Here is a 57671-nt window from a genome sequence, read left to right on the forward strand (position 1 = left end):
CCAATGCGATGGCGGTGATCCTCGACGAATTCCCGCACATGGCGGGAACCGCATCGTCACTGGCGGGAACCTTCCGCTTCGGGATTGGTGCCATCGTCGGGGCGTTACTCTCTATGGCGACCTTTACTACGGCCTGGCCTATGCTGTGGGCGATGGCTTTTTGCGCAACCAGCTCTGTGCTTTTCTGTCTTTACGCCAGCCGGCCGCGAAAAGCGGCGCACTAACGCGCAGATAAGGCCCGAAAGGGCCTTTTTTGTTGACGCATATCAACCAAACTCGCGTTCGTTTATTCCGTGTTTGTTTATTTTATGTAAAATCTATTTATGTAAAAAGTCACATCATTGTATTCAAAAAGGTTGAGTTAGATCGCAGAAACGGGTACATATAGCGCCGACGCGAGCCTCGATACCGATAAAAAAGCGCTGAATAGTGCAGGTTGGCGATGATGTGTTACTATGAATGTAAATAAATTGTGAAGTAAATTTTGCTTCCGGGGAACGAACGTGAATACATTACAACTCTCCATTGTCCATCGCTTGCCCCAGAGCTATCGCTGGTCGGCGGGTTTTGCAGGTTCGAAAGTTGAACCGATTCCGCAAAGCGTCGCGGGCTGTGAGAATTGCCTGGTGGCGCTCAAGCTGCTGAGCCCGAGCGACGAAAATGCGTGGCGGGTGATGGAGCGTCTCAGCCAGGCCCTGACGGATATCGAAGTGGACAGCTCCGTACTGGAGTGCGAAGGGGAGCCGTGCCTGTTCGTCAAAAGCCAGGACGAATTCGCCGCGACCTGCCGCCTGAAAAACTTTGGCGTTGCGATTGCTGAACCTTTCTCCGGCCAGTATCCGTTTTAAGCGCTAGTCTGCCGCGAGCAGCTGGCGCGTGTAGCTCTGCGTTGGCGCAGTAAATACGCGCTGGCAATCACCCTGTTCGACCACCTCACCCTGTCGTAGCACAATCACCTGATGGCATAGCGCCCGAACCACCTGTAGATCATGGCTGATAAAGATATAGGCCAGCCGGTGCTTTTCCTGTAGCCCTTTGAGCAGCGCCAGGATCTGCGCCTGTACGGTTCTGTCCAGAGACGAGGTCGGTTCATCCAGAATAATCAGCTCCGGTTTCAGGATCAGCGCGCGGGCGATGGCGATACGCTGGCGCTGTCCGCCGGAAAATTCCGCAGGGTAGCGGTGGCGAGTGTCGGGATCTAAGCCCACTTCCGCCATCACCCGCATGACCTCCTGTTCCCGCTGTTGCGCACTCAGGCCAGGCTGGTGAACGCGCAGGCCCTCTTCGATAATCTGCAACACGCTGAGGCGCGGGTTAAGCGAGGAGTTGGGATCCTGAAATACCACCTGCATGCGGGGCCGCACGGGCAGCATCTGGCGGCGGTTCCAGCGGTGCAGCGGCATATCGTCAAACAGGATCTCGCCCTGAGAGGCAATTAAGCGCAGCAGCGCCAGACCGGTAGTGCTTTTCCCCGAACCGGATTCGCCCACCAGCCCCAGGGATTCACCCGGTCGCAGCGAGAAGCGGATATTTTTCAGCACCGGGTTCTGGTCAACGATGCGCCGCAGAACGCCTTTGCGGATCGGGAACGAGACGGATAAATCATCGACGCGCAGCAGCGGTGTGCTGTCTGCCGTGAGAGGCACCGGGTCGCCGGAAGGTTCGCTGTCGAGCAGGCGCTGCGTATAGGGATGCTGCGGCGCGTTCAGCAGCGTGGACGCGGTATTCTGTTCAACGCAGCGTCCGTTTTGCATGACCGCGACGCTGTCGGCCAGCTTTTTCACGATGCTCAGGTTGTGCGTGATAAACAGCAGGCTCATGTCCAGCTCGTCACGCAGTTCCCTCAAGAGTGTCAGAATTTGCGCCTGCACCGTGACGTCCAGCGCCGTCGTCGGCTCGTCGGCAATCAACAGTTCGGGGCGCGTGAGCAGGGCCATGGCAATCATTACCCGCTGGCGTTCGCCGCCGGAGAGCTGATGCGGAAAATCATTCAGCCGTTTGGCCGCGTTGCGTATGCCTGTACGTTCCAGACAATCCAGAATTTCGCCCCGCGCGGCCTCTTTGCGCATCCCCCGATGAAGTGACAGCACTTCATAGAGCTGTTTTTCCAGCGTATGCAGTGGGTTGAGCGACACCATCGGCTCCTGGAAGATCATGGCAATCTTATTGCCGCGAATACCGCGCAGGGTATGTTCATCAGCGTGCAGCAGCGAACTGCCGTGGAACAGAATATCCCCTTGCGGATAGCTCACGGGCGGGGAGGGCAGCAGACGCAGGATGGAGAGCGCCGAGACGCTCTTGCCCGAACCGGATTCACCCACCAGCGCCAGCGTTTCACCGCGCTGGATCTGCAGCGACAGGTCGGTGACCACGGTACGGGTCTCGCCCTGCTTCGAGAAGGCAATCGACAGGCGATCAATACTGAGAAGAGGCTGCGTCATCTTATACCGCCTTGTTGGGATCGAAGGCATCGCGCACGGCTTCGCCAATAAAAATCAACAGCGAAAGCAGCACGGCCACGGAAAGAAAGGCGGTGATGCCCAGCCACGGCGCCTGCAGGTTGTTCTTGCCCTGCAGCAGCAGTTCGCCGAGCGACGGCGACCCCAGCGGCAGGCCGAAGCCCAGAAAGTCCAGCGAGGTGAGGGTGGTGATGGAGCTGCACAGAATAAAGGGCAGGAAGGTGAGAGTCGCCACCACCGCATTGGGAAGCATATGGCGGAAGATGATTGCGCGATCGCTCACGCCTAACGCCTGCGCGGCGCGAATATAGTCGAAATTACGGGTGCGCAGAAACTCTGCCCGCACCACGCCCACCAGCGCCATCCAGCCAAACAGAACGGTGATGCCCAGCAGCCACCAGAAGCCCGGCTGTACCACGCTGGAAAGCAGAATGATCAGAAACAGCGTTGGCATACCGGACCAGACTTCGATGATACGCTGCCCCCACAGGTCAATTTTTCCGCCGTAGTAGCCCTGAACGGCGCCGGCCACTACGCCCATTACGCTGGAGAAGACGGTCAGCATCAATCCAAAGAGAATAGAAATCCGCGTACCGTAGAGGATGCGCGCCAGCACGTCGCCGCCGTTGGCGTCTGTTCCCAGCCAGTTTTGCGCAGAGGGCGGAGAAGGGAAGGGGGTTGTGGTCGCGAAGTTAATGCTGTTGGCGCCAAAGCGCACCGGAGCCCAGAGGGCCCAGCCGTGCTGTTCGATCTGCTGGCGCAGCCACGGATCCTGGTACTCCGCCGGGGTGGCAAACGGGCCGCCGAAGTCGCTTTCACTGTAGTTAGCCAGTACCGGCACGTACCAGCGGTCGTTAAAGTGCACCAGCAACGGTTTGTCGTTGGCGATCAGCTCCGAACACATGCTCAGGACAAACAGGAAAGCAAAAATCCACAGCGACCAGTAGCCGCGGCGGTTATGGCGAAAACGGGCCCAGCGGGCCTGGTTAACGGGGCTTAAACGCGGCATCAGCGGCCCTCAAAATCAATTCGGGGATCGACCAGCGTATAGCTGATATCGCTGATGATATTCAGCAGCAGGCCAATCAGGGTGAAAATATAGAGCGTGCCAAACATTACCGGATAATCGCGCGATACGGTGGCTTCGTAGCCCAGCAGGCCGAGACCGTTGAGCGAGAACATCACCTCAATCAGCAGCGAGCCGGTAAAAAACATGCTGATGAACGTGGCTGGAAATCCGGCAATCACCAGCAGCATGGCGTTGCGGAAAACGTGTTTCCACATAATCTGCTTCTCGCTGACCCCTTTGGCGCGGGCGGTCACGACATACTGCTTGCGGATTTCATCGAGAAAGGCATTTTTCGTTAACATGGTCAGGGCGGCAAACCCGCCGATCACCGTCGCCAGCACCGGCAGCGTGATATGCCAGAGATAGTCGGTGATTTTCTGGTACCACGGCAGCGTGCTGAAATCGGCGGAGACCAGCCCCCGCAGGGGGAAGATGTCGAAATAGCTGCCTCCGGCAAAGAAGACAATCAGCAGAACGGCAAACAGAAACGCCGGAATAGCATAGCCGATGATGATGAAGGTGCTGCTCCAGATATCGAAGCGGCTGCCGTTATGCACCGCTTTTCGGATCCCGAGCGGTATAGAGACCAGATAGATAATCAGCGTGCCCCACAGCCCCAGCGTGACCGAAACTGGCAGGCTTTGCTTGATCAACGTTAATACGGACGCACTGCGGAACAGGCTATCGCCAAAATCAAAGCGGATATAATCCCAGAGCATCTTGAAATAGCGCTCGTGTATCGGCTTATCAAAGCCGTAGCGATGGGTGATCTCGGCGATCACTTCAGGATCCAGCCCGCGCCCGCCGCGGTAGTGGCTTTCACTAATATTCCCCACGCCGGTTCGCGCATGGCTGGCGCCCATGCCTTCTCCGCCGCCGCCGGGCATGCCGCCGCTGTTGCCAAACTCAATGGCGGCAATGGCCTGGTCGACCGGCCCGCCCGGGGCAATTTGCACGATAAAAAAGTTAATGGTGATAATGGCCCACAGCGTGGGAATGACCAGCAGAAGTCGGCGTATTAAATAGGCACCCATGAAAATTCCTTATCGCCGCTCGGCGGGCAGTCTGGCGGCTTTATTCACGTCATACCACCAGGTGTCAAAGCCCAGAGAATAGACAGGGCGCACGGCAGGCACGGAGAACTTGTCCCAGCGCGCAAGGCGGTCTTCGCCCATATACCACATGGGCAGCATGTAGTAGTTCCAGGTTAACACCCTGTCGAGGGCGCGACCAAGCGGCAAGAGCTTATCTTTATCGCCCTGCGCAGCCACAATTTTTGCAATCAGGGCATCAATCGCCGGGCTTTTTACGCCTGGCGCATTGTACGAGGAGTCGATGTAGCTGGAGGCCCAGGAGATTTGCAGATCCGAGCTGGGCCACGGCTGCGCGGGCCACAGGCGTTGCATCATGTCGTAATCGCGGCTGCGCATGCGGTTGGTGATCTGCGCGTTATCGACCTGGCGAATGTTCATGGTGATCCCCAGCCGCGCAAGGTTGTGCTTAAACGGCAGCACCCACTGATCGTTGCCGCCGGAGGAGAGCAGCAGTTCAAAGCTTAAAGGCTTGCCGGTTTTCGCATTGACGCGTTTCTGGTTCTTCAGCTGCCAGCCTGCCTCATCCAGCAGCTTGCTGGCCTTCAGCAGGTTGTCGCGGTCGTAGCCGTCACCCTTTGAAGCAGGCGGCTGAAACACCGTGGTAAACACCTCCGGCGGCACTTCCGCTTTCAGCGGCGCCAGCAGGAGCAGTTCGTCGGCTTTAGGGTAGTCGCGCGCGGCATATTCGGTGTTCTGGAAATAGCTGTTCGCGCGGCTGTATGCTCCGTAAAACAGGGCTTTGTTCATCCATTCAAAATCGAAGGCCAGGGAAATGGCTTCCCGAACGCGGCGGTCGGTAAATACCGGGCGCTGAATATTAAACGCCAGCCAGCGCGTGTCCTGGGCGGATTCGTTTTTGTGCTCGTCTTTCACGATGTAGCCTTTCGTGAAGTTTTTGCCGATATAGCGGGTCGCCCAGTTTTTGGCGCTGTTCTCCACGCGTAAATCGAAGGCGCCGGCCTTGAACGCTTCAAACGCCACGTTATCGTCGAGGTAGTAGTCATAGCGAAGGGTGTCGAAATTCCAGCGCCCGCGGTTTACCGGCAGGTTAGCCGCCCAGTAATCTTTCACGCGGGAATAGACCACGTACTGCCCCATGCGCCAGTCGGTAATGCGGTAAGGGCCACCGGCCAGCGGCGGCGTGGAGAGCGGGTCGCTTAACTTATGGTTTTTCCAGAACGATTCAGGCATAACCGGCAGCGAGAACAGGCTAAGCATATTCTCTTTGTTCGGTTCGCTCAGCTCAATGCGTACGGTGAGGGGGGCAATGGCGCGCACCGTTGCGCCTTTATACACAATGCGGAACTGAGGAACGCCTTCGGTCATAAATTTATGAAACGTAAAAGCGACGTCGCTGGCCTTGACCGGCGTGCCGTCGTGAAAGCGGGCCCGGGGGTTTAGGGTAATTTCGGCCCAGGCGAAGTTATCCGCGTAGCGCACGTTATCGGCAATCAGCGGGTAATAGCTGCCGGGCTCATCATCAGACGTGACAAAAAGCGTGTCATAGAGCGATTCCGTTCGCGCCGCGGCCACGCCGCGCAGGGCGAAGCGGTTAAAGTTGTCGAACGTTCCCGTAGCCGAGAGCGTGACCTTTCCACCCTTAGGGGCGGCAGGATTGACGTAATCGAAGTGCGTAAAATTGACCGCGTATTTTGGCTCGCCAATCACGGCGAACGCGATGTTCTCTTTGATGGTTTGCGCCTGGCTGGACAGGCTCACGACTGCCAACCAAAGCAACATAAAGCGCATAAACATCTCGCGGCGGCTCCCTCTTTTACAGACCGGCTCAGTTAAGCTGAATAATAAGTGACGCCACGGGCAATGTGAAATTATTCCCCGTCAGGCGACACCGTATTTTGCCACGTGCGGAACTGCTCCAGCGGCATCGGGCGGCTAATCCAGTAACCCTGCAGATAATTAACCCCATGCTCGCGCAGCCAGGCCGCCTGTTCCGGTGTTTCCACCCCTTCCGCAACGGTCGACATATTCAGTCGTCTTGCCAGCGTCAGTACGGCATCCAGCACCGGGGAGGTCACGGTTTCTGTGCCAATGGCGTTGACAAAGCCACGGTCGATTTTCAGGTAGTCCATGGTGAAATGTTCAAGATAAATCAGCGCGCTGTGGCCGGTGCCGAAATCGTCGATGGCAATTTCAAACCCTTCGTTATGAAGCCATTCGAAGAGGCTGTTAGCTTCCCGATGGTTCAGCATGTCGCGCTCGGTAATTTCCAGTACGATCTGGAAGTAATCAGGCGGCAGCAGGGCTTTGAAGGTGCGCATATCGTCTTTGAAGCTTTCCGCATGCAGATGCCCCGGCGCGATATTAATGCCCACTTTGGCACCCGGCGGCAGCACGGTCTGTAGCACTGGCGCATCGTGAATAATCAGGTCAAAAAGATGCAGCGTGAGCGGAACAATCAGCTTCTGCGCTTCGGCAAAATTGATAAAGGCGTCCGGCGGGATCTCACCCATGGTCGGGTGCTTCCAGCGCATCAGCACTTCAAGCCCGGTCATCCTGAGCGATTTGGCGTCGACAACGGGCTGATAAACCACATAAAACTGGCCGCGCTTGATGGCGCTCAGAATCTCTTTGCCCGGATTGAGACGCGTCGTGAGGATGTAGAAGTTAAGCGACCCTGCCGCAATCCCGCACACCAGCCCGAAGAACAGGGCGTAAAGTATCTCATCGGTCGTCCACTCCTCGGCGTACAGGTTGATGGTCAGAGGAACGTCTTTGAGCGTCGCGGTGCGCGCCGGCGTTTCATGTAAATCCTTCGCTTTGACGAGGGCGCTTGAGGCAGTGGATAACGCATTGTCGCCGATGACGATCGCGATGCCTGCAAACTCGTCCTGGCGCGCGGTGTAAAGCAGGTAAGGCGTCAGGTTGAGATTCACCGAGGTGAATACGCCGCCGTCCTTCACAAGCGGATTACGATACCAGATGGCAATCGCGGGCTTATTGGGCAGCATGGGCGTGCCGGGGAGCAGTGCGATATCAACCTGCTTGTTGATGTGCAGCTCGGGTATCAGCTCCTCCATCGGGGCATTCATTGGCCCTGTGGCTGACGAGCAGAACGCCATTTTGTCTCTGACCAGCAGGAAGGCGCGTACGTTGAGGCTGAAGGCCGCGCGCGAGGTCAGCTCCGCGTTAACGTCCTGGCAATTATTGAGCGTCAGCGGCTGGAGCACGTCGATGGAGGCTTTCAGCTCGTCAAAATAGCTCTCCATGTAGATGCGCACATCCATAATCAACGTATCGAATCGGATTTCCCGCTTGTGGTAGCTCCAGAAAAATTGCAATGAACCCAGGAGCAGGGCGGCGATCAGGCCGGTAATGATACTGAGGAACAGTATCTTTCGATGACTGGAGAAGTAGCGGGTGAGCATAAACGTCGTGGTTCCTGAATTGCCGCTGATTGTATTCATTGTAACGGGCAAAAAAAAACACCGCCGAAGCAGTGCTTTTTTTTATTGTATCGCCAGCCAAGGGATAACCAACGATACAATTATCATATTAACTGCGGGTCAGTACGCGGCGCGCTTCGTTGTAGCGCTTCTTCCAGTACGGTTCATTCATGCTGGAAATGGTCACACCGCTGCTGGTGGAGGCATGTACAAACTGATCATTACCAATGTAGATGCCCACATGTCGACCGGTAGAACCTGCACGGAACAGCACTAAATCGCCGGTGCGCAGTTTGGTACGTGAAATCGACTTGCCCATCTCCTGCTGTTCGTAGGTCGAACGCGGAAGATCTAACCCAAATTGCTCGCGGAAGGTACGCTGTACAAAGCCGGAACAATCAATGCCTTTTTTAGTGCTGCCGCCAAGACGGTAACGCACGCCTTTCCAGTCAGCATACTGGTCCATAATGCGGGACTTCACGTCCAGATTACGTACCATATTTTCAAATTCATCCTGAGAGGCTTGCAGTGAAGAGGAATCTTCCATTCCCACAACACGCGTCTCAGGATGCATATTCTTTGCGGTGTTCGATGTACTACATGCAGATAACAGTACCGCGACTGCTATCGCCGGGATCCCCCGTAAGATATATCTCAGAAACGGTTGAGATTTGACCATTTTGTTTATTTTCCCTTGAAGTCCTTAACGACAAATATCGTTATAAAAATGCCAAACGTGACGAGACTAATTATCTGTTCACATTGAGACAATTGTTTCTGGTGACATTTGTGGTGCAGCGCACAAAATTATTCACCATCGAAATAATTATCTCCATGGGGCAAAACGAGTTCGAGATTAACCGATTGCCAGGGCTATTGCGAGTAAAAAGAGCCTTTTTTTTATAAGAAATTGTGATACAGAAAGTAAAAATTTGTCATTGCACAAAATAGCGGCAGATCCGCCGCGTAATCGTGCAATTGCTTCATTTTTATCACGAATGTGATGACAAGAATATGACAGCGCAGAAAGATCGCGGGAAGGGCGTTATCAGGGATCGTGATGATCCCCGATAGTTTACGTTAAAAAATGGTAATTATTTGTTCAATTTTTGTTGCTTTCTGCGCGGAAGATAGCGATCGAAAAGGGTAATTAGGCGATCGCTCAAAGGCGTCATCAGAACCCACGGCAGACCAATCAGCACCGCGGAAAGGGAACCCACGACAATATCCGTCAGCCAGTGCGCGCCAATCATCACGCGCGGGAAGGCAAATATCACCACAATAAGCAGGGCGATTGCGAACGCCTTCTTACCGAAATAGCGCAGCATGAACCCAGAAAAAATAAGCAGCATCATGCCGTGATCGCCCGGGAAACTGTCCTTCGAGGCATCTTTTGTTGGAATATGCAGCAGTTCACTCACGCGATAAATATTCGGGAAAGAGAGCGAAGGACTTGCACGTTTTACCGGCATCAGATGTTGCGCCAGCTGATTAATGATCACCGCAGCCAGAAGCATCACCAGTCCGATAATCAGGATGCGGCGACGCCCCGTGTCATCCTCTTTGAGCCAGAAAGAGAGCATCAGGCAGCCCATGGCCAGCAGGGAAAAGCCGTCGAAGGCGCGGTTATTGGTAATTGCCACCAGCCACAGAAAGGCGTCACTCTTTACCAGCCCCTGGTTGAAGAAATGAAACAGGGATGAATCCAGCGGGAACCAGAAACCGTGATTCACCGGGATATACCAGGAGAAAAAGAGCGCCAGACCGGCGACATTAAGCAGTAGTATCTGGGGAATTCGAGTCGTCATAACGTTCTGCATTGAGTGAAAACTGGGGCAACGTTAGCCGCCCGAACTTAAACGAAGCTTCAACAGGCTGGACTGCAGGGCATTCCAGTCGGCGTTAACCGCACTAATTAACTCTATTCGGCTGTCAGGTGGCGCGACGTTTTGCGTTTCGATAAAGAAATCGTCGCCCTGGCGGTTGATCCGAACCAGCCCGTCTGGCGTGCGCATGATCCCTTTCACGCGGTCGACCGGCGCAAGTCTGGCCCACTCCAGGATCCCGATGGTGTCGAAAACGGTGTCGGCATCGAAAATCCATCCGCAGGCCTGATACCCCTGACCGCTGTTAAGGTTACGACGCCAGCGCTGGTGTTCCGGCAGGCTAAGCGCGGCCAGACCCTGCTTTGCAGAATGGTGATGCGCATGCTCTGCGCTGGCCGGGAGTTGCGCCAGGTTCTGGCGGGGAAGATCCAGCAGGGCGCTATCAATATTCCCCTGCGTGGCCTGCACCCGCGTCCGATTGCCGCCGAAATGCTGCCACCACGCGTCCAGCGCGGCCCGGCTTTCCGCCGTGGCGCGATCTTCTTTATTGGCGACAATAACGTCTGCTGCGGCGAGCTGATCGCGAAAGTTCTCATTGGCCACCGCTTTTTCATCCAGAAGCTGACGCGGATCGAGCAGGCACAGCGTGGCGCGAAGATCGATCCACGGCTCGTAAACCGGGGCGGTCAGTAAATCGAGGATCTGCTTCGGGTGGCCCAGACCGGTAGGTTCAATCAGCAGGCGGTCCGGTTTGCCCTGACGCAGCAGCGTATTGAGGCCTACCTGCATCGGTAAGCCGTTAACGCAGCACATGCATCCGCCGGGGATCTCTTTAATCATTGCGCCGCTGGATGACAGCAACGCGCCATCAATGCCCACTTCGCCGAATTCATTGACCAGCACGGCCCATTTCTCGGCGGGATCTTTATTCGCCAGCAGATGAAGAATAGAGGTGGTTTTACCGCTGCCGAGAAAACCGGTGATGAGGTTGGTTTTGGTCACGTGCGCTCCGCAAGAGAATTGTGATGCTATAACACTATGCTCTTATCCTGGCGAAAAACGGGCGCAATGAGAAGGGGGAGGGCGAACGGAGGCAATGTCCGTTCGCATTAAGCGCAATAATCGCTAAAGATTTAACGTTTCAATAACAGCCTGGCGTGCGCCACGGCGGATGATGCGCTGGTAGGCCTGGCTGACAGCCTCAGCGAAAACGCTATTTTGCGCGAGATCGTGACCGAAGACCTCGCTCAGCCCCAGCAGCGCATCTACGCGGTCGGCGTCGCTGCTGGCCTCGACAATCGTGCGGATTTTATCGCTGAGGGGATCGCGAACGTCAATCGCGTTGCCGCGTTCGTCGAACCCGCTGACGTAGCGTATCCAGCCAGCGACGCCCAGCGCCAGCAGCGGCCATTCTGTTTTACGCTCAAGGTGGACGCGGATGCCATCCAGCATTCGCTGCGGCAGCTTCTGGCTACCGTCCATCGCGATTTGCCAGGTACGGTGCTGCAGCGCCGGGTTAGCAAAGCGATCAATCAGGCTGTCGGCATAGGCAGTCAGGTCGACATCCTTTATACGCAGCGTAGGCGCCTGTTCATCCAGCATTAGCCGCCGGGCGGCTTCGCGGAAGGTGGCGTCCTCCATGCATTCATTAATATGCGCGTACCCGGCGAGATACCCCAGATACGCCAGGAAAGAGTGGCTGCCGTTAAGCATGCGTAATTTCATCTGCTCCCAGGGCAGAACGTCCTGCACCATCTGAACGCCCGCCACTTCCCACTCCGGACGCCCGGCGACAAAATTATCTTCCACTACCCACTGAATAAACGGCTCGCAGCTTATGGCGCACGGATCGTCAACGCCGAGCGCGTCGGCGATCTCCGCAAGCGAGGCCTCCGTCGCGGCGGGAACAATTCTGTCGACCATCGTTCCTGGAAAGCTTACGTGGCCCTCGATCCACTCCGCCAATGCCGGGGAGCGCTTTTGCGCCATGCCAAGCACCGCATTTTTCACTACGTGTCCGTTGTCCGGAATGTTGTCGCAGGAAAGCACGGTAAACGCAGGCAAGCCGCGCTCACGGCGGCGATTAAGGGCTTCGACCAGGATCCCCGGCGCGGAATGCGGCTCAGCGGGATTTTCCAGATCGTGGACGATCCGGGCGTTTTGTAAATCCAGCTTACCGGTCGCGGGATCGATGCAGTAGCCTTTCTCCGTAATGGTGAGCGACACAATCGCCACCTGCGGCTCGCAAAACTTCTCTATTATCGCGGGCAGAGAGTCCAGCTTTGCATTCAGGCATTCATGCACGGCCCCGACAATAATCGGCTGATTTCCTTCAGCACCTTTCTCCAGCACGGTAAACAGGTGATCCTGCGCGCGCAGCTGGCTCATCAGCACGTCGCCGCTGAACAGGCTAATCTCACAAATTCCCCAGTCGCCGCCTTTTTCATTCAGCACCCGGTTTGTTAACAATGCCTGATGCGCGCGGTGAAACGCACCGAAGCCGAAATGGACGATGCGGGAGCGCAGTTGATGACGATCGTAGCGCGGTTGTTGAACCTGGGCTGGAAGGGCGGTTGAGGCAATTGTCTTCATGAAATACACACCTGATTAACCATTAATTAACAATGCCAGTCTAAAGTTATATGACAGGAAATAAAATTGGTAAGCCGTAAATATCCCCGTTCTGTGAGTTTGATCAATCAATGTGTGGCGGCGTGTTGACCCTTCACGGCAAACATGTATGGTAGTCGTCATTGCAGTAACCCATATTGGTATAACAACTTGAGAGGATGAGGCAATGGAACAAACCTGGCGTTGGTACGGGCCGAACGATCCGGTTTCTCTTGATGATGTGCGTCAGGCTGGCGCAACGGGTGTCGTCACGGCGCTGCATCACATTCCTAACGGCCAGGTATGGCCGGTTGAGGAGATTCAACAGCGTCAGGCGCTGCTGGCGGAGAAGGGGTTAACCTGGTCTGTGGTAGAAAGCATTCCGGTTCACGAAGATATCAAAACCCATTCCGGGGAATACCGGACCTGGATAGCAAACTATCAGCAGAGCATTCGCAACCTGGCGGCCTGCGGCATTGATACGGTCTGCTATAACTTCATGCCAATTCTGGACTGGACGCGTACCGACCTGGAATATCAGATGCCGGACGGCTCGAAAGCGCTGCGTTTTGACCAGATTGCCTTTGCGGCGTTTGAGTTGCGCATTCTGAAACGCCCGGGCGCCGAAGCGGATTACACCGCTGAAGAGCAGCAGCAGGCCCTTGAATGGTTCAATGCCGCCAGTGAAGCGGACGTTGAGAAGCTGACCCGCAATATCATTGCTGGCCTGCCGGGTGCGGAAGAGGGGTACACGCTGGACCAGTTCCGCGCGCGTCTGGCGGAATACGGCAATATTGATAAGCAGCAGCTGCGTGAAAACATGGCGTATTTCCTGCGCGCTATCGTTCCGGTTGCGGAAGAAGCCGGCGTGCGTCTGGCGGTACACCCGGACGATCCGCCGCGTCCTATCCTCGGCCTGCCGCGTATCGTGTCTACGATTGAAGATATGCAATGGCTGAAAGAGACGGTCGACAGCATCCACAACGGCTTTACCATGTGTACCGGGTCCTACGGCGTGCGCGCTGATAACGACCTGGTACGGATGATAGAAACCTTTGGCGATCGCATTCACTTTACGCATCTGCGTGCGACCTGCCGGGAGGAGAATCCAAAGACCTTCCATGAGGCCGCGCACCTTGGCGGTGATGTGAATATGGTGGCGGTGGTCGACGCTATTCTGGCTGAAGAGGCGCGTCGCAAGCAGGCGGGCGATGTGCGTCCTATTCCGTTCCGTCCGGATCACGGACACCAGATGCTGGACGATCTGCGTAAGAAAACCAACCCGGGCTATTCGGCGATTGGCCGCCTGAAGGGGATGGCGGAAGTGCGAGGGGTCGAGCTGGCGCTCAAGATGACGAAGTATCCGGAACTTCTGTAACCGGAATTGTCGGGTGGCGAAGCCGCCACCCGACAAATGCCATAATCAGTCAGCACGACCCATATAGCGTTTTTCTTCAATATGGATGCGGATCTTCTCGCCAGCGGAGAGATATTCCGGCACCTGCACAACCAGACCGGTGGTCAGGGTCGCTGGTTTGTTGCGCGCACTTGCTGACGCGCCTTTAATGCCCGGCGCGGTTTCAACGATTTCCAGATCCACGGTCTGCGGCAGTTCAAGCGCCAGCAGCACACCGTCCCAGGTCAGTACCTGCATGTCTGGCATACCGCCTTCAGGAATGAACAGCAGCTCTTCTTCGATCTGATCTTTGGTGAAGATGTACGGGGTGTAATCTTCTTTATCCATGAACACGTATTCGTTGCCGTCGATGTAGGAGAAATCAACGTAGCGGCGGGTCAGGGTCACGGTATCAACGATATCGTCACCTTTAAAACGTTCTTCCACCTTCAGGCCGGTACGCACATCGGCGAAACGCATTTTGTACAGCGTCGCTGCACCACGGGCGCTTGGTGCCTGAATGTCGATGTCTTTCACAATCAGCAATTTGCCGTTGTAATTCAGTACCATACCTTTCTTAATTTCGTTCGCTCTTGGCATTGCAGTAATCCTGTCTACGGGTGGTAAAAAATATCGCGCCAAATTACTCGCGCGCGGCCTTTCAGGCAAGTGGAATTCGTGGCTTTTGCTATCAATACGCAAAAGGTGTTACTGTGCGCCCGATGCCCGACTGTACGGGTGTTCGCCACCGAGAGAGCATGTATGGATTGTCGTCCAGATTGCGGCGCGTGCTGTACCGCTCCGTCCATTTCAAGCCCCATTCCAGGCATGCCTGAAGGCAAGCCGGCCAATACCCGCTGCGTTCAGCTCTCTGAATCCAACCTGTGTATGATCTTTGAGTCTCCCCTGCGCCCGAAGGTGTGTTCCGGGCTTCAGCCATCAGCTGAAATGTGCGGCAGCACGCGCGCGCAGGCAATGACATGGCTGCTGGAGCTGGAAGCGCTCACTGCGCCTTAAACGTCTTTGATCCTCGCCAGACAGCCAATCGTCAGCGTACACATCACCAGCGCAATCCAGAACACCGTGTGGTAGTTCCAGATCTCGGCAACGATACCGGCCATCGAGCCCGCGATAATCCAGCCCACGCGGGTGGTATTAGTATAAAGGGTGGTGGCGGCACCTGCCTGCCCCGGCATCAGATCCTGGAAGTAGAGCATGCCAATCCCCGCCAGGATGCCGATATACACGGCGTTCAGCAGCTGTAAAGCAAGAAGCAGGGCTGGCGTATGGACCGTCAGCATGCCAACGTAGAATAGCAGCCCGGCGACGGCCGCGATGCGCATTAAAAAACGCTTTCCAAAACGCTTCGCATAATAGCCTGCAATCAGCATGGTCGGGATCTCAAGACCCGCGGCGGTGCCCATCATAATGCCGGCCAGCTTCTCCGGCAGGTGTAGCTCATCAATAATAAACAGCGGCATGTTAATGATATACAGGCTGTTGGTGCCCCACATCAGCGTGCAGATAACAAACAGGAGCAGGGCATCGCGGCGGTTACGACGCGGCGCTTCCAGCACGCCCGTTGCCACTTTGGGCTCTTTGCGCATTGACGGCAGAAAAAACCATACCATTGCGCCGCACGCCACAAACGCGACCGCCGCGCTCAGGTACATCACCGTAAAGCCAAACCCCATCGCCAGCGCGTAGGCCAGCGGCGGGCCAATTACCCATGCCAGCGACACCTGAGCGCGCAATATCGAGCTGAACATCACCGCTTCCCGCCCGGTATGGTCGGCATGTTCGCGGGCAAGGGCAAACAGCTGCGGGTTGGCGGTTGAGCCAAAGCTGCTCAGAAAAACGCCGATGAACAGCAGAATGAAATAGTTACGGTTCCAGGCAAACAGGACGCAGGCCAGCACCCCCAGCAGACAGCAGAAAACGATCAGGCTTTTACGATCGCCTTTACGGTCGGAACGACCGGCGAGAAACTGGCTGACAAGAATGCCGATGATGGCGCTTCCGGTAAAAAAGAAGCCAACCATCGCCGGACGGGCGTGAACTTCGTTAGTCAGGAACAGGCTCAGCGTCGGGGTTTGCAACGCACCGGCGATGCCCGTGAAGAAGGCAACAATCAGGAACGCCGTTGACGTCAAATCAAAGGGCTTCGGCGCGGTGGCCGCAGGGGTGTTATGCATGTTTTATAATTAGCGAGTAACAGAGAGGGGCGGAGTTTACGCCGTCAGTTAAAAAATAAACAGTGGGTGAAGTCAATTACCCCACGAAAAATCAAAATGGCATTTCAACTTACTCCCCACCTGGCTGAACTTAGCTGAAACTGGTTTGCTGAAGTTCAGCAAAATTCAGCTGAACGCAGAAGAAATGTGCAGTATCTCTAAATTCTGATATCGGAAATACGACATTTCTTGCAAGCCATTGCAGAAAGCGCAAGACTTTTTGAAACGTTTCAGCGCTATCTTGTTTTAACAAACGGAGCAGGCTAGCGCATTTTTTCTCATGTAAGCTGAAACGATTCAATTTCAGCAGGAGAGGAGAACCATGTTCCAGTTATCTGTTCAGGATATTCACCCGGGCGCTCAGGCCGGGGATAAAGAAGAGGCTATTCGTCAGGTTGCCGCTGCCCTTGTGCAGGCGGGTAACGTCGCGGACGGCTACGTAAACGGTATGCTGGCGCGCGAGCAGCAGACCTCCACCTTCCTCGGCAATGGCATTGCCATTCCGCACGGCACAACCGACACCCGCGACCAGGTGCTGAAAACCGGCGTTAAGGTCTATCAGTTCCCGCAGGGCGTGCTCTGGGGCGACGGCCAGGTGGCTTATGTTGCTATCGGTATCGCGGCGAGCAGCGACGAACACTTAGGTCTGCTGCGTCAGCTGACGCATGTCCTGAGCGATGACTCCGTGGCGGAACAGCTGAAGGCTGCAACAACCGCTGAAGAGCTGCGGGCGTTGCTGATGGGCGAAAAACAGAGTGAAGCGCTGAAGCTGGATAACGACACGCTGACGCTGGATGTTGTGGCCTCCGACCTGGTCACGCTGCAGGCGTTGAACGCGGGTCGCCTGAAAGAAGCGGGTGCCGCTGATGCCACCTTTGTGACGCGCGTGATTAACGATAAACCGCTGAATCTCGGCCAGGGCATCTGGCTGAACGACAGCGCTGAAGGCAACCTGCGCAGCGCAATTGCAGTGAGCCGCGCCGCCACCGCGTTCGACGTCGAGGGCGAGACAGCAGCCATGCTGGTGACCGTGGCGATGAACGATGAGCAGCCGGTTTCGGTGCTGAAGCGTCTGGGCGATCTGCTGCTGAACAATAAAGCTGAAAAACTGCTGAACGCTGATGCGGCGACCGTGCTGGCGCTGCTGACCAGCGACGACGCGCTAACGGACGACGTGCTGAACGCCGAGTTCGTGGTGCGTAACGAACACGGCCTGCATGCCCGTCCGGGCACCATGCTGGTCAACACCATTAAACAATTTGAAAGCGAGATTACCGTGACCAACCTGGATGGTTCGGGCAAACCGGCCAACGGCCGCAGCCTGATGAAAGTCGTCGCGCTGGGCGTGAAGAAAGGCCATCGCCTGCGCTTCACCGCGCAGGGCGCAGATGCTGAACAGGCGCTGAAAGCAATTGGCGACGCCATCGCGGCAGGTCTGGGGGAGGGCGCATAATGAGCAGACGTGTTGCGACTATTACTCTGAACCCGGCTTATGACCTGGTGGGGTTTTGCCCGGAAATTGAGCGCGGCGAAGTTAACCTCGTGCGTACCACTGGCCTGCATGCTGCGGGCAAAGGGATTAACGTCGCGAAGGTGCTCAAGGATCTCGGTATCGACGTCACCGTAGGCGGATTCCTCGGTAAAGATAACCAGGATGGCTTCCAGCAGCTGTTCAGCGAGCTGGGCATTGCCAACCGTTTCCAGGTTGTGCAGGGCCGTACCCGCATCAACGTTAAGCTGACGGAAAAAGACGGCGAAGTGACCGATCTTAACTTCTCAGGTTTCGAAGTGACGCCAGCTGACTGGGAGCGCTTTGTTACCGACTCCCTGACCTGGCTGGGCCAGTTCGACATGGTGTGCGTCAGCGGCAGCCTGCCGTCCGGCGTCAGCCCGGAAGCGTTTACCGACTGGATGACGCGCCTGCGCAGCCAGTGCCCGTGCATTATCTTCGACAGCAGCCGCGATGCGCTGGTGGCGGGGCTGAAAGCGTCTCCATGGCTGGTGAAGCCAAACCGCCGCGAGCTGGAGATCTGGGCAGGCCGCAAGCTGCCGGAATTAAAAGATGTGATTGAGGCCGCCCATGCGCTGCGCGAGCAGGGTATTGCTCACGTGGTAATCTCGCTGGGTGCAGAAGGGGCGTTGTGGGTTAACGCTTCAGGTGAATGGATTGCCAAACCGCCGTCAATGGAAGTAGTGAGCACCGTTGGCGCAGGGGATTCTATGGTTGGCGGCCTGATTTACGGCCTGCTGATGCGTGAATCCAGTGAACATACGTTACGTCTTGCCACCGCCGTTGCAGCCCTGGCCGTGAGCCAGAGCAATGTCGGTATTACCGATCGTACCCAGTTAGCCGCGATGATGGCGCGCGTTGACTTAAAACCTTTTAACTAACAGCAGGAGAGGAATAATGAAAACGCTGCTGATCATTGACTCCGGTCTCGGACAGGCTCGCGCCTACATGGCGAAGACCCTGCTGGGCGCGGCGGCACAAAAAGCACACCTGGACATCATTGATAACCCAGGCGATGCCGAACTGGCGATTGTCCTGGGCGATAAAATTCCCGCTGACAGCGCGCTGAACGGCAAAAAAGTGTGGCTGGGCGATATTAATCGCGCGGTGGCACACCCGGAACTGTTCCTGAGCGAAGCGAAAGGTCACGCGACCGTCTACAGCGCGCCTGTCGCGGCGGCTCCTGCTGCGGCCTCGGGTCCGAAACGCGTTGTCGCGGTCACGGCCTGCCCGACGGGCGTGGCGCACACCTTTATGGCGGCTGAAGCCATTGAAACCGAAGCGAAAAAACGCGGCTGGTGGGTGAAGGTTGAAACCCGTGGCTCCGTGGGGGCGGGCAATGCCATTACGCCGGAAGAGGTCGCTGAGGCCGATCTGGTGATTGTGGCGGCAGATATCGAAGTGGATCTGGCGAAATTTGCCGGCAAACCGATGTACCGCACCTCTACCGGCCTGGCGCTGAAAAAGACCGCGCAGGAGTTTGATAAGGCCCTGGCAGAAGCCAAACCGTATCAGGCCACCGGCGCAGTAAAAACGCCGACCGAAGGCAAAAAAGAGTCTGCGGGCGCATACCGTCACCTGCTGACCGGCGTGTCCTACATGCTGCCGATGGTGGTTGCGGGCGGCCTGTGTATCGCACTGTCGTTCGCGTTTGGTATTACGGCATTTAAAGAAGAAGGGACGCTTGCGGCTGCGCTGATGCAGATCGGCGGCGGTTCAGCGTTCGCGCTGATGGTGCCGGTGCTGGCGGGCTTTATCGCCTTCTCCATTGCTGACCGTCCGGGTCTGACCCCGGGTCTTATCGGCGGTATGCTGGCGGTGAGCACCGGCTCCGGCTTTATTGGCGGTATCATCGCCGGTTTCCTCGCAGGTTACGTCGCGAAGCTGATTAGCTCGAAGCTGAAGCTGCCGCAGAGTATGGAGGCGCTGAAGCCAATCCTGATCATTCCGCTCATCTCCAGCCTGGTGGTCGGTCTGGCGATGATCTACCTGATTGGTAAGCCGGTTGCGGGTATCCTGGCGGGCCTGACCCACTGGCTGCAAACCATGGGCACGGCGAACGCGGTGCTGCTGGGCGCAATCCTCGGCGGCATGATGTGTACCGACATGGGTGGCCCGGTGAACAAAGCGGCATACGCCTTTGGCGTTGGCCTGCTGAGTACCCAGACTTACGCGCCGATGGCGGCGATCATGGCGGCCGGTATGGTGCCACCGCTGGCGCTTGGCCTGGCGACGATTATTGCCCGTCGTAAGTTCGACAAAGCGCAGCAGGAAGGCGGTAAAGCGGCGCTGGTGCTGGGCCTGTGCTTCATCACCGAAGGTGCGATTCCGTTCGCGGCGCGTGACCCAATGCGTGTTCTGCCGTGCTGTATCGTCGGCGGCGCGGTAACGGGTGCCATCTCCATGGCGATTGGCGCGAAGCTGATGGCACCGCACGGCGGTCTGTTCGTCCTGCTGATCCCTGGCGCCATCACCCCGGTACTGGGTTATCTGCTGGCGATTGTTGCCGGTACGCTGGTGGCAGGCCTGTCTTACGCGGTGCTGAAACGTCCGGAAGCGGAAGTTGTGGCAAAAGCAGCGTAAGCAGTAAGCAATAAAAAAGCCGGGTGCTAATGCAACCCGGCTTTTTTTATGCCGCCTGTTCTGCGGTTTGCTGTGCCTTCAGCCAGGCAATCTCCTCCGCCCAGATATCCGGATTGATGGTTTCCAGCACCATCGGAATACCGTCGAAGCGGGCGTCCTGCATAATAAAGCGGAAGGCATCGTGACCGATATTGCCTTCGCCCAGGCTGTGGTGGCGGTCAACGCGGCTGCCGAACGCGCTTTTCGCATCGTTCAGGTGCATACCGCGAAGATATTTAAAGCCAACAACGCGCTCGAACTCCTCGAAAGTATTTTTCGTGGCCTCGGTGGTGCGCAGGTCATACCCGGCGGCAAACGCGTGGCAGGTATCAATGCATACGCCCACGCGAGACTTATCTTCCACGCCGTCAATGATTGCCGCCAGATGTTCAAACCTAAAGCCGAGGTTGCTGCCCTGACCAGCGGTGTTTTCAATCACTGCGGTGACGCCTTTGGTCTTATCCAGCGTCATGTTGATGGATTCGGCAATGCGCGCCAGACAGGCATCTTCATCAATCTGCATCAGATGACTACCCGGATGGAAGTTCAGCAGCGTCAGCCCGAGCTGTTCGCAGCGCTGCACTTCATCAAGGAACGCCTCGCGGGACTTATCCAGCGCTTCCTGCACCGGATGCCCGAGGTTAATCAGATAGCTGTCGTGGGGAAGGATCTGGCCCGGCCCGTAATGGTATTTTTCACAGGCGGCTTTGAAATCATCAATCACGTCGGCGGTGAGCGGCGCGGCGCGCCACTGGCGCTGGTTTTTGGTGAACAGGGCGAAAGCGGTCGCCTCAATTTCGGCGGCGCGAATGGCGGCATTCGCCAGGCCACCTGCAGCGCTGACGTGCGCTCCAACGTATTTCATAAAAAAACTCCTGTTAACCCGAAACGCTTATGATAGCGGGTTAACAGGAGAAGGACGAGATGGTTTATGCCATCAGGCTGTGCACGGCGAGGTTAATCGCACCGCCGCCGACAATCAGCCAGATGAAGAGTACCAGCGCCATCAGCAGCGGCTTCGCACCGGCTTTTTTCAGCGCGCTGACGTGCGTGGTCACCCCCAGCGCCGCCATCGCCATCGCCAGCAGCACCGTATCCAGCGTCACCAGCATCTCCACTACCGCTTTTGGCAGCAGGTGGAAGGAGTTAAAGATAGCGACCACGATGAACAGGATCGCAAACCACGGAATGGTAATTTTGCTCTTCTCGCTGCCGCCAGCCGGTGCCAGCTGTTTAACACGGGCCGCGAGGAAAATCAGGAACGGGGCCAGCATCATCACGCGCAGCATTTTGGCAATGACCGCCGCGTTTTCCGCTTCCGGGTTAATGGCGTGACCTGCCGCCACCACCTGCGCCACTTCGTGCATGGTTGAGCCAATATAAATGCCGTAGGTTTCCGGGCTAAACCAGTGCGCCACCAGCGGGTACATGGCCGGATACAGGAAGATTGCCAGCGTACCGAAGATAACCACCGTCGCGACCGCCACCGTCACTTTACTGGCTTCGGCTTTAACGACGGGTTCTGTTGCCAGCACTGCCGCCGCGCCGCAGATGCTGCTGCCTGCGCCGATTAACCAGCTGGTTTGCTTATCCAGGCCAAACACTTTCTGACCGATAAAGCACGCCAGTAAAAAGGTGCTGGTCAGCGTCAGGACGTCAATGGCAATCCCGCTGACGCCCACGTCCGCAATCTGCGAAAAGGTGAGACGGAAGCCGTAAAGGATAATCCCGAGACGTAATAAATGCTGCTTGGCGAAAATCACGCCGCCGTCGCAGGATTTCCAGATGTGGGGGTAAACGGTGTTCCCGACCACCATGCCGAGCAAAATGGCCAGCGTCAACGCGCTGAACCCTGCACCGGCCACTGCCGGAATACTGCCGCCCCATAAGGCCACGCCGGTGACGACGGCGCTGAGCGCAAGGCCGGGCACGAAGTGCCACACTGTACGATGATGTTGTAAGGTGATTTCTGACATAACCTTCTCCTTTGTCTGGCTAAAGGTTACGGCGCGCTGGCTTAAAAATAAAATTGATTATATATTTATAATCAATCTTTATAAGTGGTAAGCAACCATGCACATTACATTGCGTCAGCTAGAAGTGTTTGCCGAGGTGCTGAAAAGCGGCTCGACGACCCAGGCGTCACAAATGCTGGCGCTCTCGCAGTCTGCCGTCAGCGCGGCGTTGACCGATCTCGAAGGCCAGCTGGGCGTCCAGCTGTTTGACAGGGTAGGGAAGCGACTGGTGGTCAACGAACATGGCCGCCTGCTTTACCCGCGCGCGCTGGCGCTGCTGGAGCAGGCTATTGAAATCGAGCAGCTGTTCCGCGAGGACAACGGCGCGATCCGCGTATTTGCCAGCAGCACCATCGGCAACTACATCCTGCCGGAAGTGATTGCCCGCTACCGCCGGGATTTCCCGACCCTGCCGCTGGAGATGAGCGTGGGTAACAGCCAGGACGTGATCAACGCGGTGATTGATTTCCGCGTGGATATCGGACTTATCGAAGGTCCTTGCCACAACGTCGATATCATTGCCGAGCCCTGGCTGGAGGATGAGCTGGTGGTGTTTGCGTCTCCGGCCTCGTCGTTATTGCAGGGCGAGGTGACGCTGGAGCGGCTGGCGCAGGCGCAGTGGATCCTCCGCGAGCAGGGTTCCGGCACGCGCGAGATTGTCGACTACCTGCTGCTGTCGCATCTGCCGCATTTCCAGCTGGGAATGGAGCTGGGAAACTCAGAGGCGATTAAGCACGCGGTGCGTCATGGCCTGGGCATCAGCTGTCTTTCCCGGCGGGTGATTGCCGAACAGCTGGAGACCGGATCGCTGGTGGAAATCCCCGTTCCGCTGCCAAAACTGGTGCGCATGCTGTGGTGCATCCACCATCGTCAGAAACACCTGTCCAGTTCGCTGCAGCGTTTTCTGCGCTACTGCGAGATGTAAAAGCGCCCCTCACCCCAGAGGGGAGAGGGAAAAATAATGCGTTACTTATAATCCTGGACGCGTCATGAAGCTCTCTTATAACAGGGTATTTCTGCCGGAAGGAACGCAGATCGTCTGCTACAATCGCGCCTCATTTATTAAATGGACAGCATTTTCACATGGTTTCAGAAACTAAAACCACAGAAGCGCCCACGCTACGTCGTGAACTCAAGGCGCGTCACCTGACGATGATCGCCATTGGCGGCTCAATCGGTACAGGTCTTTTCGTTGCCTCTGGCGCAACGATTTCGGCAGCCGGCCCGGGTGGGGCATTATTCTCTTATATCCTGATTGGCCTGATGGTTTATTTCCTGATGACCAGCCTGGGCGAACTGGCGGCATACATGCCGGTGTCAGGTTCGTTTTCGACCTACGGACAAAAATACGTTGAGGAAGGCTTCGGCTTCGCGCTGGGCTGGAACTACTGGTACAACTGGGCCGTCACCATCGCCGTGGACCTCGTCGCCGCGCAGCTGGTGATGACCTGGTGGTTCCCGGACACGCCGGGCTGGATCTGGAGCGCCCTGTTCCTCGCCGTCATCTTCCTGCTGAACTACATCTCCGTGCGCGGCTTTGGCGAAGCGGAATACTGGTTCTCTTTGATCAAAGTGGCAACCGTCATCATCTTTATCGTCGTCGGCGTGGCGATGATCGTGGGTATTTTCAAAGGAGCTGAACCTGCGGGCTGGAGTAACTGGACCATCGGCGACGCGCCGTTTGCCGGGGGCTTCTCGGCGATGATTGGCGTGGCGATGATTGTCGGCTTCTCCTTCCAGGGAACGGAGCTGATTGGTATCGCGGCCGGTGAATCCGAAAACCCGGAGAAGAACATTCCGCGCGCGGTGCGTCAGGTGTTCTGGCGTATCCTGCTGTTCTACGTGTTCGCTATTTTGATTATCAGCCTGATCATTCCGTATACCGATCCAAGCCTGCTGCGTAACGACGTGAAAGACATCAGCGTCAGCCCGTTCACCCTGGTCTTCCAGCACGCGGGCCTGCTCTCAGCGGCGGCGGTAATGAATGCGGTGATCCTGACGGCGGTGCTGTCGGCGGGTAACTCCGGCATGTACGCCTCCACCCGTATGCTTTATACCCTGGCCTGCGACGGCAAAGCGCCGCGCATTTTCTCGAAACTGTCCCGCGGCGGCGTACCGCGCAACGCGCTGTATGCCACCACGGTGATTGCCGGCCTGTGCTTCCTGACCTCCATGTTCGGCAACCAGACGGTGTACCTGTGGCTGCTTAACACCTCCGGGATGACGGGCTTTATCGCCTGGCTGGGCATTGCCATCAGCCACTACCGTTTCCGTCGCGGCTACGTCATGCAGGGTCATGACCTGAATAACCTGCCGTACCGTTCAGGGTTCTTCCCGCTGGGGCCGATTTTCGCCTTCGTTCTGTGCCTGATCATTACTCTGGGTCAGAACTATGAGGCCTTCCTTGCGGACACCATTGACTGGGGTGCCGTCACGGCGACCTACATTGGTATTCCGCTGTTCCTGATCATCTGGTTTGGCTACAAACTGACGAAAGGAACCCGCTTCGTTCGCTACAGTGAAATGGATTTCCCGGAACGATTTAAACAATAACCGCGCTTCCTCTCTTTCAGCCCGCTCAACCGAGCGGGCTTTTTTATGGGCAGATCAGAAGCTGTAGGTCATGCCAACCGTATAGCGACGCCCGTCCAGCACGGTGTCATACGTGTCGTAGTCAATCTGCTTATCCAGCACGTTATACACACCGGCGGTAACCAGCAGGTTTTTGTTCGCGTTGTAGCGCAGACCGACATCAACCTGAGTGTAGGACGGTGTGCCCTGGGTCATTGACGTGCGGCTCAGGTACTCAGACGTTTTACCGCGAAGGTTCAGACGGCTCCAGAAACCTACGTCGGGTGTCGCCTGCCAGTCCAGGGTGGTGTTGAACATGTGCTTCGGCATCTTATTCAGCGGCTTGCCTGAGAACTGACCGCTCTTCTGCTCAGATTCGGTATAGGTATAGTTTGCGGTCCAGTTTACATCGCGCGAGATTTTCCAGCCGAAGGAGGACTCCACGCCGCGCATGTTGGCTTTGTCCACGTTAACGCGGTCGCTCACGAAATCATAGCTGTGATCGCCAATCGTACAGGCGGGATCGGCGCTGCTGTTACAGCGGCGAACTTCCGTAATCTTGTCCTTGAAGTCGGTATTAAACAGCGTCACGCCGGCATTCAGGTTATCGTTGTTATCCCAGAGCAGGGCGAGCTCTTCGCTCAGGCTCTTCTCTGGTTTCAGATCCGGGTTGCCAACGATGATACCGTCAAGACGGCCGCCACCCGTTACCTGGCCCCAACTGGCAGACGACTGCCGCAGATCAGGCGCACGATAGCCAGCCGAAACCCCGCCTTTCAACGTCCAGTGATCGGCCAGGTGCCATACGCCGTAACCGCGCGGCGTCCAGTTCGTCCCGTAGTTTTGGTCTTTGTCCATACGCAGGCCGCCGGTCAATGTAAAGCTTTCCGTCATTGACCATTCATCTTCGGCAAACAGGGCCCAGCTCCAGCGCGTCAGTTTGTTCAGGCCGTCCGCAGCTTCCAGCTGATTGCCCTCGTCGCGCAGTTTCTCATACCGATACTGCCCGCCGAGGGTCAACGTATGATCGCCGAGGAAAATCTGGTTCTGGTTGTTGAAGGTGGTGTTATACGAGCGCATTTTGCGGCCTGGATTATTGGTCTCTTCCTGCTGGATATAGCTGGTGGTATTGAAGTCGTCGTAATACCCGCTGTGGGTTAAGGAGTAAGTTGTGTGCTCATAGCGTGAGTCGCTTTTAGTATTTGGCTTACAGGTCGTTCCCCGGCAGGTTTCAGCCGCTTTCGACATCCCTGGCGTGCTGTTTCTGTCCTGAAGCTCGCGAGCAAAATCAAGATCGAAATCGTTCTTCTCATCCGGGGTGAAGTTCAGGGTAATGCCACCGTTACGCATTTTCTGCTCGTTATACCCGTTCACGATTTTATCTTCGGCGCGGCGTGACAACAGCCCCGTCACTTTTGCGCCAAGCAGACCGTCAATCAGGGGACCAGAAGCGTAGGCGTTGGTCTGGAAGATATCGCCGGAATCATGGTTTTCCTGGAAGGTTGCATCGCCGTGCAACGAACCGGTCCAGGCTTTAGTGTTTGAGACTTTTTTGGTAATGACGTTGATGACGCCACCCATCGCATCGGAGCCGTAAAGTGAGGACATCGGGCCGCGGATAACCTCAATGCGCTCAATGGACTCCAGCGGCGGCAGCCAGCCTTGTTCAATACCCGAGTTGTCGCTGTTTGGGCGGGTGCTTCGCGTACTGACGCGTTTGCCGTTCACGAGGAACAAGGTGTACTGAGATGCCATGCCGCGAATGCTGATATCACTGCTACTCCCGCCGCCGGTGACGACCACGCCCGGGACGTCTCTCAGGGCATCGGTAACATCACGGTAGGCTTTATCTTCAATCTGCTGTTTCGAAATAACAGAGATGGAGGCGGGGGCATTCTGGATCTTTTGTTCAAAACCCGTCGCGGTGACGACAACGGTGTCCTGATCGGCTGCGTGAACGAGAGGGGTGAATGTGGCAGCGCCAACGGCGACGGCCAGGAGCTTAATGCGGGGTATTGTCATTTGTACATTCCGTATAAAAATGAATAAAACTCCATCGGGATAACCCTGAGAACTGTATGTTTTTGTCTTTTAAGAACTCTTTAAGATGGAGAAGAGCCTGGAATTGTACAAAAGAATGTAGAATTGTAAACACAAATGATAATTGAAATCATTTGTGTTTGAAGGAGGTGAAAGGAAACCAGCCTGGATTCAAGCGGATAGAACTATGTAAATGAGGGGAAGGGGAAAGGCCCGGTATGCAGGAGGCTACCGGGCAAAAAGGCTGAACTTACCTGAACAGATGTTCCGCATGGAAGCGGAGATGATCTTCAATAAAGGACGCCATAAAGTAATAGCTGTGATCGTATCCCGCCTGAATGCGCAGCGTCAGCGGCCAATCCTTCTGGCGAGCCGCCTCAGCCAATATCGCAGGCTGTAGCTGTCCGGCGAGGAACTGATCCGCATCGCCCTGATCGATAAGCATCGGGAGCGCGCTCGCCGAATCGCTTGCCAGCATCAGCGCGCAGCTGTCCCATTCCTGCCATTTCTCTTCATCTTTACCCAGATAGTTTGTGAAAGCTTTTTGTCCCCACGGCACCTGCGTTGGGTTCACAATCGGCGCGAACGCAGAGACGCTGGTGTATTTCCCCGGGTTTTTCAGCGCCATGATTAACGCCCCGTGCCCGCCCATGGAGTGCCCGCTGATGGCGCAGCGGTCGCTCACCGTAAATTCGGCCTTAATCAGCGCTGGCAGCTCGTCGCGAATGTAGTCATACATGCGGTAATGGCTCGCCCACGGCTGCTCGGTGGCGTTGAGATAAAATCCGGCACCTTTGCCCAGGTCGTACCCGGCATCGTCCGCCACATCATCGCCGCGCGGGCTGGTGTCGGGCATCATCAGCGCAATGCCCAGCTCGGCCGCAATACGCTGCGCGCCCGCTTTGGTAGTGAAGTTTTCGTCATTACACGTCAGGCCTGAAAGCCAGAACAGAACCGGCGGGTTTTCCGTCGGGGGCAGGAAAATGCTGAACGTCATGGCGCAGTTCAGCGTGGTGGAGTCGTGCCGCCAGCGCTGCTGTCGACCTTCAAAACAACGGTGCTCTTCGAGCAGTTCCATGCAGGGCTCCTTAATGAGAATAGCTATTCATTAGAGCCATAATACAGCGTTTTCATTTACCTGTGAGCAACTTTCACTTTCGCGGAGCGGCGAGATGCTGCATCATAAATTTACTTTTCTTTAACAATTGGAGCGGTCATGGCGCTGCGTATTGCGCTTAGTGGGTTTGTCGTTCTGGTGGTGGCGATGGGGATAGGGCGCTTCGCCTTTACGCCTCAGGTGCCGCTGATGATTGCCGCCGGGCAACTCACGCTCACCAGCGCAGGTCTGGTGGCGGCGATGAATTATCTGGGCTATCTGGTGGGCGCATGGGATGCCATGCGGGCCCACCGCTTTGTTGAAACGCGACTCTGGCTTGGCATCACCGGTGCGGTTGCGCTGACCCTGCTCTCCGCCGCCGCGGATAACGCCGTTGTGCACGGCCTGCTGCGCTTTGTGATTGGCTGCATGAGCGGCTGGTCAATGGTGCTGATTGCCGCCTGGAGCAACGAGCGGCTGGGACAGCTGGGTAAACCGGGGCTCAGTGCCGCCGTGTTTGCCGGTCCTGGCGCGGGCATCGCCCTGAGCGGCCTGCTCGCGGTCTATATTCAGGCTAAATCCCTTTCGGCCGGTGCGGCATGGCAAATCTACGGCGTGCTGGCGCTGGTATTGGTCGCGCTGGTGGCGCGCTATTTGCCGCGTTCCGGACAGCTTCATCGACCCGGCAGCGCGCCAGAGCCGCTGTTGCTGACGACGGATCTCAAGCGCCTGGTCTGGAGCTACAGCCTGGCGGGATTTGGCTATATCCTTCCGGCGACCTTCCTTTCGCAAATGGCGGCGGTGCGTTTTCCCGGCAGCCTGTTTGCCCAGTTTGTCTGGCCGATTTTTGGTGCCGCGGCCGTGGTGGGGATTGCGCTCAGCATTCTTTTGCGCCACACCTCAACGGCTAACCGCAGGCTGGCGATAGTGCTGTGGTTACAGGGTGCGGGCGTGCTGGCAGCCTGGCTGCTGCCGGGCATTGGCGGCTTGCTGACGGGCGGGCTGCTGGTGGGCGGCGGGTTCCTCTGCGCGGTACAGCTCTCTCTTTTATACGGCCGCGAGCTGGCACCGAACCACACGCGCTATATGGCGGGGCTGCTCACCACCGGGTATGCCATCGGGCAATTGGTGGGGCCGGTGACCTCGGCGTTATCAACCTGGCTAACCCACCGGCTGGAGCCTGCGCTGGGGCTGGCTGGCGTTGCGCTGTTTGTCGCGGGTGCCCTGGTCTGGAATCGCCACGCTGAAAGGCAACAGCAATTGCAATAATTATCGTCGTGAATACTGGATTATGTGCGTCGCCTCACGCACAATGAGCGCATACTTTTGCCACAACGAGGGCGAAAGACGCCACACCTGCAGGAGAACAAAATGTCATCACTCAGTAAAGAAGCTGCCCTGGTCCACGAAGCCCTGCTCGCGCGCGGTCTTGAAACGCCACTGCGTCCGCCCGTTCAGGATATGGACAATGAAACCCGTAAAAGTCTGATTTCCGGGCATATGACCGAGATCATGCAACTGCTGAATCTCGATCTGAGCGATGACAGCCTGATGGAGACGCCCAAGCGTATCGCTAAAATGTACGTTGACGAAATTTTCTCCGGACTGGATTACGCCAACTTCCCGAAAATTACCGTCATCGAAAACAAGATGAAGGTGGATGAGATGGTGACGGTCCGTGATATTACGCTGACCAGCACCTGCGAGCACCATTTCGTGACCATCGACGGCAAAGCGACCGTGGCGTATATCCCGAAAGACACGGTGATTGGCCTGTCGAAGATCAACCGTATTGTGCAGTTCTTCGCACAGCGCCCTCAGGTGCAGGAGCGTCTGACGCAGCAGATCCTGATCGCGCTGCAAACGCTGCTGGGTACCAATAACGTGGCGGTCTCTATTGATGCGGTGCACTACTGCGTGAAAGCGCGCGGCGTGCGTGATGCGACCAGTGCGACCACCACCACCTCGCTGGGCGGCCTGTTTAAATCGAGCCAGAACACCCGTCAGGAGTTCCTGCGCGCCGTGCGTCACCACAACTAATCAGACAGGGCAGGGACCATGGAGCGAAACGTCACGCTCGATTTTGTTCGCGGCGTCGCCATTCTGGGTATCCTGCTGCTGAATATCAGCGCCTTCGGTCTGCCGAAGGCCGCTTACCTCAATCCCGCCTGGTACGGCGACATCACCCGAAGCGATGCCTGGACGTGGGCGATCCTCGACCTGTTTGCCCAGGTTAAATTCCTCACGCTGTTTGCGCTGCTGTTCGGCGCGGGCCTGCAGCTTCTGCTCAAACGCGGCACGCGCTGGATCCAGTCGCGCTTAACGCTGCTGGCAATCCTCGGCTTTATCCACGGCCTGTTCTTCTGGGATGGTGATATTCTTCTCGCTTATGGGTTAGTCGGGCTGATCTGCTGGCGGCTGATTCGCGACGCGCACAGCGTGAAAAGCTTGTTTAACACCGGCGTGATGCTCTATCTCATGGGACTCGGCGTCCTGCTTTTGCTGGGGCTGATCTCCGGTGACGCGACAAACCGTTCCTGGATCCCGGACGCCGCTAACCTCCAGTACGAGCAGTACTGGAAGCTGAAGGGCGGTACGGAAGCGATAAGCAACCGTGCGGATATGCTGGGCGACAATCTGCTTGCCCTGGGGGCGCAATACGGCTGGCAGCTGGCGGGCATGATGCTGATGGGCGCGTCACTGATGCGCACCGGCTGGCTGAAAGGGGAATTCAGTCTGCGTCACTACCGCCGCACCGGCGCGGGGCTGGTCCTGCTGGGCGTGCTGATTAACCTTCCGGCGGTGATGGCGCAGTGGCACCTTCACTGGGATTACCGCTGGTGCGCGTTCCTGCTGCAGGCGCCGCGTGAATTGAGCGCGCCGTTCCAGACCATCGGCTATGCGGCGCTGATCTATGGTTTCTGGCCGCAGCTTTCTCGCCTGTGGATCGTCAGCGCCGTAGCCTGCGTTGGGCGGATGGCGTTAAGCAATTACCTCCTGCAGACGCTGATCTGCACCACGATTTTCTATCGCTTTGGCCTGTTTATGAAATTCGACCGCCTCGGACTACTGGCGTTTGTTATTCCGGTCTGGATAGTAAACCTGGCGTTTTCTGTCATCTGGCTGCGTTATTTCCGCCAGGGGCCGCTGGAGTGGGTGTGGCGTCAGTTAACCGCACATGCTTCGGGGGTATCATTGAGTAATACATCCAGATAACGATCTGGATCACAATCATTAACAAAACGGATGTAAGCGTTTTCATGAGTGTGAACTTCTTCACGTAGTCCCCTTTCTCTCGCTGCCAAAATAGCCACCTTGCTAAACACAGGGGGTGTCTGTGAGTTGCTGCAATTCTTTGAAGGATGGTGAATATGATCACCATTCGTGACGTCGCCCGTCTGGCGGGCGTTTCTGTGGCTACCGTCTCCCGCGTGCTGAACAACAGCGCGCTGGTCAGCCCTGAAACCCGTGAAACCGTAATGAAAGCCGTGACCCAGCTCGGGTACCGGCCAAATGCCAACGCCCAGGCGCTGGCAACACAGGTCAGCGATACCATCGGCGTGGTGGTAATGGATGTCTCGGACGCCTTTTTCGGTGCGCTGGTGAAAGCGGTCGATGTGGTCGCCCAGCAGCATCAGAAATACGTGCTGATTGGCAACAGCTATCACGAGGCGGAAAAGGAGCGTTATGCCATTGAAGTGCTGATCCGCCAGCGCTGCAACGCCCTGATTGTTCACTCAAAAGCCTTAAGCGATGAAGAGCTGGTCGGGTTTATGGAGCAGATCCCGGGCATGGTGTTAATCAACCGCATCGTCCCGGGCTATGCCCACCGCTGTGTCGGGCTGGATAACGTCAGCGGCGCCATGATGGCCACCAAAATGCTCATCAATAACGGCCATCAGCGGATCGGCTATCTGGCCTCCAGCCATCACATTGAAGATGACGAGCTGCGGCGTGAGGGGTGGCAAAACGCCCTAAAAGAGCACGGTATTACGCCATCAGAAAGCTGGATTGGCACCGGCACGCCGGATATGCAGGGCGGTGAGGCGGCAATGGTGGAACTGCTGGGCCGCAATCTGCAGCTTTCTGCGGTGTTTGCCTATAACGACAGCATGGCGGCAGGCGCGCTGACTGCGCTGAAGGATAACGGCATTGCGGTGCCACAGCATTTGTCATTGATTGGTTTCGATGATATTCCGATTGCCCGTTACACCGACCCGCAGCTGACTACGGTGCGCTATCCCATTGCTTCTATGGCAAAACTGGCGACCGAGCTGGCGTTACAGGGAGCGGCTGGGCTGCTGGATCCAGGGGCAACTCACTGCTTCATGCCGACGCTGGTGCGTCGTCATTCCGTCGCCGCCCGGCAAATTGTGGTTCCGATCACTAACTGATTACACCGGGTGATGTAACCGTTTTCAATCTGTGAGTAAATTCACAGTATCTTAACAAGGCGCTGACTATGATGTCAGCGTTTTAGGGGTTGAAACGCTATGTAACGGTGATTATTCGCTTTCACCATAGCCAATGTGCCGCAAACAACGAATAAAACGCATTTCTGGAGCGTTACCGACCACGGAAGATAGAAATTTTATAAGTGAACGTCGGCTGTCAGTAACGTTTTATTAACACCTGCCTGCCGATCGTTATTCACAAGAACTACCCTGCATAAAAAAACCGGAGATACCATGAATAAGAAGGTGTTGACCCTGTCTGCTGTAATGGCAAGCATGCTTTTTGGTGCAGCAGCGCACGCTGCGGATACCCGTATTGGTGTGACCATCTATAAATACGACGACAACTTCATGTCTGTTGTGCGTAAAGCAATTGAGAAAGATGCGAAAGCAGCGCCAGACGTACAGCTGCTGATGAATGACTCCCAGAACGACCAGTCCAAACAGAACGATCAGATCGACGTTCTGCTGGCTAAAGGCGTTAAGGCCCTGGCGATCAACCTGGTTGACCCGGCTGCAGCAGGCACGGTTATTGAGAAAGCGCGCGGCCAGAACGTGCCAATCGTCTTCTTCAACAAAGAACCTTCCCGTAAAGCGCTGGACAGCTATGACAAAGCGTATTACGTCGGTACTGACTCTAAAGAGTCCGGCATTATTCAGGGCGATCTGATCGCGAAGCACTGGGCGGCGAACCCGAACTGGGACCTGAACAAAGACGGTCAGATCCAGTTCGTGCTGCTGAAAGGCGAGCCTGGCCACCCGGATGCTGAAGCGCGTACCACCTATGTTATCAAAGAGCTGAACGACAAGGGCCTGAAAACCCAGCAGCTGGCGTTAGATACCGCGATGTGGGACACCGCTCAGGCGAAAGATAAGATGGACGCGTGGCTGTCTGGCCCGAACGCGAACAAAATCGAAGTGGTCATTGCCAACAACGATGCGATGGCAATGGGTGCGGTTGAAGCGCTGAAAGCCCACAATAAATCGTCCATCCCGGTATTTGGCGTGGATGCCCTGCCGGAAGCGCTGGCGCTGGTTAAATCTGGCGCGATGGCCGGTACCGTTCTGAACGATGCCAACAACCAGGCGAAAGCGACCTTCGATCTGGCGAAAAACCTCGCCGACGGTAAAGGCGCGGCGGATGGCACCAACTGGAAAATTGACAACAAAATCGTTCGCGTGCCTTACGTGGGCGTAGACCAGTCCAACCTGGCTGAGTTTATCGGTAAATAAGATCTTCGTTTTGTCTTCACTGGGCGCAATTCGTTGCGCCCTTTTATAACGCGATATGCGAGGCCAACAAGGTATAATTATGGTCAGCACAACTACTCAGTCGTCCGGTGAATACTTGTTGGAAATGACAGGCGTCAACAAGTCCTTCCCCGGTGTTAAGGCACTCGATAATGTTAATTTAAAAGTCCGTCCTCACTCTATTCATGCATTAATGGGGGAGAACGGTGCGGGTAAATCAACGTTATTAAAATGTCTTTTTGGGATCTATCAAAAAGATTCTGGCAGCATTCTTTTTCAGGGGAAAGAGATCGATTTCCATTCAGCGAAAGAAGCGCTGGAAAACGGTATCTCGATGGTTCACCAGGAATTAAACCTGGTACTGCAACGCTCGGTAATGGATAACATGTGGTTGGGACGTTACCCAACTAAAGGTGTGTTTGTCGATCAGGATAAAATGTATCGCGACACCAAAGCGATTTTCGATGAGCTGGATATTGATATCGATCCGCGCGCCCGCGTGGGGACATTATCCGTTTCCCAGATGCAGATGATCGAAATTGCCAAAGCGTTCTCCTATGATGCGAAAATCGTCATCATGGATGAACCTACCTCGTCATTAACGGAAAAAGAGGTTAATCACCTTTTTACCATTATTCGTAAGCTGAAAGAGCGCGGCTGCGGCATTGTGTACATCTCGCACAAAATGGAAGAGATCTTCCAGCTGTGCGATGAAATTACCATCCTGCGCGACGGCCAGTGGATTGCCACGCAGCCGCTTGAAGGGCTGGACATGGACAAGATCATCGCCATGATGGTCGGCCGTTCCCTGAACCAGCGCTTCCCGGACAAAGAGAACAAGCCAGGTGAAGTAATCCTCGAAGTGCGCAATCTGACCTCGCTGCGCCAGCCGTCCATCCGCGATGTTTCTTTCGACCTTCACAAAGGCGAAATTCTTGGCATTGCTGGCCTCGTAGGGGCAAAGCGTACCGACATCGTGGAAACCCTGTTTGGCATCCGCGAGAAGGCCGACGGCACCATCACGCTGCACGGGAAGAAAATTAACAACCATAATGCCAACGAAGCCATTAATAACGGTTTTGCGCTGGTGACGGAAGAACGTCGTTCGACCGGTATTTATGCTTATCTGGATATTAACTTTAACTCGTTAATCTCTAATATTCGCAATTACAAAAACAAAGTCGGGCTGCTGGATAACTCCCGCATGAAGAGCGATACCCAGTGGGTAATTGACTCCATGCGTGTGAAAACGCCTGGCCACCGTACCCAAATCGGTTCGCTTTCCGGTGGTAACCAGCAAAAAGTTATTATTGGCCGTTGGTTATTAACCCAGCCAGAAATTCTGATGCTGGATGAACCGACCCGCGGTATTGACGTCGGCGCGAAGTTTGAAATTTATCAGCTGATTGCCGAGCTGGCGAAAAAGAATAAAGGGATCATTATTATTTCTTCCGAAATGCCGGAACTGTTAGGGATCACGGATCGTATTCTGGTTATGAGCAATGGTCTCGTTGCCGGTATTGTTGACACCAAAACGACAACGCAAAACGAAATTTTGCGTCTTGCGTCTTTGCACCTTTAAGATCAGGGGCTCCTCATGAGTGCGTTAAATAAAAAAAGTTTTCTCACTTACCTGAAAGAAGGCGGTATTTACGTTGTTCTTTTAGTCCTGCTGGCCATTATTATTTTCCAGGACCCTACGTTCTTAAGCCTGCTGAACCTGAGTAATATTCTGACCCAGTCCTCCGTGCGTATCATCATTGCGCTGGGCGTGGCGGGCCTTATCGTCACCCAGGGGACGGACCTTTCTGCCGGTCGTCAGGTCGGCCTGGCGGCGGTTATTGCGGCAACCCTGCTGCAGTCGATGGAAAACGCCAACAAGGTGTTCCCGGAGATGGCGACTATGCCGATTTTCGTGGTGATCCTGATTGTCTGCGCCATCGGGGCGGTGATTGGCCTGATCAACGGTATTATCATCGCTTACCTGAACGTGACGCCATTTATCACCACGCTGGGTACGATGATCATCGTTTATGGTATCAACTCCCTGTACTACGACTTTGTGGGCGCGTCGCCGATTTCGGGCTTTGACAGCGGCTTCTCCACCTTCACGCAGGGGTTTATCGCGCTGGGCAGCTTCCGCCTGTCGTACATTACCTTCTATGCGCTGATTGCGGTGGCGTTCGTCTGGATCCTGTGGAACAAAACGCGCTTCGGTAAAAACATCTTCGCTATCGGTGGTAACCCGGAAGCGGCGAAAGTGTCCGGGGTAAACGTTGCCCTGAACCTGCTGATGATTTACGCGCTGTCCGGTGTGTTCTACGCCTTCGGCGGGATGCTGGAAGCAGGCCGTATCGGCTCCGCAACGAACAACCTTGGCTTCATGTACGAGCTGGATGCGATTGCGGCCTGCGTGGTCGGCGGCGTCTCCTTCAGCGGCGGGGTGGGGACCGTGCTCGGCGTGGTCACCGGTGTGATCATCTTTACCGTCATCAACTACGGGTTGACCTACATTGGCGTGAACCCGTACTGGCAGTACATCATCAAGGGCGCCATCATCATCTTCGCGGTGGCGCTGGATTCACTGAAGTACGCCCGTAAGAAGTAATCGTCACTCGCCATACCCGGCCCGCTCACCGAGCGGGCTTTTTTATGGCCTATGCCAGATGGGACTCTTCTTGCGTCACAATGCGCTCAAACCACTCGAGTTCAGAAAGCTTGCAGGCGACCCACTGTTCGGAAAAGGCGTCGCCCAGGCTGTCGGTGAGATACTGACAGCGGGCGAAGGCCTCAATTGCCTCCTGCTGGAACAGCGGGAGTTCCGGATGGTCCTGCTGCGGTTCCGGGAGTTCCCCCTCGTCGATATGTTCCAGCCCGAACAGCATGCCGGTCAGGATTGTGGCCGCCACCAGATACGGATTCGCATCGGCTCCGGCCAGTCGGTACTCGATACGACGGTTGCTCTCTTCCGAGCAGGGAATGCGCAGGGCAGCGGAGCGGGTGTTATAGCCCCACGAGTTAAAGACGGGTTCCGTCAGGTTTTTTCGCAGGCGACGAAACGCGTTGACCCCCGGCGCAAGAATGGCGACGGAGGCGGGCATCAGCGCCAGCTGGCCCGCGATGCACAAGCGCATCATGCTGCTCAGCGCGTTCACCGGCGAGGCAAAAACGTTCTCGCCACGGCTGTTGTTCAGGCTGAAATGGATGTGCAAACCGCTGCCGGAGAGCTGGCTGAAGGGCTTAGCCATAAAGTTAGCCTGAAGACCGTGCTTTTCAGCGACATAGCGGGTCAGGCGGCGCAGGGCCAGCACGTTATCACAGACCTCTACGACGCGCTGGCTGTGCTTCAGGTTTAATTCGTACTGTCCGGACTCGGCTTCCGCTACCACCCCTGACAGCGGGATGCGCTGAAGGTGCGCCAGCTGTTCCAGTTCGTCAAAAAGCGCCGCGTGCGCCGACGAGGTGTCCATGTGAAAACAGCCCTGATTTTGCGGATCGCGATCGCCCTGTCCCGTCAGGTAAAACTCGATTTCCGGGGCAATGACCGGGAAAAGGCCGTGCTGGTGGAAGCGGGCCACGACGTTCTGCAGTATCGCGCGTGGCTCAAGCGGGCAGGGGTTACCGTCGCTGTCCTTCATCGTCAGCAGGATCTGCGCGGTATGCTCCGGATCCTGCGGACAGGGACGCAGAGAACCGGCGACCGGGACGCACAGCCGGTCGGGTTCATCATAAAGCGGGGCGGCGATTTTTCCCTTCTGATCCATGGAGTAGACGGAAAGCGGAAAATAACAGCCTTTTTCCAGACTCAGCATGCTCTCCACCGTGAAGCGCTTGCCGCGCATCGTGCCGTTGATATCGTTCAGGTAAACGTCAACGTGTTTCGTCTGCGGGTAGCGTTCCAGATAGTCGGCCACTTCCACGGCAATATTGTGCTGCAGGGCGTCAATTTTTTCATCCAGCCAGAGACCAGAATTAAGTGCGCCGGGGAGTGATAAACCGGGGAAGTTAAAATACGGGCGAAGACTTTTGAGGAAAAACGCATTCATTATCGAGTTCATAGTCATTCTTCAATGAAGCCGTAGCGGCAGTGAACTCAGGTTAAAAGAGCTGGCGTAAAGGGGGGATAAAAAGCGTCAGTGCCGGCGTAAAGAAAGTATAAAGGCAGGCCTACTTTTTCTCTTTTTTCTGCATATCCAGCAGCTGCTCCGGCGTCACCGCCGGGTAACCCTGCGCGTCTTCCGGCACTTCATGCATTGCCGGGATCGGCACCAGCGGGCCTAAAAAACGCGGTTCGCGTTTGAAGATATACAGATCGGCCAGGGCGCCAAAGCGGGCGCCAAACTCGCGGACGCGCACGCTCAGCATATCTTTTGGCGACGGCACCGCATAGCACTGCGCCTGAATGCCCATATGCAGGGCGATAAACAGCGCGCGCTCGCAGTGGAAGCGCTGGGTGATGATGATGAAGTCGTTGGTGTCGAAGACCTTACGGGTCCTCACGATGGAGTCCAGGGTGCGGAAGCCCGCGTAGTCGAGCACGATGTCGGCCGGATCGACGCCTGCGGCAATCAAATCCTTCCGCATCGTCACCGGCTCGTTATAGCTTTGCAGCGCGTTATCACCGCTCAGCAGCAGGTAGTTTACCTTGCCGCTGTTGTAGGCGTTCAGCGCGCCCTGAATGCGGTAGCGGTAATACTGGTTGATAACGCCGGTGCGGTAATACTTGGCGGTGCCGAGCACCACGCCCACCTGACGATAGGGCAGGTCCTGCAGGTCATCAAAGATGTAGGGAGCGGTTTTCCAGCTCATCCAGCGGTCGAGACCCAGCACGATAAACAGCAGTATGCCGACCAGGACAGACAGGCTGTAAAAAACGCGCTTTAACATGAAGATGGCTCGTTCGTGGATGAAATTTAACTCAGGCTACTTTACCCGCCTGGTTAGCGCAAGAAACAGCGACTCAACTGAGGGGTTTTTCAGCAACGTGGCGGACATTTCTGTCCGCCGGAAGGTTTACGCCAGCAGGACGCGGTCGATCGTCGTGCAGCCTAACGCCTTGAGCGTTGCGGCGGTGGCATCCCACTGAATCAGCGGCGCATCGGCCTTTTCGGCCAGAACGGCACGCTGAATGTCCGGATAATCGTAGCCGTTCAGGCTCAGCAGGTTGAGTGCGCCCTGCAGCGGCGGCAGCGTTGGGTTAAACGCGGCGTTTTCCGCATAGCTGCCGGTGAAGATACGGCCATCGCGGCACTGCAGTGCCACGCCGCTCGGGGAGTTGCTGTACGGGGTGTGGCTCTTGTTCGCCGCGCGTATGGCCGCCTGGTTCAGGTCATCGCCGGACAGGGCGAAACCGTGATCCTGCTCGTCCATCAGCAGCGTTTTAATCTCAAGATCTTTCGGGCCGAAGGCGTCAGGCAGGTAGTCCCCCAGCGTGTGCGGCGCGCGGCCCGGCAGGTTAATGCGCAGCTGCAGCCCGCTGTTCAGCTCGTTCATAAACTGGCGGCAGTGGCCGCATGGGGTGTAGTTTACGGTGATGGCGCTCAGGGCTTTCTCACCGCGCAGCCAGGCGTGGCTGATGGCGCTCTGCTCGGCGTGAACGGTCTGCTGCATGGTTGCGCCGAGAAACTCCATGTTCCCGCCGAAGTACCAGGTTCCGCTGACGCCGCGCGCGATGGCGCCGACGTTGAAGTGGGAAAGATCGGCCCGGGCGCAGGCGGCAGCCAGGGGCAGCAGTGCGAAAGCCAGCGCGTCTTCATCCAGCCCGGTTGCCTGTTTAAGCACCGTGACCTGCTCCGCCGTCAGCAGGGCGGGGAAATGTGCATCTGCCAGAACGGGAGCCAGGGCTGACTGCAAATTCTCTGCAAGCTGAGCGAAGGCAGCTTGAAAACGTGGGTGCATGGCGTTTGCCTCATAAAGGTTAATGGATCGGTAGTTTACGGAGCCGTAAGGCCTTTATATGTGATCCACTTCTCATTATGTATGCAACTTATGAAATCAAAATGAAATTTGCGCGACGCATCGCAAATTTTAGCCCATCACCGCCAGAATCAGCGGGAAAATGAACGGGGCGAGCAGGGAGGTGATAATCCCGCAGATCACCAGCGCAAGCGAGCTAAACGCCCCTTCCTGATAGTCCAGCTCCGCGCAGCGTGCGGTACCCAGCGCGTGCGAGGCGGTGCCCATCGACAGCCCGCGCGCTGCTTTGGTGTGAATACGCATCCCGTTCAGCAGAGTGTGGCCAAACACCGCGCCGAGAATACCGACGAAAATCACGCACAACGCGCTGATGGCTGGAATACCGCCGAGGCTGCCGCCTACCGCCATCGCGATAGGCGTGGTCACTGATTTAGGCAGGATAGAGGCGGCAATTTGCGGGGAGGCCCCCATCAACAGCGCCACCGACGTGCCGGTGATCATCGCCACCAGGCTTCCCACAAAACAGATGGTAATGATGGACTTCCACCGTGCGCGGATCTGGTGCAGCTGCTCATATAAAGGAAAGGCAAGCGCGACAACGGCGGGCTGCAGGAGGTCGTTTAAAATTTTGCTGCCTGCAAAGTAACGCTCATAAGGAATGCCGGTGAGCAGCAGGAAGGGAATAATCACCACCATCGCCACCAGCAGGGGGTTCAGCAAGGGCATTTTAAATCGTGCGGCAAGTTTGCGCGCGGCGAAGAATACCAGCAGGGTTAACGGCAGTGACCACCAGATATTAGCCATCATTTTTTTGTTTTCTCCCCGACCACGTTGCGTTCGCCATGTACCAGATGAGAACTCCAGCTCACCACCAGGAAAACCACCAGCGTACTGATCGCGCAGGAAACGACAATCGGGCCGAACTGCGCCTTGAGCAAATCAAAATACTGCATGACGCCCACGCCGATAGGCACGAAAAGCAGCGCCATATAGCGAATGAGGACGAAGCAGCCTGGATTGACCCACTTTGCAGGCAGAATTTGCAGCGCTAGTAAAACGAAGAGGATCAGCATACCGATAATGCTGCCGGGAATGGTGATGGGCAGCAGCGACGCGATGAAAATGCCGGCATACAGGCAGGCGTAAATCAGGACGAATGCGCGCAGATATTGCCAGATAATGTTCAATGGTTTGCTCATGGTGATAGTCCTTGCTGAAACGCATTCATCATACAATTAAACCTAAAAATGTGCCACGGATCACATCATGAATTTTGAGCATACCAGACATTCCGGAATGGAACGTCCGGTATCACCTTACTGGTGCAGGCTACAGTTTAGAGGAAAGGGATTGCGCTGGCGAAGTAACGCGCCAGAGAAGGCATCAGCGTCAGGCGGTCAGTTTATCGAGAAAAGAAAACAGCACCTGGTTCATTTCGCGATAATCATGCGAGCGGATTTTTTCCGCCGTTTCGACAAAACGGAATTCACCCGCACGGCGGAGGTCATTCTGCGAATGCTCAATCAGCAACTCTACCACCTCCGGCGTCAGCTCCATATGGCACTGGAAACCGTAAACCCGTTCGCTGTATTGCACGATCTGGCGGGGACAGCCCTCGCTGTAAGCCAGAACCTTAGCCTGCAGCGTCAACCCAGGCATATCGTTATGCCAGTGACCGACGTTCAGCACGCTGCCAAAGTCCTCAAACAGCGGGTTCGCCTTGCCTGCATCTGTGAGCCTGACGGGAAATTTGCCGATCTCTTTTTCCGGGCTGTGGCAAAACGCTGCGCCCAGCGCTTCGCCGATAAGCTGTGAGCCCAGACAAACGCCTATCACCGTTTTACCTGCCTCTATCGCGCGGCTGATGATTGCCTTTTCCGCCTGCGCATCAAACCAGGGGCATTCCTCAAGCGTGGTAGCGGGGGATTGCGGGCCTCCCATGATGATAAGCAGGTCTGTGCCCCCCAGTTCCTCAGGTAAAGGTTCGCCCTGATACACTCTGGTGTAGCTCAGACTGCAGCCGCGACTTTTCCCCCAGATTTCATAGGCGCCTGGCGCCTCGAAATGTTCATGAATAATAAAATGGATGTGCATTGCGTCTCTCTCTGGTTACGTGTACAAGCAGCATCATAAGAGGAAGGGGGGAATGTGAAATGCCAACCGTTATCGATAAAACGCCAATTCACGACGATGCTATCGGATGGTCAAGAGGGGCAATTAGCTATACGCGCGGCGAAGTCGATCCGCCTCACCAGCATTCGCAGGGACAACTTTTGTTTGCCATTAAGGGGGTTATGCTGGTTGAAACCGGCAGCAAACGCTGGGTCATACCGCCGCAGCGCGCGCTGTGGATCCCTCCCTTTCAGGAGCATACCTACAGCGTGTTATCCGCAACGGAGCTTCGCGCGGTCTGGTTTAGCCCGGCACTGATTTCGCAATGCGAACCTTTTAAGCGGAAAGACGAGGTTCACGTGATTATGGCCACAGCGTTGTTCAAAGAGCTGATTGCCGGGCTGTTCAGCGCGGAATACCGGCCGGCAAGCCAGCGCAGCATGGCCGTTTTGCTGCTCGACATCCTCAGCGAGACGCAGCAGATTTCTGCCGAACTGCCGATGCCCGTGGATGAGCGCTTACATCGCGTGGCCTGTGACATCATTGCCAACAATCTCTGGGATCTCTCTCTGGAAAGGCTGGCGGAACGGGTCGCGATGTCTGAACGCACATTTTCACGTGCGTTTATCAACGATACCGGCTTTAGCTTCCGGGCCTGGCGACAGCGCGCAAGGATTTGTGCCTCGCTGGATCTCCTCGCCAACGGATACCCGGTTAAGCAGGTGGCCTGGATGCTGGGGTTTTCCGGCCCGGCGGCATTTGCGGCGGCGTTTCGCGCTATTGTTGGGGCAACGCCGGGTGACTTTCTGCCTGAACAGAAGCGCTTCCCAGCGATATAGAGAGCGGCTACTATAGCGCGTCTTTTTTCACAGGTACTGTTATGCGTGTTTTACTGGCCCCAATGGAAGGCGTGCTCGACTCTCTCGTGCGCGAGCTTCTGACCGAGGTGAACGACTACGATCTCTGCGTGACGGAGTTTTTGCGCGTGGTCGATATGCTGTTGCCGGTAAAATCCTTCTTCCGGCTCTGCCCCGAGCTGCACAACCAGAGCCGAACCTCTTCCGGCACGCTGGTGCGTATTCAGCTGCTCGGCCAGTATCCTGAATGGCTGGCGGAAAACGCCGCCCGCGCGGTAGCGCTTGGCTCTTACGGGGTGGATCTGAACTGCGGCTGTCCGTCGAAGCTGGTGAACGGCAGCGGCGGCGGAGCGACGTTGCTGAAAGATCCTGAGCTGATTTACCGCGGCGCGAAAGCCATGCGTGAGGCCGTGCCCTCGCATTTGCCGGTGACGGTTAAGGTGCGCCTGGGGTGGGACAGCGACGCCCGACAGTTTGAAATTGCCGATGCGGTGCAGCAGGCCGGGGCCACCGAGCTGGTGGTGCATGGCCGCACTAAAGAAGACGGCTACAAAGCCGAGCGCATTAACTGGCAGGCGATTGGTGAGATCCGCAAACGACTTACTATTCCGGTGATCGCCAATGGCGAAATCTGGGATTACGAGAGCGCGCAGGCGTGCCTGAAAGCCACCGGCTGCGATGCGGTGATGATTGGCCGCGGTGCGCTGAACGTGCCGAACCTCAGCCGGGTGGTGAAATATAACGAACCGCGGATGCCGTGGGCAGACGTCGTCACGCTGTTGCAAAAATACAGCCGTCTGGAGAAGCAGGGCGACACCGGTTTGTATCACGTCGCGCGTATTAAGCAGTGGCTGAGTTATTTACGCAAAGAGTACAGCGAAGCGCTGGGATTATTTCAGGAGATCCGCACGCTGCAAACGTCGGCTGATATTGCGCGAGTTATACAGTCAAAATAAACGGCAATTATATTTAAAAATAAATAATTCACTTGGTGAATATTTTGCCGAGTATGTAAGTGTATGACAATTTGCGGATTGCCACGCGTTACTAAAAAATAGCGCGTCATCAAGCGTAAGTTGCGCCTTTATTTTTTTGAGTGCATGGCGTAATGAAACGTTTTCTTATTTTATCTCTGAGTGCTTCCCTTGTTTTTATGCTGGCTGCCTGCGCACCGGAACATTCCACGGTGTCGCCAATTCAAACGCAAACGACAGCCGCGTCCGTTAATACCCAACTTCGTCATGCGGACTGGCCGAAAAATGAATGGTGGAAAGAATATAACGACCCGCAGTTAAATTCGCTTATTGCCAAAGCCATAGCGGATGCGCCAGATATGCAAATTGCCCGGCAGCGCATTACGCTTGCCGAAGCGCAGGCCAGAGCCGCTATCGCAGCCGATGGCCCACAGATGGATTTTTCAGCGGATGTTGAACGGCAAAAAATGTCGGCAGAGGGGCTGATGGGGCCGTTTGCCCTTACCGACCCGGCGGCGGGCACCACCGGCCCATGGTATACCAACGGCACCTTTGGCCTGACGGCGGGCTGGGATCTCGATCTATGGGGAAAAAACCGCGCCCGGATTGCAGCGCGTATCGGTAAAGTGAATGCGCAAAAAGCGGAGCTGGAGCAGACCCGCCAGCTGCTTTCAACCAGCGTTGCGCGCCTTTACTGGGCGTGGCAGACCCAGGCCGAAGCAGGGGAAGTTCTTACCCGGATTAAACAGGAGCAGGAAAATATTATCGACGCCGATCGCGAACTGTATCAGCACGGTATTACCTCCTCGGTGGAGGGTGTCGAAACCGATATACACGCCAGTAAGACTAATGAACAGCTGGCCGACGTAAAGGGCAAAATGAAGGTCATTGAAGCGCGTCTGGATGCGCTGACCGGCACCCCGGCGACACACCTTACGCGCCACCCGTTGCCTGCAGCCGAAGCCTCGCTACCGTCAACGCTGGGATATGAACTGCTGGCACGCCGTCCGGATCTGCAGGAGGCGCATTGGTATATCGAAGCCTCCATGAGCGAGGTGGAAGCCGCCAGAGCGGCGTTCTATCCTGACGTGAACCTGATGGCGTTCTTACAGCAGGATGCCCTGCACCTGAGCGATCTGTTCCGCTCTTCAGCCCAGCAGATGGGCGTGACTGCCGGACTGACGCTGCCGATCTTCGACAGCGGCAGGCTGAACGCTAATCTGGATATCGCCCAGGCGCAGAATAACCTCTCGGTCGCGAACTACAACAAAGCGGTGGTGGAGGCGGTCAATCAGGTGGCGCGTACGGCAAGTGAAGTTGAAACCCTGACGGCAAAAAATCGTCACCAGCAGCAGATAGAAAAAGACGCGGCGCGCGTGGTGGCGCTGGCGCAGGCGCGTTTTAGTGCAGGTATTATTGCCGGTTCGCGGGTCAGCGAAGCCAGAATCCCGGCACTAAAAGAGCATCTTGAAGGCGTCATGTTGAAAGGCCAGTATCTCGACGCCACGCTGCAGCTGACGTCAGCGCTGGGCGGCGGCTATCATCATGGCTAAAAAAGGTCATTATCTATACTTACCTCTTTGCAGTTTTTCAGGAGGTGAGTATGAACAGAGTAGCGATTGTAACCGCATCGGATTCCGGGATCGGTAAAACCACGGCGCTGATGCTGGCAGAGCGCGGGTTTGATATTGGCGTCACCTGGCATTCGGATGAAAAAGGGGCGCTGGAAACCTGCCGTGAAGTTGAAGCGCGTGGGCAGCGTGCAGAGGCTATCCATCTTGATTTAAGCACGCTCCCGGACGGCGCTGAAGCCATTGAAACGCTGATTGCACGTTTCGGCCGGCTGGACGTGCTGGTTAACAATGCCGGAGCGATGACCAAAGCGCCATTTCTTGAGATGGCGTTTGACGACTGGCGGAACATTTTTACCGTCGACGTGGACGGCGCGTTTCTCTGCTCGCAGATTGCGGCACGGCAGATGGTGAAGCAGGGGAAAGGGGGGCGGATTGTGAACATCACCTCGGTGCATGAGCACACGCCGCTGCCTGATGCCAGCGCTTACACGGCTGCGAAACATGCGCTCGGCGGCTTAACCAAATCTATGGCGATGGAGCTGGTGAAGCACAAGATTCTGGTGAACGCCGTCGCGCCGGGGGCCATTGCCACGCCGATGAACGATATGGATGACAGCGAAGTGAAGGAAGGGTCAATGCCGGAAATCCCGCTGGCAAGGCCGGGCCACACCAAAGAAATCGCCAGCCTGGTGGCGTGGCTGTGTGACAGCGACGCCAGCTATACCACAGGGCAATCATTTATCGTCGACGGGGGCTTTATGCTGGCGAACCCGCAGTTTAAGCCGGAAGGGTAACAGGTTTCCCCTCTCCCCAAAGGGGTGAGGGGCACCAGGCTGACTCACTCCTCATCCCGCTTCTTCTCTCTGTGCCGCATCCACAGCCTGACCCCAATCACCGCCACAACCACCAGAATCAACCACGCCCAGTGCTTCAGGTGTTGGTCAAGGTTATGCAGCCACGGGCCAATCACTTCGCCACCCACGTAACCAAGCGTCGTGAAGATCAGCGCCCAGGCTATCGCGCCAACAATATTCAGCGGCAGGAAAATTTTTGGCGGCAGGCGGCTGGCACCAATCAGTATCGGCCCGATAATCCTGAAGCCGTACATAAAGCGGGTGCCTATGACGAACAGATAAGGGTGACGCTGGATCAGGCGCTGCGCGCGGTTGATTTTCTTTTTGTGTTTAACGAAACGCTTGAGCAGCGTCGGGCCAAAGCGCAGCCCCAGGAAGTAGAGCAGCTGATCGCCAATCATGCCGCCCAGCGCGACCGCAGCGACGACCAGCGGAAACTTTAGTAAGCCCTGATGCGCGGCGACGCCGCCCAGCAGCGTGATGGTTTCACCTTCCGCCACGCTACCGATGACCAGCGCGGCATATCCATATTGTTCAATGAGTGCGTTAATATCCATTACGTAACGGTTATCTCCCTCTGCGTACCTCGTTTAATCATATACCTCATGAATCAACCGCGCGGCAATCAACGGAAATTTCCCACTGTACATAAAATAATCTAAAGCCTGCATTATACTTAAGGTATCGCTGACGGGCCGACAACAAGGGGGCGCTATGAACCATGTCTGGGGACTTTTCTCCCATCCCGATCGTGAAATGCATGTCATCAAAAGTGAGAACGAAACGGTCTCGCATCATTACACCCACCATGTGCTGCTGATGGCCGCGGTGCCGGTAATATGCGCGTTTATTGGCACAACACAAATCGGCTGGAACTTCGGTGACGGTACCGTGGTTCAGCTCTCCTGGTTTACCGGGCTTTATCTGGCCATTCTCTTTTATGGCCTGATGCTGGCAGGGGTGGCGGTCATGGGGCGCGTCATTCACTGGATGGCGCGTAACTACCCACAGCGCCCATCGCTGGCACACTGTATGGTCTTCGCCGGATACGTCGCGACCCCGCTGTTCTTAAGCGGTATTGTTGCGCTCTATCCACTGGTCTGGCTGTGCGCGCTGATCGGTACTGTTGCGCTCTTTTACACCGGTTATCTGCTGTATCTGGGCGTTCCAACCTTCCTGAATATCAATAAAGAAGAGGGCCTGAGCTTCTCCGGTTCCACGCTTGCCATCGGGGTGCTGGTACTGGAGGTGTTACTGGCACTGACGGTTATTCTCTGGGGTTATGGATACCGTCTCTTCTAAGCTCACTGCATTGCTGGCGTAAATGCCAGCAATGCAGCATCTGTTCACGATTATCCGCTGGCGACAAAGCACGGTGACCGCTATGATGCCGAAGCCAGCCTGTGTTTATCCGTCGACACAGGCGGTGTACGTCATTACGTGCGTGAATAATTATCAGAAGTCTCACCATGCTGAAATTTCGTGTCTCCTTACTTAGCCTGGCGCTGCTGCTGGGCGCGTCCGCTGCCGTGCCAGCTGTCGCCAAAACGCCCGCGGTGACCACCGCTGCTGCCCAGCCGCAAATTGCGTCCGGCAGCGCGATGATTGTTGATCTCAACACCAATAAGGTGATTTACGCCAGCCACCCGGACCTGGTGCGCCCGATCGCCTCAATAACCAAATTAATGACCGCGATGGTGGTGCTTGATGCTCGCCTGCCGCTGGACGAAAAGCTGAAAGTGGATATCAGCCACACGCCGGAGATGAAAGGGATCTACTCTCGCGTGCGCCTTAACAGTGAAATCAGCCGTAAAAATATGTTGCTGCTGGCGCTGATGTCGTCTGAAAACCGTGCGGCGGCAAGTCTGGCGCACCACTATCCTGGCGGTTACGATGCCTTTATCCGCGCGATGAACGCCAAAGCCAAAGCGCTGGGGATGAGCAATACTCATTTTGTTGAACCGACGGGTCTGTCGATTAACAACGTCTCCACGGCCCGCGATCTGACTAAACTGCTGATTGCCAGCAAGCAGTACCCGCTGCTCGGCCAGCTCAGCACCACGCGTGAGGACATGGCGACATTCTCGAATCCGTCTTACACGCTGCCGTTTCGCAACACGAACCATCTGGTGTACCGCGAGAACTGGAATATTCAGTTAACCAAAACCGGGTTTACCAATGCGGCAGGCCACTGCCTGGTGATGCGCACCGTGTTTAACGGTAAGCCGGTGGCGCTGGTGGTGATGGATGCCTTCGGGAAATATACCCACTTTGCGGATGCGAGCCGCCTGCGGACCTGGATTGAGACCGGGAAAGTGCAGCCCGTTCCGGCTGCAGCATTGACCTATAAAAAGCAGAAAGCGGAGCAGATGGCGACGGCGCAAAACGATTAGGTAAAAGCAAAACGGTAACATGCGTTACCGTTTTTTATGTTTTCTCCCTCTCCCTGTGGGAGAGGGCCGGGGTGAGGGCACCAGACCGCACTGCGTTTATTCCGGCAGCGTCCAGTCACCGTCGTTGAGCGGGCGCTGCATTATCACCGTATCCCGCCAGTCGCCTTTCTTATACCCCACGCTGCGAAGCTGACCGACAATCTCAAAGCCGTGTTTTTTATGCAGCCGTAACGAGCCGGAATTATTATTACCATCTCCCACAACGGCAATCATCTGCCGCCACGGGCCCTGCTCGCAGCGCGCGATCAGCGCGTTCATTAATGCGGTGCCAAAACCGCGTCCGGTGATGCTGGCATCCACGTAAATCGACTCTTCCAGGGTATAGCGATAGGCCTGACGCGGTCGGTAAGGGGTGGCGTAACAATAGCCCACCACGATGCCGCGATAGAGCGCGATGAGCCACGGTAAACCGTTCTCGGCCACGCTTTTCATGCGCTGACGCATTTCGTCGATGGTGGGGGGGACTTCTTCGAATGACGCGCGTCCGTGAAGCACATGCCAGGCATAGATGGCGGCGATGGCATGCACATCATCGGGAAGGGCGTCGCGCACTTCCAGTTCGGTTTCGGATAAAACATCAACAGCCGACATGATGCGCCTGCTCCTCGTTATAGAATGCCGGAGAAACATTTCTCCGGCGACAGACCGCTACTCTATTACGATTAAGGCGCGCGAAACAATCTCTCAAATTTGGCTGTAGGGTTTAATCAGACGCTTGCGTTATGCGCTGCTCCGCGTCTGCACTCTCTTTCCAGTATTTCTTCCGCGTTGTTTTCCCGATTCCGGGGTTCATGCTGTTTGTAGGGTCATTCTCGCGATAAAACTGCTTAAGGGCGTCAGGGGCTTTATAAAGATGCCCGACGTTGTGTTCCGCAGGATATTGTGCGCCACGCTCGCGCAGCAGGGCGAGCATCTGCTCCTTCAGTTCATGAGCATCTACCCCTTTTTTGACGATATAATCCTGATGGAAGACGTAGCACATAAAGTGGCCGTAATAGAGCTTATGCACCAGCTTGCTGTCGATTTCCGGCGGTAGATGCTCAAACCATTCGGTGTCGTTGCGTCGCAGGGCGATATCCAGCGCCAGAATATCTTCCACCTCTTCGGAATGCACCGCCTGGTAACGGATAGCGGCACCCGCCGCGGCGAAGCGGTGCAGGAAGGCTTTGCTGCCTTCTTCCGGCGTGCAGGCAAAGAAATCACCCTCAGCCGTCCTGAAGAACTCGGTCAGCCAGCTCTGCGCTTCGGCGATCCCGTCCCCGGCCATTTTCAGCAGCAGGTGATGTTCGTACTTATCACGCCAGGTTTTCATTCGCTCCGGCAGATGTGCAGGGAAAACGTTGCCCAGCTTCTGCATAAAGCGGTCGGTAAAGTGGGGCTTGAACAGCGGCACTTTCTCCAGCATCGCGTCGGTGCGGCCCTTCATGGTGAAGAAGAACGGCATTTTGTCGGTGCCAAGCTTATCGATCATCAGGAAGGTGTCTTTCCCGTAGCGCTCCGCGATGTCGTAAATATCCCGATGCATGTACTCGCCCGCCACCGGCAGGTGGGTGAATTCGCCCAGAATATGGCGACGAATTTCAGTCAGGACCTCAGGCTGATTGGTGCCGATATAAAATACCTGCTGCGTTTTCTCTGCCGGGAAGGTGTCGAGACGCACCGCAAAAACCGCCAGCTTGCCCGCGCAGCCGGACGATTCAAACAGGCGATCCGGGTCGGCGTTGTAGCGCGCCGGGGTATCGGCCTCGATATCGCGCACGCGGGTGATGTAATCATGGTCGTGCGCGTGGCGACCATCGTGCTGCACGTCTTCGTCCCTCACGCGGTCGTCGTCGAGCTTGCTGAGGATCTGTTCCGGCGTCGCGCCCAGATCGATGCCCAGGTGGTTCACCAGCGTCAGCTTGCCGTTTTCATCAATGCGGGCAAAAAGTGACATTTCGGTATAGGCCGGGCCGCGCTGCACCAGCGAGCCGCCGGAGTTATTGCAGATCCCACCGACCACCGAGGCGCCAATGCAGGAGGAGCCGATCACCGAGTGCGGCTCGCGGCCCAGCGGCTTAAGCGCTTTTTCCAGCGAGTAGAGCGTGGTGCCCGGGAACGCGAGCACCTGCTCGCCTTTGTCCAGCAGGTGCAGCTTGTCGAGGCGCAGGGTGCTGATAATCACGATATCGCGATCGTAATCGTTGCCGTTCGGCGTGGAACCTTCGGTCAGGCCGGTGTTGGCCGCCTGCATTAAAATAATTTTGTCCGCCGCAACGCAGGCGCTCAGCACGCGCCACAGCTCCAGCAGCGTGCCGGGGAAGACCACCGCCAGCGCGTCGCCCTGGCCGGAGCGGAAACCCTTACGGTAGCGGGCGGTTTTGGCCGGGTCGGTAAGCAGGTGAGAGGAGCCAACCAGGCGCGACAGTTCGTTAATAAATGTTTTGTTATCGTCAGTTCGAACAGAAGTCATCTTCCACTCCTTGTGGTGGGGCAAATTTCTCGCTGTAAAGCATAGCGCGATTAACTGTTCAGCGGTCGAGTATTCACGAGAAAAATCAGAGAATAACCCTGCAACGTTCAGAGGGTTTATGGCACACTGCGCTTTTCGCACGGTCTGGCCGGGTGCTTCCCACGGTTATTGATGAGAGAGAATAACAACATGAAATGGCTATGTTCTGTAGGTGTCGCCGTCAGCCTGGCGCTGCAACCTGCGCTGGCAGAGGATTTGTTTGGTAATCACCCGCTCACGCCTGAAGCCCGCGACGCGTTTGTCACGGAGTTGCTTAAGAAGATGACGGTCGATGAAAAAATCGGCCAGCTGCGTCTGATCAGCGTTGGCCCGGATAACCCGAAAGAGGCCATCCGCGAGATGATTAAAGAGAACCAGGTGGGCGCGATTTTTAACACCGTCACCCGCCAGGATATCCGCGCCATGCAGGATCAGGTGATGCAGCTCAGCCGCCTGAAAATCCCGCTGTTCTTCGCCTATGACGTGGTGCACGGCCAACGCACCGTCTTCCCGATCAGCCTCGGCTTAGCCTCCTCGTTTAACCTCGACGCGGTGAAAACCGTCGGGCGCGTGTCGGCCTATGAAGCGGCGGACGACGGCCTGAACATGACCTGGGCACCGATGGTGGACGTCTCGCGCGATCCGCGCTGGGGCCGCGCCTCGGAAGGCTTCGGTGAAGACACCTATTTAACGGCCACGATGGGCAAAACCATGGTGGAAGCGATGCAGGGCAAGAGCCCGGCGGACCGCTACTCGGTGATGACCAGCGTTAAACACTTCGCGGCCTACGGTGCCGTGGAAGGCGGTAAAGAGTACAACACCGTCGACATGAGCCCACAGCGCCTGTTTAACGACTACATGCCGCCGTACAAGGCAGGGCTGGATGCGGGCAGCGGCGCGGTGATGGTGGCGCTGAACTCGCTGAACGGCACGCCTGCGACTTCCGATTCCTGGCTGCTGAAAGACGTGCTGCGCGACCAGTGGGGCTTTAAGGGCATCACCGTTTCCGACCACGGCGCGATTAAAGAGCTGATCAAGCACGGCACGGCGTCCGATCCGGAAGACGCGGTGCGCGTGGCGCTCAAGTCCGGCATCAACATGAGCATGAGCGACGAGTACTACAGCAAATACCTGCCGGGGCTGGTGAAGAGCGGCAAGGTAACGATGGCGGAGCTGGACGATGCCGCGCGCCACGTGCTGAACGTGAAATATGACATGGGGCTGTTTAACGATCCGTACAGCCACCTGGGGCCGAAAGATTCTGACCCGGCGGATACCAACGCCGAAAGCCGCCTGCATCGCAAAGAAGCGCGTGAAGTGGCGCGCGAAAGCCTGGTGCTGCTGAAGAACCGCCTCGACACGCTGCCGCTGAAAAAATCCGGCACTATTGCTGTGGTCGGCCCGCTGGCTGACAGCAAGCGCGACGTGATGGGGAGCTGGTCTGCCGCGGGCGTGGCCGATCAGTCCGTTACCGTCCTGACCGGCATCAAGAGCGCCGTCGGTGAAAACGCCAAAGTGGTGTACGCCAAAGGGGCGAACGTCACCGACGATAAAGACATCGTCACCTTCCTCAACCAGTACGAGGAAGCGGTGAAGGTCGATCCACGCACGCCGAAGGAGATGATCGACGAAGCGGTCAACGCGGCGAAGCAGTCTGACGTCGTTGTCGCGGTCGTGGGGGAAGCGCAGGGTATGGCGCACGAAGCTTCCAGCCGTACCGACATCACCATCCCGCAGAGCCAGCGCGATTTGATCGCCGCCCTGAAAGCGACCGGCAAGCCGCTGGTGCTGGTGCTGATGAACGGTCGTCCGCTGGCGCTGGTGAAAGAGGACCAGCAGGCTGACGCCATTCTGGAAACCTGGTTCGCCGGCACCGAAGGCGGTAACGCCATCGCCGACGTATTGTTTGGCGATTACAACCCGTCGGGCAAGCTGCCGATGTCCTTCCCGCGCTCCGTCGGGCAGATCCCGGTTTACTATAGCCACCTGAATACCGGCCGCCCGTACAACGCCGACAAGCCGAACAAATACACATCTCGTTACTTTGACGAAGCTAACGGCCCGCTCTACCCGTTTGGTTATGGCCTGAGCTACACCACCTTCAAGGTCTCTGAGGTGAAAATGTCGGCGCCGAGCCTGAAGCGTGACGGCAAGGTCACCGCCAGCGTCGAGGTGACCAACACCGGCAAGCGTGAAGGGGCAACGGTGATTCAGATGTACGTGCAGGATGTCACCGCCTCGATGAGCCGTCCTGTGAAGCAGCTGCGCGGCTTTGAGAAGGTCAATCTCAAGCCTGGCGAAACCAAAACCATCAGCTTCCCGATTGACGTGGATGCGCTCAAGTTCTGGAACCAGCAGATGAAATATGATGCGGAACCGGGCAAGTTTAACGTCTTTATCGGGGTGGATTCCGCCCGCGTAAATAAAGGCGAGTTCGAGCTGCTGTAACCTTTCCCTCCTTTGCATCCCCCGTTCATCGGGGGATGCGTCTTACCTTATGCTAAAAAGGCATTTTGCCGGGTAAATCCGCCGTTTTAAGCTACGCTTTTCTCTCAAGCCTCTGAAAAAGGCAGCAAAAAAATGAGGATAGCGGAATGACGATTAAATCGGGGATGGTAGTTTCTGCGGCGCTACTCGCGGCGCTAAGCCTGCCGTTACAGGCGGCGGAGCCGGTAAAAGTGGGCTCAAAGATCGATACCGAGGGCGCGCTGCTCGGGAATATTATTCTTCAGGTGCTGGAAAGCCACGGCGTGAAAACCGTCAATAAAGTTCAGCTGGGCACCACGCCCGTCGTGCGCGGCGCGATTACCTCCGGCGAGCTGGATATCTATCCTGAATATACCGGCAACGGCGCGTTCTTCTTTAAAGAAGAGAACGATCCAGCATGGAAAAACGCCAAAGCTGGCTATGAAAAAGTCAAAAAACTCGACGCGGAACAGAACAAGCTGGTCTGGCTGACCCCGGCCCCGGCCAACAATACCTGGACTATCGCCGTGCGTAAGGACGTGGCGGAGAAAGGGAAGCTCACCTCGCTTGCGGATCTCAGCCGCTACCTGAAAGAGAAGGGCGACTTCAAGCTCGCGGCGTCCGCGGAGTTTATCGAGCGTCCCGACGCGCTCCCTGCATTCGAAAAAGCGTACGACTTCAAGCTCGACCAGGCGCAACTGCTCTCGCTGGCGGGCGGAGATACGGCGGTAACCATTAAGGCGGCGGCACAGCAAACCTCCGGCGTTAACGCGGCGATGGCCTACGGCACCGACGGCCCGGTCGCGGCGCTGGGCCTGCAAACCCTGACCGATCCAAAAGGCGTTCAGCCGATTTACGCTCCTACCCCGGTTGTGCGTGAGGCGGTGCTGAAAGCCTACCCGGATATTGCTGAATGGCTCAAACCGGTCTTCGAAAAGCTGGATGAAAAAACGCTGCAACAGCTGAATGCCAGCATTGCCGTCGAGGGACTGGATGCCAAAAAAGTGGCCGCCGACTTCCTGAAACAACAAGGGCTTGTGAAGTAACGGGAAAGGGCTGTGCCAATAAAATGTCATAACCGCGTACTGCTGCTGTTGGCCTGCGTGGCCATCGCGGCGGTTGCGTTACCGTTTGTGAACGTCGCGCCTAACCGCCTGATGTCAGGGGAAGGGCGTGCTCTCTGGGACGTATGGTCGTTCACGCCGTGGTGGCTGGCGGCTGCGCTGGCCGCGTGGGTTGCACTGTCGCTCTGGCAAGGGCGAACGGCGCAGTGGCTGACGCTGCTGCTCTCGGAAGGTCTCTTTATCGCGCTGTTCTGGAGCGCGGGGCTGGCGGCAACGCATATGGCCTCGGCGGAAAGTCCGCTGGCGAGAACCACGCCAGGCAGCGGCCTGTGGCTCTGGCTGGCTTTGTGTTTACTGGCCAGCAGCGATGCGATTCGTCGTCTCATCGCCAGTTCTGTCTGGCGCTGGGTGCTTAATGCGCAGATATGGTCTATTCCGCTGCTGTTATTGTTCAGTGGTGAACTGAACAACCTCTCGCTGTTAAAAGAGTACGCCAACCGTCAGGAGGTGTTTGATGATGCCCTGGCGCAACATCTGACGATCCTTTTCGGCACGCTGATCCCGGCGCTGCTGATCGGGATACCGCTCGGCATGTGGTGTTATCGTCATCCCTCACGTCAGGGTAGCATCTTTGCCGTGCTCAACGTCATCCAGACCATTCCCTCCGTTGCGCTGTTTGGCCTGCTGATTGCCCCCCTGGCCGGGCTGGTGAAGTCGTTTCCCGCGCTGGGCGCGGTGGGTATCGCCGGAACGGGGTTAACGCCTGCGCTGATTGCGCTGGTGCTGTATGCGCTGCTCCCGCTGGTGCGCGGCGTGGTCGCCGGCTTAAGCCAGGTTGCGCCGGATGTGCTGGAAAGCGCCCATGCGATGGGGATGAGCGCGCGACAGTGTTTCTGGAAGATTCAGCTCCCGCTGGCGCTGCCCCTGCTGCTGCGCAGCCTGCGTGTGGTGGCAGTTCAGACCGTTGGCATGGCGGTGATTGCCGCGCTGATTGGAGCGGGCGGCTTTGGCGCGCTGGTGTTCCAGGGGCTGCTGAGCAGCGCCCTCGATCTGGTGTTGTTAGGCGTAGTCCCTACCATTGCGCTGGCGGTTGTCGTCGACGCCCTGTTTGCCTTATGGCTCGCGCTGCTCAGGAGAAGAGCCAATGATTGAATTTCATGATGTGAGTAAAACCTTTGCAGGCCGCCCGGCGGCAAGCCATCTGAATCTGAACTTTGCCGAGGGGGCATTTTCCGTGCTGATTGGCACTTCGGGCTCGGGAAAATCCACCACGCTGAAGATGATCAACCGGCTGGTGGAGCATGACAGCGGGTTAATTCGCTTTGCCGGGGAAGAGATCCGCAGCCTGCCGGTGCTGGAGCTGCGCCGCCGAATGGGCTATGCCATTCAGTCTATCGGCCTGTTTCCGCACTGGACGGTGGCACAGAACATCGCCACCGTGCTGCAGCTGGAGAAATGGTCGCGGGCTAAAATCGCTGACCGCGTTGATGAATTGATGTCTCTGCTGGGGCTGGAGCCCGCGTTGCGCGACCGCTATCCTCACCAGCTCTCCGGTGGACAACAGCAGCGCGTGGGCGTGGCGCGCGCGCTGGCGGCTAACCCGCAGGTGCTGCTGATGGATGAACCCTTTGGCGCGCTGGATCCCGTTACGCGCGGGGCGCTGCAAACGGAGATGACCCGCATTCACCGCATTCTTGGTCGAACCATCGTCCTCGTGACGCACGATATAGATGAAGCCCTGCGCCTGGCCGACCATCTGGTGCTGATGGACCACGGCGAGGTGGTGCAGCAGGGCGCGCCGCTTGCGCTGCTGACCAGCCCGAAGAATGACTTTGTGCGCGAATTTTTTGGCCGCAGCGAGCTGGGCGTCAGGCTGCTCTCCCTGCGGACGGTCGGAGACTATATGCGCAGGGAGAATACACCGCCCGGCGGGGAACCGCTACAGGAGCAGATGAGCCTGCGGGATGCCCTCTCCGCGTTTGTCGCGCGCCGGTGCGAAGTCCTGCCCGTGGCGGATGTCCGGGGTGCGCCGTGCGGCAGCCTGCATTTTCGCGATCTGCTGGCCGGGGAGGTGACGCGTGAAGGCACTGCGTGATCCGCTCCTCTGGCTGGTAGCGCTCTTTGTCGCCTTACTGTTTCTGATGCCTCACAGCGCGGCGCTGTTTAACACTCTTTTTCCGGGGCTACCGCGGCCGGTGTATCAGCAGGAGAGCTTTATTAACCTTGCTCTGGCGCATCTCTGGCTGGTGGCGCTCTCAAGCGTCATCGCGGTGGTGCTGGGAGTAGGGGCGGGCATCGCGGTCACGCGACCTGCGGGCCGGGAGTTTCGTCCGCTGGTGGAGACGGTTGCGGCCATTGGACAGACGTTTCCGCCGGTGGCGGTGCTGGCGATAGCGGTGCCGGTGATGGGTTTTGGTCAGCAGCCCGCGATTATTGCGCTGATTCTGTACGGCGTGTTGCCCGTTCTGCAGGGTACTCTGGCGGGCGTTGCGGCGGTCCCGGCGTCTGTTTTAAGCGTGGCGGAAGGGATGGGGATGAGCCGCTGGCAGCGGCTGCGCAAGGTAGAACTGCCGCTTGCGGCACCGGTTATTATTGCCGGGATCCGCACGTCGGTGATCATTAACATCGGGACGGCGACCATTGCGTCTACGGTCGGTGCCAATACGCTGGGAACGCCGATCATCATCGGCTTAAGCGGGTTTAATACGGCTTATATTGTGCAGGGGGCGGTGCTGGTCGCGCTGGCGGCCATCGTTGTCGATCGCCTTTTTGAGCGGCTGGCGCTGTACCTCAGCCGACACCGCCACGAACGATAAACGAGTATCCTGCAAGCATCACCCCGCCGATACCGCTTACGGCCATCAGGACAAAAAGGGTAATAATGGCGAGTTTAGTTGCCTTCATCATGTGCTCCTGTTGTTAACGGAACAATTATACGGTGAAGCGCAGCTGTTAATGAACCATTAAATGCCGTTATGGCTCATCCGGGCCAAGGGAATAAACCGGATAACCATGCTCACGCCACTCCGTCAGCAGCTGTTGCTGCGTGGCGGACGGCACTTCGCCACACCAGACCAGCAGGGTCTGGCCGTCGAAAAACTCGGGTTTGAGCTGCCCCAGCGAGTGCGCAAGGACATCCACGCGCCAGCCCTTTTGGGTGGCGATCCACGCTTCCAGCCACAGACGGGTGGTATCGTGCACGTTCCAGCCGACCACCAGCGCATCTTTTCCTGCCTTGTTCTTCGCCGAGGCAAGACAG

At 56.6% G+C, this 57671-nt stretch carries 53 protein-coding genes (2 of these 53 only partly in view); 27 read left to right on the top strand and 26 right to left on the bottom strand.

What is annotated here, in order from left to right; genetic code table 11:
• Together IM291_RS08100 and IM291_RS08105 are read left to right on the top strand one after the other, a co-directional pair.
• Positions 1–224, top strand: the 3' end of a protein-coding gene (locus tag IM291_RS08100; RefSeq protein WP_048958051.1) for a Bcr/CflA family multidrug efflux MFS transporter. Its footprint begins 973 nt before the window's first position; the window shows 224 of its 1197 coding nt (coding positions 974–1197); its start codon lies beyond the left edge, outside the window; its stop codon occupies positions 222–224.
• 279 nt (positions 225–503) lie between these two features.
• A complete protein-coding gene (locus IM291_RS08105) occupies positions 504–848 on the top strand; it encodes a YejG family protein (RefSeq protein ID WP_028013883.1) in 345 nt (114 codons plus the stop codon).
• 3 nt (positions 849–851) lie between these two features.
• On the opposite strand, the gene yejF is transcribed toward IM291_RS08105, so the two are convergent.
• From yejF to IM291_RS08150, 9 genes are all read right to left on the bottom strand, one after another.
• On the bottom strand, positions 852–2441 hold the full coding sequence (gene yejF / locus IM291_RS08110; protein ID WP_028013882.1) for a microcin C ABC transporter ATP-binding protein YejF: 1590 nt from the start codon (positions 2439–2441) through the stop codon (positions 852–854).
• 1 nt (position 2442) lies between these two features.
• Positions 2443–3468, bottom strand: coding sequence for an ABC transporter permease (locus tag IM291_RS08115; protein ID WP_192971280.1), 1026 nt, complete (start codon positions 3466–3468; stop codon positions 2443–2445).
• Complete coding sequence (locus tag IM291_RS08120; RefSeq protein ID WP_028013880.1) at positions 3468–4562, bottom strand: microcin C ABC transporter permease YejB; 1095 nt, start codon at positions 4560–4562, stop codon at positions 3468–3470. The genes IM291_RS08115 and IM291_RS08120 overlap by 1 nt, the downstream gene beginning before the upstream one ends.
• 9 nt (positions 4563–4571) lie before the next feature.
• On the bottom strand, positions 4572–6377 hold the full coding sequence (locus IM291_RS08125) for an extracellular solute-binding protein (protein WP_028013879.1): 1806 nt from the start codon (positions 6375–6377) through the stop codon (positions 4572–4574).
• Positions 6378–6451: 74 nt separating this feature from the next.
• On the bottom strand, positions 6452–8008 hold the full coding sequence (locus tag IM291_RS08130; protein ID WP_047367968.1) for a cyclic di-GMP phosphodiesterase: 1557 nt from the start codon (positions 8006–8008) through the stop codon (positions 6452–6454).
• Positions 8009–8135: 127 nt separating this feature from the next.
• Positions 8136–8705, bottom strand: coding sequence for a bifunctional murein DD-endopeptidase/murein LD-carboxypeptidase (mepS, locus tag IM291_RS08135; RefSeq protein ID WP_028013877.1), 570 nt, complete (start codon positions 8703–8705; stop codon positions 8136–8138).
• Positions 8706–9120: 415 nt separating this feature from the next.
• Positions 9121–9834 (bottom strand): phosphatase PAP2 family protein, encoded by a 714-nt coding sequence (locus IM291_RS08140; RefSeq protein ID WP_028013876.1) that lies wholly within the window; start codon positions 9832–9834, stop codon positions 9121–9123.
• Between the two features lie 33 nt (positions 9835–9867).
• A complete protein-coding gene (locus IM291_RS08145; protein ID WP_045259724.1) occupies positions 9868–10854 on the bottom strand; it encodes a GTP-binding protein in 987 nt (328 codons plus the stop codon).
• A 123-nt stretch (positions 10855–10977) separates the two neighbouring features.
• Complete coding sequence (locus tag IM291_RS08150; protein ID WP_045259725.1) at positions 10978–12444, bottom strand: mannitol dehydrogenase family protein; 1467 nt, start codon at positions 12442–12444, stop codon at positions 10978–10980.
• A 205-nt stretch (positions 12445–12649) separates the two neighbouring features.
• Between IM291_RS08150 and uxuA the strand changes: the two genes are divergently transcribed.
• Positions 12650–13840: a mannonate dehydratase gene (gene uxuA / locus IM291_RS08155; RefSeq protein ID WP_192986573.1), complete on the top strand. Its 1191-nt coding sequence runs from the start codon at positions 12650–12652 to the stop codon at positions 13838–13840.
• 45 nt (positions 13841–13885) lie between these two features.
• Here the strand turns inward: uxuA and yeiP are convergent, their stop codons facing one another.
• A complete protein-coding gene (yeiP, locus tag IM291_RS08160) occupies positions 13886–14458 on the bottom strand; it encodes an elongation factor P-like protein YeiP (RefSeq protein WP_008500940.1) in 573 nt (190 codons plus the stop codon).
• 162 nt (positions 14459–14620) lie between these two features.
• On the opposite strand from yeiP, the gene IM291_RS08165 reads away from it, so the two are divergent.
• Positions 14621–14875, top strand: coding sequence for a YkgJ family cysteine cluster protein (locus tag IM291_RS08165; RefSeq protein WP_028013872.1), 255 nt, complete (start codon positions 14621–14623; stop codon positions 14873–14875).
• Here IM291_RS08165 and setB read toward each other — a convergent pair.
• Positions 14872–16053, bottom strand: coding sequence for a sugar efflux transporter SetB (gene setB / locus IM291_RS08170; protein ID WP_045259727.1), 1182 nt, complete (start codon positions 16051–16053; stop codon positions 14872–14874). The genes IM291_RS08165 and setB overlap by 4 nt on opposite strands.
• Positions 16054–16414: 361 nt before the next feature.
• Here setB and fruB point away from each other — a divergent pair, with 361 nt between their 5' ends.
• Genes fruB through fruA form a run of 3 tightly spaced genes read left to right on the top strand, consistent with a single transcriptional unit; the run spans position 16415 to position 20185 of the window.
• Positions 16415–17545: a fused PTS fructose transporter subunit IIA/HPr protein gene (gene fruB / locus IM291_RS08175; RefSeq protein WP_192986575.1), complete on the top strand. Its 1131-nt coding sequence runs from the start codon at positions 16415–16417 to the stop codon at positions 17543–17545.
• Complete coding sequence (gene fruK, locus IM291_RS08180; protein WP_010433510.1) at positions 17545–18483, top strand: 1-phosphofructokinase; 939 nt, start codon at positions 17545–17547, stop codon at positions 18481–18483. The genes fruB and fruK overlap by 1 nt, the downstream gene beginning before the upstream one ends.
• 16 nt (positions 18484–18499) lie before the next feature.
• Positions 18500–20185 carry a PTS fructose transporter subunit IIBC gene (gene fruA / locus IM291_RS08185; protein ID WP_049000371.1) on the top strand — a complete coding sequence of 562 codons (1686 nt, stop codon included), beginning with the start codon at positions 18500–18502 and terminating at the stop codon, positions 20183–20185.
• A gap of 46 nt (positions 20186–20231) precedes the next feature.
• On the opposite strand, the gene nfo is transcribed toward fruA, so the two are convergent.
• Positions 20232–21089, bottom strand: coding sequence for a deoxyribonuclease IV (gene nfo, locus IM291_RS08190; protein ID WP_049000370.1), 858 nt, complete (start codon positions 21087–21089; stop codon positions 20232–20234).
• A gap of 64 nt (positions 21090–21153) precedes the next feature.
• Entirely contained in the window at positions 21154–22200 is a 1047-nt protein-coding gene (locus IM291_RS08195) for a YeiH family protein (protein WP_028013867.1), read from the bottom strand.
• A gap of 97 nt (positions 22201–22297) precedes the next feature.
• Here IM291_RS08195 and yieE point away from each other — a divergent pair, with 97 nt between their 5' ends.
• Entirely contained in the window at positions 22298–23164 is an 867-nt protein-coding gene (gene yieE, locus IM291_RS08200) for a DNA-binding transcriptional regulator YeiE (RefSeq protein ID WP_192986577.1), read from the top strand.
• Between the two features lie 158 nt (positions 23165–23322).
• Positions 23323–24792, top strand: coding sequence for an amino acid permease (locus IM291_RS08205; protein ID WP_028013865.1), 1470 nt, complete (start codon positions 23323–23325; stop codon positions 24790–24792).
• A gap of 54 nt (positions 24793–24846) precedes the next feature.
• Here IM291_RS08205 and IM291_RS08210 read toward each other — a convergent pair whose 3' ends face one another.
• Together IM291_RS08210 and fghA are read right to left on the bottom strand one after the other, a co-directional pair.
• The gene (locus IM291_RS08210) at positions 24847–26832 is read right to left on the bottom strand and encodes a ligand-gated channel protein (protein ID WP_192986579.1); all 1986 of its coding nucleotides are present in this window, start codon (positions 26830–26832) and stop codon (positions 24847–24849) included.
• A gap of 268 nt (positions 26833–27100) precedes the next feature.
• Positions 27101–27928 carry an S-formylglutathione hydrolase gene (gene fghA / locus IM291_RS08215; protein WP_192986581.1) on the bottom strand — a complete coding sequence of 276 codons (828 nt, stop codon included), beginning with the start codon at positions 27926–27928 and terminating at the stop codon, positions 27101–27103.
• A gap of 138 nt (positions 27929–28066) precedes the next feature.
• Here fghA and IM291_RS08220 point away from each other — a divergent pair, with 138 nt between their 5' ends.
• The 7 genes from IM291_RS08220 (at position 28067) to mglC (ending at position 36259) form a co-directional block, all read left to right on the top strand.
• Positions 28067–29215: a YbfB/YjiJ family MFS transporter gene (locus IM291_RS08220; RefSeq protein ID WP_045259730.1), complete on the top strand. Its 1149-nt coding sequence runs from the start codon at positions 28067–28069 to the stop codon at positions 29213–29215.
• A 102-nt stretch (positions 29216–29317) separates the two neighbouring features.
• On the top strand, positions 29318–29986 hold the full coding sequence (folE, locus tag IM291_RS08225; protein WP_023330924.1) for a GTP cyclohydrolase I FolE: 669 nt from the start codon (positions 29318–29320) through the stop codon (positions 29984–29986).
• Positions 29987–30004: 18 nt separating this feature from the next.
• The gene (gene yeiB / locus IM291_RS08230; RefSeq protein WP_045259731.1) at positions 30005–31162 is read left to right on the top strand and encodes a DUF418 domain-containing protein YeiB; all 1158 of its coding nucleotides are present in this window, start codon (positions 30005–30007) and stop codon (positions 31160–31162) included.
• A 155-nt stretch (positions 31163–31317) separates the two neighbouring features.
• Positions 31318–32340 (top strand): HTH-type transcriptional regulator GalS, encoded by a 1023-nt coding sequence (galS, locus tag IM291_RS08235; RefSeq protein WP_048960194.1) that lies wholly within the window; start codon positions 31318–31320, stop codon positions 32338–32340.
• A gap of 294 nt (positions 32341–32634) precedes the next feature.
• Complete coding sequence (gene mglB / locus IM291_RS08240; protein WP_008500923.1) at positions 32635–33633, top strand: galactose/glucose ABC transporter substrate-binding protein MglB; 999 nt, start codon at positions 32635–32637, stop codon at positions 33631–33633.
• A 79-nt stretch (positions 33634–33712) separates the two neighbouring features.
• A complete protein-coding gene (mglA, locus tag IM291_RS08245) occupies positions 33713–35233 on the top strand; it encodes a galactose/methyl galactoside ABC transporter ATP-binding protein MglA (RefSeq protein ID WP_028013859.1) in 1521 nt (506 codons plus the stop codon).
• A gap of 15 nt (positions 35234–35248) precedes the next feature.
• Positions 35249–36259: a galactose/methyl galactoside ABC transporter permease MglC gene (gene mglC / locus IM291_RS08250; RefSeq protein ID WP_013097952.1), complete on the top strand. Its 1011-nt coding sequence runs from the start codon at positions 35249–35251 to the stop codon at positions 36257–36259.
• Between the two features lie 49 nt (positions 36260–36308).
• Here the strand turns inward: mglC and IM291_RS08255 are convergent, their stop codons facing one another.
• The 6 genes from IM291_RS08255 to IM291_RS08280 all read right to left on the bottom strand — a co-directional run bounded on the left by IM291_RS08255 (position 36309) and on the right by IM291_RS08280 (position 41661).
• Complete coding sequence (locus tag IM291_RS08255; RefSeq protein WP_192986647.1) at positions 36309–37697, bottom strand: glutamine synthetase family protein; 1389 nt, start codon at positions 37695–37697, stop codon at positions 36309–36311.
• A gap of 121 nt (positions 37698–37818) precedes the next feature.
• The gene (gene sanA / locus IM291_RS08260; protein ID WP_028013857.1) at positions 37819–38538 is read right to left on the bottom strand and encodes an outer membrane permeability protein SanA; all 720 of its coding nucleotides are present in this window, start codon (positions 38536–38538) and stop codon (positions 37819–37821) included.
• 126 nt (positions 38539–38664) lie between these two features.
• Positions 38665–39549, bottom strand: a complete 885-nt coding sequence (gene cdd / locus IM291_RS08265) for a cytidine deaminase (protein ID WP_028013856.1) — start codon at positions 39547–39549, stop codon at positions 38665–38667.
• A 129-nt stretch (positions 39550–39678) separates the two neighbouring features.
• Positions 39679–40374, bottom strand: a complete 696-nt coding sequence (locus tag IM291_RS08270) for a CidB/LrgB family autolysis modulator (RefSeq protein WP_192986583.1) — start codon at positions 40372–40374, stop codon at positions 39679–39681.
• Positions 40371–40766: a CidA/LrgA family protein gene (locus IM291_RS08275; RefSeq protein WP_192986585.1), complete on the bottom strand. Its 396-nt coding sequence runs from the start codon at positions 40764–40766 to the stop codon at positions 40371–40373. The genes IM291_RS08270 and IM291_RS08275 overlap by 4 nt, the downstream gene beginning before the upstream one ends.
• Positions 40767–40956: 190 nt before the next feature.
• Positions 40957–41661, bottom strand: coding sequence for a type 1 glutamine amidotransferase (locus tag IM291_RS08280; RefSeq protein WP_192986587.1), 705 nt, complete (start codon positions 41659–41661; stop codon positions 40957–40959).
• A 59-nt stretch (positions 41662–41720) separates the two neighbouring features.
• Here IM291_RS08280 and IM291_RS08285 point away from each other — a divergent pair, with 59 nt between their 5' ends.
• From IM291_RS08285 to IM291_RS08300, 4 genes are all read left to right on the top strand, one after another.
• Positions 41721–42518, top strand: a complete 798-nt coding sequence (locus tag IM291_RS08285; protein WP_192986588.1) for a helix-turn-helix domain-containing protein — start codon at positions 41721–41723, stop codon at positions 42516–42518.
• Between the two features lie 41 nt (positions 42519–42559).
• The gene (gene dusC / locus IM291_RS08290) at positions 42560–43492 is read left to right on the top strand and encodes a tRNA dihydrouridine(16) synthase DusC (protein ID WP_049137321.1); all 933 of its coding nucleotides are present in this window, start codon (positions 42560–42562) and stop codon (positions 43490–43492) included.
• A gap of 152 nt (positions 43493–43644) precedes the next feature.
• Positions 43645–45063 carry a multidrug resistance outer membrane protein MdtQ gene (gene mdtQ / locus IM291_RS08295; protein ID WP_192986590.1) on the top strand — a complete coding sequence of 473 codons (1419 nt, stop codon included), beginning with the start codon at positions 43645–43647 and terminating at the stop codon, positions 45061–45063.
• A gap of 50 nt (positions 45064–45113) precedes the next feature.
• Positions 45114–45878 (top strand): SDR family oxidoreductase, encoded by a 765-nt coding sequence (locus tag IM291_RS08300; RefSeq protein ID WP_192986591.1) that lies wholly within the window; start codon positions 45114–45116, stop codon positions 45876–45878.
• Between the two features lie 44 nt (positions 45879–45922).
• Here the strand turns inward: IM291_RS08300 and IM291_RS08305 are convergent, their stop codons facing one another.
• Positions 45923–46495: a DedA family protein gene (locus IM291_RS08305; protein WP_028013848.1), complete on the bottom strand. Its 573-nt coding sequence runs from the start codon at positions 46493–46495 to the stop codon at positions 45923–45925.
• A 157-nt stretch (positions 46496–46652) separates the two neighbouring features.
• Between IM291_RS08305 and IM291_RS08310 the strand changes: the two genes are divergently transcribed.
• Both IM291_RS08310 and pbpG read left to right on the top strand, forming a co-directional pair.
• Complete coding sequence (locus tag IM291_RS08310) at positions 46653–47240, top strand: Yip1 family protein (protein WP_028013847.1); 588 nt, start codon at positions 46653–46655, stop codon at positions 47238–47240.
• 167 nt (positions 47241–47407) lie between these two features.
• On the top strand, positions 47408–48331 hold the full coding sequence (gene pbpG / locus IM291_RS08315) for a D-alanyl-D-alanine endopeptidase (protein WP_028013846.1): 924 nt from the start codon (positions 47408–47410) through the stop codon (positions 48329–48331).
• A gap of 96 nt (positions 48332–48427) precedes the next feature.
• Here pbpG and IM291_RS08320 read toward each other — a convergent pair whose 3' ends face one another.
• Together IM291_RS08320 and dld are read right to left on the bottom strand one after the other, a co-directional pair.
• The gene (locus IM291_RS08320) at positions 48428–48982 is read right to left on the bottom strand and encodes a GNAT family N-acetyltransferase (RefSeq protein WP_028013845.1); all 555 of its coding nucleotides are present in this window, start codon (positions 48980–48982) and stop codon (positions 48428–48430) included.
• Between the two features lie 112 nt (positions 48983–49094).
• Positions 49095–50843, bottom strand: a complete 1749-nt coding sequence (gene dld, locus IM291_RS08325) for a D-lactate dehydrogenase (RefSeq protein ID WP_192986593.1) — start codon at positions 50841–50843, stop codon at positions 49095–49097.
• A 189-nt stretch (positions 50844–51032) separates the two neighbouring features.
• On the opposite strand from dld, the gene bglX reads away from it, so the two are divergent.
• From bglX to IM291_RS08350, 5 genes are all read left to right on the top strand, one after another.
• Positions 51033–53330 (top strand): beta-glucosidase BglX, encoded by a 2298-nt coding sequence (gene bglX / locus IM291_RS08330; RefSeq protein WP_041909044.1) that lies wholly within the window; start codon positions 51033–51035, stop codon positions 53328–53330.
• Positions 53331–53476: 146 nt separating this feature from the next.
• Positions 53477–54394 (top strand): ABC transporter substrate-binding protein, encoded by a 918-nt coding sequence (locus IM291_RS08335; RefSeq protein ID WP_041909045.1) that lies wholly within the window; start codon positions 53477–53479, stop codon positions 54392–54394.
• 12 nt (positions 54395–54406) lie between these two features.
• The gene (locus tag IM291_RS08340) at positions 54407–55564 is read left to right on the top strand and encodes an ABC transporter permease (protein ID WP_192986594.1); all 1158 of its coding nucleotides are present in this window, start codon (positions 54407–54409) and stop codon (positions 55562–55564) included.
• Positions 55557–56507: an ABC transporter ATP-binding protein gene (locus tag IM291_RS08345; protein ID WP_192986596.1), complete on the top strand. Its 951-nt coding sequence runs from the start codon at positions 55557–55559 to the stop codon at positions 56505–56507. The genes IM291_RS08340 and IM291_RS08345 overlap by 8 nt, the downstream gene beginning before the upstream one ends.
• Entirely contained in the window at positions 56491–57228 is a 738-nt protein-coding gene (locus IM291_RS08350; protein WP_048957519.1) for an ABC transporter permease, read from the top strand. The genes IM291_RS08345 and IM291_RS08350 overlap by 17 nt, the downstream gene beginning before the upstream one ends.
• Here the strand turns inward: IM291_RS08350 and IM291_RS08355 are convergent.
• Positions 57203–57316, bottom strand: coding sequence for a protein YohO (locus IM291_RS08355; RefSeq protein ID WP_008500895.1), 114 nt, complete (start codon positions 57314–57316; stop codon positions 57203–57205). The genes IM291_RS08350 and IM291_RS08355 overlap by 26 nt on opposite strands.
• A gap of 69 nt (positions 57317–57385) precedes the next feature.
• Positions 57386–57671 carry the 3' end of an HTH-type transcriptional regulator MlrA gene (gene mlrA, locus IM291_RS08360; RefSeq protein ID WP_028013838.1) on the bottom strand. Its footprint extends 455 nt past the window's final position, so 286 of the gene's 741 nt are visible here — the last part of the coding sequence; its start codon lies beyond the right edge, outside the window — the gene reads right to left on this strand; its stop codon occupies positions 57386–57388.

This window comes from Enterobacter cloacae complex sp. P27C (assembly GCF_014895705.1).
Lineage (GTDB): Bacteria > Pseudomonadota > Gammaproteobacteria > Enterobacterales > Enterobacteriaceae > Enterobacter > Enterobacter bugandensis.

Coding starts and splice junctions, on each gene's coding strand:
- IM291_RS08165 (WP_028013872.1), top strand. CDS start 14,621: ATGGATTGTCGTCCAGATTGCGGCGCGTGCTGTACCGCTCCGTCCATT.
- cdd (WP_028013856.1), bottom strand. CDS start 39,549: ATGCACCCACGTTTTCAAGCTGCCTTCGCTCAGCTTGCAGAGAATTTG.
- IM291_RS08355 (WP_008500895.1), bottom strand. CDS start 57,316: ATGAAGGCAACTAAACTCGCCATTATTACCCTTTTTGTCCTGATGGCC.
- IM291_RS08130 (WP_047367968.1), bottom strand. CDS start 8,008: ATGCTCACCCGCTACTTCTCCAGTCATCGAAAGATACTGTTCCTCAGT.
- folE (WP_023330924.1), top strand. CDS start 29,318: ATGTCATCACTCAGTAAAGAAGCTGCCCTGGTCCACGAAGCCCTGCTC.
- IM291_RS08220 (WP_045259730.1), top strand. CDS start 28,067: ATGGCGCTGCGTATTGCGCTTAGTGGGTTTGTCGTTCTGGTGGTGGCG.
- IM291_RS08275 (WP_192986585.1), bottom strand. CDS start 40,766: ATGAGCAAACCATTGAACATTATCTGGCAATATCTGCGCGCATTCGTC.
- mdtQ (WP_192986590.1), top strand. CDS start 43,645: ATGAAACGTTTTCTTATTTTATCTCTGAGTGCTTCCCTTGTTTTTATG.
- IM291_RS08300 (WP_192986591.1), top strand. CDS start 45,114: ATGAACAGAGTAGCGATTGTAACCGCATCGGATTCCGGGATCGGTAAA.
- mepS (WP_028013877.1), bottom strand. CDS start 8,705: ATGGTCAAATCTCAACCGTTTCTGAGATATATCTTACGGGGGATCCCG.
- IM291_RS08335 (WP_041909045.1), top strand. CDS start 53,477: ATGACGATTAAATCGGGGATGGTAGTTTCTGCGGCGCTACTCGCGGCG.
- fruA (WP_049000371.1), top strand. CDS start 18,500: ATGAAAACGCTGCTGATCATTGACTCCGGTCTCGGACAGGCTCGCGCC.
- uxuA (WP_192986573.1), top strand. CDS start 12,650: ATGGAACAAACCTGGCGTTGGTACGGGCCGAACGATCCGGTTTCTCTT.
- pbpG (WP_028013846.1), top strand. CDS start 47,408: ATGCTGAAATTTCGTGTCTCCTTACTTAGCCTGGCGCTGCTGCTGGGC.
- IM291_RS08195 (WP_028013867.1), bottom strand. CDS start 22,200: ATGTCAGAAATCACCTTACAACATCATCGTACAGTGTGGCACTTCGTG.
- IM291_RS08140 (WP_028013876.1), bottom strand. CDS start 9,834: ATGACGACTCGAATTCCCCAGATACTACTGCTTAATGTCGCCGGTCTG.
- IM291_RS08255 (WP_192986647.1), bottom strand. CDS start 37,697: ATGAATGCGTTTTTCCTCAAAAGTCTTCGCCCGTATTTTAACTTCCCC.
- IM291_RS08120 (WP_028013880.1), bottom strand. CDS start 4,562: ATGGGTGCCTATTTAATACGCCGACTTCTGCTGGTCATTCCCACGCTG.
- sanA (WP_028013857.1), bottom strand. CDS start 38,538: ATGTTAAAGCGCGTTTTTTACAGCCTGTCTGTCCTGGTCGGCATACTG.
- IM291_RS08210 (WP_192986579.1), bottom strand. CDS start 26,832: ATGACAATACCCCGCATTAAGCTCCTGGCCGTCGCCGTTGGCGCTGCC.
- setB (WP_045259727.1), bottom strand. CDS start 16,053: ATGCATAACACCCCTGCGGCCACCGCGCCGAAGCCCTTTGATTTGACG.
- yejF (WP_028013882.1), bottom strand. CDS start 2,441: ATGACGCAGCCTCTTCTCAGTATTGATCGCCTGTCGATTGCCTTCTCG.
- IM291_RS08285 (WP_192986588.1), top strand. CDS start 41,721: ATGCCAACCGTTATCGATAAAACGCCAATTCACGACGATGCTATCGGA.
- yeiB (WP_045259731.1), top strand. CDS start 30,005: ATGGAGCGAAACGTCACGCTCGATTTTGTTCGCGGCGTCGCCATTCTG.
- IM291_RS08345 (WP_192986596.1), top strand. CDS start 55,557: ATGATTGAATTTCATGATGTGAGTAAAACCTTTGCAGGCCGCCCGGCG.
- IM291_RS08270 (WP_192986583.1), bottom strand. CDS start 40,374: ATGATGGCTAATATCTGGTGGTCACTGCCGTTAACCCTGCTGGTATTC.
- fruB (WP_192986575.1), top strand. CDS start 16,415: ATGTTCCAGTTATCTGTTCAGGATATTCACCCGGGCGCTCAGGCCGGG.
- yieE (WP_192986577.1), top strand. CDS start 22,298: ATGCACATTACATTGCGTCAGCTAGAAGTGTTTGCCGAGGTGCTGAAA.
- mglB (WP_008500923.1), top strand. CDS start 32,635: ATGAATAAGAAGGTGTTGACCCTGTCTGCTGTAATGGCAAGCATGCTT.
- bglX (WP_041909044.1), top strand. CDS start 51,033: ATGAAATGGCTATGTTCTGTAGGTGTCGCCGTCAGCCTGGCGCTGCAA.
- IM291_RS08310 (WP_028013847.1), top strand. CDS start 46,653: ATGAACCATGTCTGGGGACTTTTCTCCCATCCCGATCGTGAAATGCAT.
- fruK (WP_010433510.1), top strand. CDS start 17,545: ATGAGCAGACGTGTTGCGACTATTACTCTGAACCCGGCTTATGACCTG.
- IM291_RS08150 (WP_045259725.1), bottom strand. CDS start 12,444: ATGAAGACAATTGCCTCAACCGCCCTTCCAGCCCAGGTTCAACAACCG.
- dusC (WP_049137321.1), top strand. CDS start 42,560: ATGCGTGTTTTACTGGCCCCAATGGAAGGCGTGCTCGACTCTCTCGTG.
- IM291_RS08305 (WP_028013848.1), bottom strand. CDS start 46,495: ATGGATATTAACGCACTCATTGAACAATATGGATATGCCGCGCTGGTC.
- dld (WP_192986593.1), bottom strand. CDS start 50,843: ATGACTTCTGTTCGAACTGACGATAACAAAACATTTATTAACGAACTG.
- mglC (WP_013097952.1), top strand. CDS start 35,249: ATGAGTGCGTTAAATAAAAAAAGTTTTCTCACTTACCTGAAAGAAGGC.
- IM291_RS08320 (WP_028013845.1), bottom strand. CDS start 48,982: ATGTCGGCTGTTGATGTTTTATCCGAAACCGAACTGGAAGTGCGCGAC.
- IM291_RS08280 (WP_192986587.1), bottom strand. CDS start 41,661: ATGCACATCCATTTTATTATTCATGAACATTTCGAGGCGCCAGGCGCC.
- IM291_RS08125 (WP_028013879.1), bottom strand. CDS start 6,377: ATGTTTATGCGCTTTATGTTGCTTTGGTTGGCAGTCGTGAGCCTGTCC.
- nfo (WP_049000370.1), bottom strand. CDS start 21,089: ATGAAATACGTTGGAGCGCACGTCAGCGCTGCAGGTGGCCTGGCGAAT.
- IM291_RS08205 (WP_028013865.1), top strand. CDS start 23,323: ATGGTTTCAGAAACTAAAACCACAGAAGCGCCCACGCTACGTCGTGAA.
- galS (WP_048960194.1), top strand. CDS start 31,318: ATGATCACCATTCGTGACGTCGCCCGTCTGGCGGGCGTTTCTGTGGCT.
- yeiP (WP_008500940.1), bottom strand. CDS start 14,458: ATGCCAAGAGCGAACGAAATTAAGAAAGGTATGGTACTGAATTACAAC.
- fghA (WP_192986581.1), bottom strand. CDS start 27,928: ATGGAACTGCTCGAAGAGCACCGTTGTTTTGAAGGTCGACAGCAGCGC.
- mglA (WP_028013859.1), top strand. CDS start 33,713: ATGGTCAGCACAACTACTCAGTCGTCCGGTGAATACTTGTTGGAAATG.
- IM291_RS08115 (WP_192971280.1), bottom strand. CDS start 3,468: ATGCCGCGTTTAAGCCCCGTTAACCAGGCCCGCTGGGCCCGTTTTCGC.